The sequence below is a fragment of the Nesterenkonia suensis genome, from assembly GCF_054782935.1.
The window spans coordinates 1-56,388 of record NZ_BAAGRN010000010.1 but is presented as its reverse complement, the minus strand read 5'-3'; the positions used below and the strand labels follow the sequence as shown (position 1 = coordinate 56,388).

Annotated in this window: 50 protein-coding genes (1 of these 50 only partly in view); 31 read left to right on the top strand and 19 right to left on the bottom strand. The window is 69.8% G+C overall.

The features are described 5' to 3' along the window. Nucleotides 1-1,940, bottom strand: the 5' portion of a protein-coding gene (gene acs / locus ACYVKI_RS11940; RefSeq protein ID WP_460690585.1) for an acetate--CoA ligase. 73 nt of this gene lie to the left of the window's left edge; 1,940 of the gene's 2,013 nt are visible here — the first part of the coding sequence; it begins with the start codon at nt 1,938-1,940; its stop codon lies off the left edge, out of view. Between the two features lie 275 nt (nt 1,941-2,215). On the opposite strand from acs, the gene nth reads away from it, so the two are divergent. The 6 genes from nth to ACYVKI_RS11910 all read left to right on the top strand — a co-directional run bounded on the left by nth (nt 2,216) and on the right by ACYVKI_RS11910 (nt 7,957). After that, a complete protein-coding gene (nth, locus tag ACYVKI_RS11935; protein ID WP_460690584.1) occupies nt 2,216-3,010 on the top strand; it encodes an endonuclease III in 795 nt (264 codons plus the stop codon). Next, a complete protein-coding gene (locus ACYVKI_RS11930; protein ID WP_460690583.1) occupies nt 3,003-3,734 on the top strand; it encodes an NUDIX hydrolase in 732 nt (243 codons plus the stop codon). Before nth ends, ACYVKI_RS11930 begins: the two co-directional genes overlap by 8 nt. A gap of 136 nt (nt 3,735-3,870) precedes the next feature. Then, nucleotides 3,871-5,046: a CpaE-like family protein gene (locus tag ACYVKI_RS11925; protein ID WP_460690582.1), complete on the top strand. Its 1,176-nt coding sequence runs from the start codon at nt 3,871-3,873 to the stop codon at nt 5,044-5,046. Further along, on the top strand, nt 5,030-6,256 hold the full coding sequence (locus ACYVKI_RS11920) for a TadA family conjugal transfer-associated ATPase (protein ID WP_460690581.1): 1,227 nt from the start codon (nt 5,030-5,032) through the stop codon (nt 6,254-6,256). Before ACYVKI_RS11925 ends, ACYVKI_RS11920 begins: the two co-directional genes overlap by 17 nt. Beyond that, the gene (locus ACYVKI_RS11915) at nt 6,253-7,266 is read left to right on the top strand and encodes a type II secretion system F family protein (RefSeq protein WP_460690580.1); all 1,014 of its coding nucleotides are present in this window, start codon (nt 6,253-6,255) and stop codon (nt 7,264-7,266) included. The genes ACYVKI_RS11920 and ACYVKI_RS11915 overlap by 4 nt, the downstream gene beginning before the upstream one ends. After that, nucleotides 7,259-7,957, top strand: a complete 699-nt coding sequence (locus ACYVKI_RS11910) for a type II secretion system F family protein (protein WP_460690579.1) — start codon at nt 7,259-7,261, stop codon at nt 7,955-7,957. Before ACYVKI_RS11915 ends, ACYVKI_RS11910 begins: the two co-directional genes overlap by 8 nt. On the opposite strand, the gene thpR is transcribed toward ACYVKI_RS11910, so the two are convergent. The 4 genes from thpR to ACYVKI_RS11890 form a co-directional block, all read right to left on the bottom strand. Then, nucleotides 7,947-8,624 (bottom strand): RNA 2',3'-cyclic phosphodiesterase, encoded by a 678-nt coding sequence (gene thpR, locus ACYVKI_RS11905; RefSeq protein ID WP_460690578.1) that lies wholly within the window; start codon nt 8,622-8,624, stop codon nt 7,947-7,949. The two genes, ACYVKI_RS11910 and thpR, sit on opposite strands and share 11 nt — an antisense overlap. Nucleotides 8,625-8,764: 140 nt before the next feature. Beyond that, nucleotides 8,765-9,460, bottom strand: a complete 696-nt coding sequence (locus ACYVKI_RS11900; protein ID WP_460690577.1) for a YqeB family protein — start codon at nt 9,458-9,460, stop codon at nt 8,765-8,767. A 128-nt stretch (nt 9,461-9,588) separates the two neighbouring features. Then, entirely contained in the window at nt 9,589-10,335 is a 747-nt protein-coding gene (locus tag ACYVKI_RS11895; protein WP_460690576.1) for a PIG-L deacetylase family protein, read from the bottom strand. 95 nt (nt 10,336-10,430) lie between these two features. After that, complete coding sequence (locus ACYVKI_RS11890; RefSeq protein WP_460690575.1) at nt 10,431-10,841, bottom strand: hypothetical protein; 411 nt, start codon at nt 10,839-10,841, stop codon at nt 10,431-10,433. A 112-nt stretch (nt 10,842-10,953) separates the two neighbouring features. Between ACYVKI_RS11890 and ACYVKI_RS11885 the strand changes: the two genes are divergently transcribed. Beyond that, the gene (locus tag ACYVKI_RS11885) at nt 10,954-11,547 is read left to right on the top strand and encodes a TetR/AcrR family transcriptional regulator (RefSeq protein WP_460690574.1); all 594 of its coding nucleotides are present in this window, start codon (nt 10,954-10,956) and stop codon (nt 11,545-11,547) included. Between the two features lie 84 nt (nt 11,548-11,631). Here ACYVKI_RS11885 and ACYVKI_RS11880 read toward each other — a convergent pair whose 3' ends face one another. Together ACYVKI_RS11880 and ACYVKI_RS11875 are read right to left on the bottom strand one after the other, a co-directional pair. Next, nucleotides 11,632-11,964 (bottom strand): DUF6069 family protein, encoded by a 333-nt coding sequence (locus ACYVKI_RS11880; RefSeq protein ID WP_460690573.1) that lies wholly within the window; start codon nt 11,962-11,964, stop codon nt 11,632-11,634. A gap of 42 nt (nt 11,965-12,006) precedes the next feature. Further along, nucleotides 12,007-13,074: an RNA polymerase sigma-70 factor gene (locus ACYVKI_RS11875; RefSeq protein ID WP_460690572.1), complete on the bottom strand. Its 1,068-nt coding sequence runs from the start codon at nt 13,072-13,074 to the stop codon at nt 12,007-12,009. A 183-nt stretch (nt 13,075-13,257) separates the two neighbouring features. Between ACYVKI_RS11875 and ACYVKI_RS11870 the strand changes: the two genes are divergently transcribed. Together ACYVKI_RS11870 and ACYVKI_RS11865 are read left to right on the top strand one after the other, a co-directional pair. After that, nucleotides 13,258-13,989 (top strand): NADPH-dependent FMN reductase, encoded by a 732-nt coding sequence (locus tag ACYVKI_RS11870; protein WP_460690571.1) that lies wholly within the window; start codon nt 13,258-13,260, stop codon nt 13,987-13,989. After that, entirely contained in the window at nt 13,986-15,548 is a 1,563-nt protein-coding gene (locus ACYVKI_RS11865; protein ID WP_460690570.1) for an MFS transporter, read from the top strand. The genes ACYVKI_RS11870 and ACYVKI_RS11865 overlap by 4 nt, the downstream gene beginning before the upstream one ends. Here ACYVKI_RS11865 and ACYVKI_RS11860 read toward each other — a convergent pair. From ACYVKI_RS11860 to ACYVKI_RS11840, 5 genes are all read right to left on the bottom strand, one after another. Continuing rightward, nucleotides 15,495-18,572, bottom strand: coding sequence for a BTAD domain-containing putative transcriptional regulator (locus ACYVKI_RS11860; RefSeq protein WP_460690569.1), 3,078 nt, complete (start codon nt 18,570-18,572; stop codon nt 15,495-15,497). The two genes, ACYVKI_RS11865 and ACYVKI_RS11860, sit on opposite strands and share 54 nt — an antisense overlap. Further along, on the bottom strand, nt 18,569-18,772 hold the full coding sequence (locus ACYVKI_RS11855) for a hypothetical protein (protein ID WP_460690568.1): 204 nt from the start codon (nt 18,770-18,772) through the stop codon (nt 18,569-18,571). The genes ACYVKI_RS11860 and ACYVKI_RS11855 overlap by 4 nt, the downstream gene beginning before the upstream one ends. A gap of 105 nt (nt 18,773-18,877) precedes the next feature. Beyond that, nucleotides 18,878-19,285, bottom strand: coding sequence for an Rv3654c family TadE-like protein (locus tag ACYVKI_RS11850; RefSeq protein ID WP_460690567.1), 408 nt, complete (start codon nt 19,283-19,285; stop codon nt 18,878-18,880). After that, the gene (locus tag ACYVKI_RS11845; RefSeq protein WP_460690566.1) at nt 19,282-19,728 is read right to left on the bottom strand and encodes a TadE family type IV pilus minor pilin; all 447 of its coding nucleotides are present in this window, start codon (nt 19,726-19,728) and stop codon (nt 19,282-19,284) included. The genes ACYVKI_RS11850 and ACYVKI_RS11845 overlap by 4 nt, the downstream gene beginning before the upstream one ends. A gap of 23 nt (nt 19,729-19,751) precedes the next feature. Next, a complete protein-coding gene (locus tag ACYVKI_RS11840) occupies nt 19,752-20,024 on the bottom strand; it encodes a DUF4244 domain-containing protein (protein ID WP_460690565.1) in 273 nt (90 codons plus the stop codon). Between the two features lie 632 nt (nt 20,025-20,656). On the opposite strand from ACYVKI_RS11840, the gene ACYVKI_RS11835 reads away from it, so the two are divergent. Genes ACYVKI_RS11835 through ACYVKI_RS11825 form a run of 3 tightly spaced genes read left to right on the top strand, consistent with a single transcriptional unit; the run spans nt 20,657 to nt 23,345 of the window. Then, nucleotides 20,657-21,721: a methionine ABC transporter ATP-binding protein gene (locus ACYVKI_RS11835; protein WP_460690564.1), complete on the top strand. Its 1,065-nt coding sequence runs from the start codon at nt 20,657-20,659 to the stop codon at nt 21,719-21,721. After that, entirely contained in the window at nt 21,718-22,431 is a 714-nt protein-coding gene (locus ACYVKI_RS11830; protein WP_460690563.1) for a methionine ABC transporter permease, read from the top strand. The genes ACYVKI_RS11835 and ACYVKI_RS11830 overlap by 4 nt, the downstream gene beginning before the upstream one ends. Before the next feature lie 44 nt (nt 22,432-22,475). After that, the gene (locus ACYVKI_RS11825; RefSeq protein ID WP_460690562.1) at nt 22,476-23,345 is read left to right on the top strand and encodes a MetQ/NlpA family ABC transporter substrate-binding protein; all 870 of its coding nucleotides are present in this window, start codon (nt 22,476-22,478) and stop codon (nt 23,343-23,345) included. Nucleotides 23,346-23,422: 77 nt separating this feature from the next. On the opposite strand, the gene ACYVKI_RS11820 is transcribed toward ACYVKI_RS11825, so the two are convergent. Genes ACYVKI_RS11820 through ACYVKI_RS11810 form a run of 3 tightly spaced genes read right to left on the bottom strand, consistent with a single transcriptional unit; the run spans nt 23,423 to nt 26,111 of the window. Then, entirely contained in the window at nt 23,423-24,100 is a 678-nt protein-coding gene (locus ACYVKI_RS11820; RefSeq protein ID WP_460690561.1) for a methionine ABC transporter permease, read from the bottom strand. Continuing rightward, nucleotides 24,097-25,146, bottom strand: coding sequence for a methionine ABC transporter ATP-binding protein (locus ACYVKI_RS11815; protein WP_460690560.1), 1,050 nt, complete (start codon nt 25,144-25,146; stop codon nt 24,097-24,099). Before ACYVKI_RS11815 ends, ACYVKI_RS11820 begins: the two co-directional genes overlap by 4 nt. Then, on the bottom strand, nt 25,143-26,111 hold the full coding sequence (locus ACYVKI_RS11810) for a MetQ/NlpA family ABC transporter substrate-binding protein (RefSeq protein ID WP_460690559.1): 969 nt from the start codon (nt 26,109-26,111) through the stop codon (nt 25,143-25,145). The genes ACYVKI_RS11815 and ACYVKI_RS11810 overlap by 4 nt, the downstream gene beginning before the upstream one ends. 660 nt (nt 26,112-26,771) lie before the next feature. Between ACYVKI_RS11810 and ACYVKI_RS11805 the strand changes: the two genes are divergently transcribed. Then, nucleotides 26,772-29,030, top strand: coding sequence for a hypothetical protein (locus ACYVKI_RS11805; protein ID WP_460690558.1), 2,259 nt, complete (start codon nt 26,772-26,774; stop codon nt 29,028-29,030). A 142-nt stretch (nt 29,031-29,172) separates the two neighbouring features. On the opposite strand, the gene ACYVKI_RS11800 is transcribed toward ACYVKI_RS11805, so the two are convergent. The 3 genes from ACYVKI_RS11800 to ACYVKI_RS11790 form a co-directional block, all read right to left on the bottom strand. Beyond that, nucleotides 29,173-31,578, bottom strand: a complete 2,406-nt coding sequence (locus tag ACYVKI_RS11800; protein ID WP_460690557.1) for a DEAD/DEAH box helicase — start codon at nt 31,576-31,578, stop codon at nt 29,173-29,175. 66 nt (nt 31,579-31,644) lie between these two features. After that, nucleotides 31,645-32,694 carry a homocysteine S-methyltransferase family protein gene (locus ACYVKI_RS11795; RefSeq protein WP_460690556.1) on the bottom strand — a complete coding sequence of 350 codons (1,050 nt, stop codon included), beginning with the start codon at nt 32,692-32,694 and terminating at the stop codon, nt 31,645-31,647. 329 nt (nt 32,695-33,023) lie between these two features. Beyond that, on the bottom strand, nt 33,024-33,728 hold the full coding sequence (locus tag ACYVKI_RS11790; protein WP_460690555.1) for a GNAT family N-acetyltransferase: 705 nt from the start codon (nt 33,726-33,728) through the stop codon (nt 33,024-33,026). Between the two features lie 105 nt (nt 33,729-33,833). Here ACYVKI_RS11790 and trhO point away from each other — a divergent pair, with 105 nt between their 5' ends. The 13 genes from trhO to ACYVKI_RS11725 all read left to right on the top strand — a co-directional run bounded on the left by trhO (nt 33,834) and on the right by ACYVKI_RS11725 (nt 48,882). Next, nucleotides 33,834-34,775, top strand: a complete 942-nt coding sequence (trhO, locus tag ACYVKI_RS11785) for an oxygen-dependent tRNA uridine(34) hydroxylase TrhO (protein WP_460690554.1) — start codon at nt 33,834-33,836, stop codon at nt 34,773-34,775. Nucleotides 34,776-34,779: 4 nt separating this feature from the next. Then, entirely contained in the window at nt 34,780-36,531 is a 1,752-nt protein-coding gene (locus ACYVKI_RS11780) for a DUF7059 domain-containing protein (RefSeq protein ID WP_460690553.1), read from the top strand. A 75-nt stretch (nt 36,532-36,606) separates the two neighbouring features. After that, nucleotides 36,607-37,326, top strand: coding sequence for a MarR family transcriptional regulator (locus tag ACYVKI_RS11775; protein WP_460690552.1), 720 nt, complete (start codon nt 36,607-36,609; stop codon nt 37,324-37,326). 54 nt (nt 37,327-37,380) lie between these two features. Further along, nucleotides 37,381-40,209: a type I DNA topoisomerase gene (topA, locus tag ACYVKI_RS11770; RefSeq protein ID WP_460690551.1), complete on the top strand. Its 2,829-nt coding sequence runs from the start codon at nt 37,381-37,383 to the stop codon at nt 40,207-40,209. Between the two features lie 7 nt (nt 40,210-40,216). Then, nucleotides 40,217-41,269 carry a Ppx/GppA family phosphatase gene (locus ACYVKI_RS11765; protein ID WP_460690550.1) on the top strand — a complete coding sequence of 351 codons (1,053 nt, stop codon included), beginning with the start codon at nt 40,217-40,219 and terminating at the stop codon, nt 41,267-41,269. Further along, nucleotides 41,256-42,140 carry a sugar phosphate isomerase/epimerase family protein gene (locus ACYVKI_RS11760; protein WP_460690549.1) on the top strand — a complete coding sequence of 295 codons (885 nt, stop codon included), beginning with the start codon at nt 41,256-41,258 and terminating at the stop codon, nt 42,138-42,140. Before ACYVKI_RS11765 ends, ACYVKI_RS11760 begins: the two co-directional genes overlap by 14 nt. Beyond that, nucleotides 42,140-42,985, top strand: a complete 846-nt coding sequence (gene proC, locus ACYVKI_RS11755; protein ID WP_460690548.1) for a pyrroline-5-carboxylate reductase — start codon at nt 42,140-42,142, stop codon at nt 42,983-42,985. Before ACYVKI_RS11760 ends, proC begins: the two co-directional genes overlap by 1 nt. A gap of 10 nt (nt 42,986-42,995) precedes the next feature. Then, the gene (locus tag ACYVKI_RS11750; protein WP_460690547.1) at nt 42,996-44,387 is read left to right on the top strand and encodes a TrkH family potassium uptake protein; all 1,392 of its coding nucleotides are present in this window, start codon (nt 42,996-42,998) and stop codon (nt 44,385-44,387) included. After that, nucleotides 44,380-45,051, top strand: a complete 672-nt coding sequence (locus ACYVKI_RS11745; protein WP_460690546.1) for a potassium channel family protein — start codon at nt 44,380-44,382, stop codon at nt 45,049-45,051. Before ACYVKI_RS11750 ends, ACYVKI_RS11745 begins: the two co-directional genes overlap by 8 nt. A 59-nt stretch (nt 45,052-45,110) precedes the next feature. Beyond that, on the top strand, nt 45,111-46,328 hold the full coding sequence (locus tag ACYVKI_RS11740) for an acetoin utilization protein AcuC (protein ID WP_460690545.1): 1,218 nt from the start codon (nt 45,111-45,113) through the stop codon (nt 46,326-46,328). A 422-nt stretch (nt 46,329-46,750) separates the two neighbouring features. Beyond that, a complete protein-coding gene (mgtE, locus tag ACYVKI_RS11735) occupies nt 46,751-48,118 on the top strand; it encodes a magnesium transporter (protein ID WP_460690544.1) in 1,368 nt (455 codons plus the stop codon). A gap of 212 nt (nt 48,119-48,330) precedes the next feature. After that, nucleotides 48,331-48,429 carry a 30S ribosomal protein bS22 gene (locus ACYVKI_RS11730; RefSeq protein WP_081652675.1) on the top strand — a complete coding sequence of 33 codons (99 nt, stop codon included), beginning with the start codon at nt 48,331-48,333 and terminating at the stop codon, nt 48,427-48,429. A gap of 147 nt (nt 48,430-48,576) precedes the next feature. Next, nucleotides 48,577-48,882 carry a glutaredoxin family protein gene (locus ACYVKI_RS11725; RefSeq protein ID WP_460690543.1) on the top strand — a complete coding sequence of 102 codons (306 nt, stop codon included), beginning with the start codon at nt 48,577-48,579 and terminating at the stop codon, nt 48,880-48,882. Between the two features lie 117 nt (nt 48,883-48,999). Here the strand turns inward: ACYVKI_RS11725 and ACYVKI_RS11720 are convergent, their stop codons facing one another. After that, nucleotides 49,000-49,557: a hypothetical protein gene (locus ACYVKI_RS11720; RefSeq protein ID WP_460690542.1), complete on the bottom strand. Its 558-nt coding sequence runs from the start codon at nt 49,555-49,557 to the stop codon at nt 49,000-49,002. Between the two features lie 315 nt (nt 49,558-49,872). On the opposite strand from ACYVKI_RS11720, the gene ACYVKI_RS11715 reads away from it, so the two are divergent. The 5 genes from ACYVKI_RS11715 to ACYVKI_RS11695 all read left to right on the top strand — a co-directional run bounded on the left by ACYVKI_RS11715 (nt 49,873) and on the right by ACYVKI_RS11695 (nt 55,988). After that, nucleotides 49,873-50,394, top strand: a complete 522-nt coding sequence (locus ACYVKI_RS11715; RefSeq protein WP_460690541.1) for a CarD family transcriptional regulator — start codon at nt 49,873-49,875, stop codon at nt 50,392-50,394. A gap of 49 nt (nt 50,395-50,443) precedes the next feature. Beyond that, a complete protein-coding gene (gene ispF, locus ACYVKI_RS11710; protein ID WP_460690540.1) occupies nt 50,444-51,880 on the top strand; it encodes a 2-C-methyl-D-erythritol 2,4-cyclodiphosphate synthase in 1,437 nt (478 codons plus the stop codon). A 9-nt stretch (nt 51,881-51,889) separates the two neighbouring features. Continuing rightward, a complete protein-coding gene (gene cysS, locus ACYVKI_RS11705; RefSeq protein WP_460690539.1) occupies nt 51,890-53,356 on the top strand; it encodes a cysteine--tRNA ligase in 1,467 nt (488 codons plus the stop codon). Continuing rightward, a complete protein-coding gene (gene rlmB / locus ACYVKI_RS11700) occupies nt 53,349-54,344 on the top strand; it encodes a 23S rRNA (guanosine(2251)-2'-O)-methyltransferase RlmB (RefSeq protein WP_460690538.1) in 996 nt (331 codons plus the stop codon). The genes cysS and rlmB overlap by 8 nt, the downstream gene beginning before the upstream one ends. Nucleotides 54,345-54,512: 168 nt before the next feature. Next, a complete protein-coding gene (locus ACYVKI_RS11695; protein ID WP_460690537.1) occupies nt 54,513-55,988 on the top strand; it encodes a maltokinase N-terminal cap-like domain-containing protein in 1,476 nt (491 codons plus the stop codon). Nucleotides 55,989-56,388 lie beyond the last annotated feature (400 nt).

The following is a 56,388-nucleotide window of genomic DNA, read 5'->3' as shown; positions in this document are numbered from 1 at the left end:
GACGCGTCGCCGGCCTCGCGGCCCTCGGCGACGTCCTTGAGCAGCCGGCGCATGATCTTCCCGGAGCGGGTCTTCGGCAGCTCCGGGACCACCAGGACGTTGCGCGGCTTGGCGATGGGGCCGATCTCCCGGCCCACATGGGTACGCAGCTCCTGCTCCGTCTGTGCCGGATCGCCGCCCTCGGCGTCGCCGCGCAGGATCACGAAGGAGACCACCGCCTCACCGGTGGTGGCGTCCTTCGCTCCGACGACGGCGGCCTCGGCGACCGCCTCGTGGGAGACCAGGGCGGACTCGATCTCTGTGGTGGAGAGCCGGTGTCCAGAGACGTTCATGACGTCGTCGACGCGACCCATCAGCCAGATATCGCCGTCGTCGTCGGTGCGGGCGCCGTCGCCGGCGAAGTAGACGTCGCCGAACCGGGCCCAGTACGTCTCCTGGTAGCGCTCCGGGTTCTTCCAGATGCCGCGCAGCATGGCCGGCCAGGGCTCCTTGATGACCAGCAGGCCGGCCTCCCCCTTGCCCAGCGGGGTGCCCATCTCATCCACCACGCCGATCTCCACGCCGGGGACCGCAGTCTGGGCGGAGCCGGGCTTGGTGGCGGTCACCCCCGGCAGCGGGGCGATCATGTGCGCCCCGGTCTCGGTCTGCCACCAGGTGTCCACGATCGGGGCGGGGTGATCCTTGGGCGGGTGGCCCGGGCCGTTGTTCGCGCCGATGACCTCCCGGTACCACATCCAGGCCTCCGGGTTGATGGCCTCGCCGACGGTGCCGAGCACGCGCAGACTGGAGAGGTCGTACTGGTCGGGGATCTCGCGGCCCCACTTCATGCAGGTCCTGATCAGGGTGGGTGCGGTGTAGAACTGGGTGACCCGGTACTTCTGGACGATCTCCCACAGGCGGCCCTTGTGCGGGGAGTCCGGGGTGCCCTCGTAGACCACCTGGGTGGCCCCGTTCACCAGCGGTCCATAGACGATGTAGGAGTGTCCGGTGACCCAGCCGACGTCGGCGGTGCACCAGTAGACGTCGGACTCCGGCTTCAGGTCGAAGCTGTCCCGGTGGGTGACCGCACACTGGGTCAGGTAGCCGCCGGTGGTGTGCAGGATGCCCTTGGGCTTCCCGGTGGTGCCCGAGGTATAGAGGATGAACAGCGGGTGCTCGGAGTCGTGCGGCACATAGCTGTGCTCGGTGGACTGCTGCGGCACCAGGTCATGCCACCAGGTGTTGATGTCGTGGAAGTCGACGTCCTCGCCGTTGCGCTTCACCACCACTACGTGCTCGACGCTGTGGCCGGGGGCGGCCAGCGCGTCGTCGACGGCGGGTTTCAGGCTCGAGGGCTTGCCGCGGCGGTAGGAGCCGTCGGCGGTGACGACGAGTTTGGCCTCGGCGTCATCGATGCGGGAGCGCAGTGCGTCCGAGGAGAATCCCCCGAACACCACCGAGTGGATCGCGCCGATCCGGGCGCAGGCCAGCATCGTCACGATCGTCTCGGGGATCATCGGCATGTAGATGGCCACACGGTCGCCCGTGGTCAGGCCGAGGGACTCGAAGGCGTTGGCGGCCCGGGCGACGTCGTCCTTCAGGTCCGCATAGGTGACGGTGCGGGTGTCGCCGGGTTCGCCCTCGAAGTGGATCGCCACCCGATCCCCGTGGCCCGCCTCCACGTGCCTGTCCACGGCGTTGTAGGCGGCGTTGACCTCGCCGCCGACGAACCACTTCGCGAAGGGAGCCTCGGACCAGTCGAGGGTCTCGGTGAAGTCGGTGTCCCAGCTGAGCACGGAGCGGGCCTGGTCGGCCCAGTAGCCCAGCCGGTCAGCCCGGGCCTTCTCGTAGCGGTCGGCGGTGGCCACCGCGTTCGCGGCGAAGTCCTCACTCGGTGGGAACGAGCGGTTCTCCTTGAGCATGATGTCGAGCTGGTTGTCTGCCGGGGGAGTGGGGGTCATGCGCTGTCCTCCTTGAGTGCTCCAGGTGCGCCGCAGTGCAGGACCGCCCGGTGACCTCCGGGTCGGCCAGGTCTGCGACGCCGTCCGACACCTTCCTGTGTCGCCGCTCACAATACCGCGCTGGTCGGCTCCGGGGCGAGATGGCAGCCGCCGCATGCCAGGGCATGCGGCCTGCTGACTAGGGCTTTTCTGCGAACGGTTCCGGTGAGCGGTAGGTATTGACCGATGAGCGGTCCGCCCGACGGTGCCCCGGAGCCGTCCGGGGCGCCCGTAGAATGATCTCGATGATGCGTGAGGAGACCCCGCTGGCGACCACCCGCCGTGCGCGGAAGATCAACCGGGTGCTGGCCGAGACCTATCCCTATGCTGTGGCCGAACTGGACTTCGAGAACCCGTTCGAGCTGCTGGTCGCCACTGTGCTCTCCGCACAGACGACCGATGTGCGGGTCAATCAGGTCACTCCGTCGCTGTTCGCCCGTTTCCCTGACGCCCACGCCATGGCGGTCGCCGATGAGCGGGAGCTCTCCGAACTGATCCGCCCCACAGGCTTCTACAAGTCCAAGACTCGGGCTCTGCTGGGCCTGTCCCAGGCGTTGGTGGAGGAGCACGACGGCGAGGTGCCCGGACGTCTCGAGGATCTGGTGAAGCTGCCGGGAGTCGGCCGCAAGACCGCCTTCGTGGTCCTGGGCAACGCCTTCGGCACGCCCGGTCTGACCGTGGACACCCATTTCGGGCGGCTCGCCCGGCGTCTGGGGATGACCGACCAGGAGGATCCGGTCAAAGTGGAGCGTGACGTCGCCCAGCTCTTCGAGCCCAAGGACTGGACGATGCTCTCCCACCGGCTGATCTTCCACGGGCGACGCGTCTGCCATTCGCGGCGCCCGGCCTGCGGGGCCTGCCCGATCGCCCGGTGGTGCCCGTCCTACGGCATCGGCGAGGTGGAGCCTCAGGCGGCTCGTGCGTTGCTGAAGTATGAGCTGGCGCCCGGCCGTGAGGAGCTCCTGGAGAAGATGCGTGCCGGGTGGACACGTCGGCAGCTGCGCGAGGAAGGTCATTCGCTCAGTGCATGAGGTGCCCGGGGATGTGATGGTGGTCGAGGAGCTCAGGGCGCTCGTCGCCGCCGCCGACGTCTACGCCATCAGCCACCCCGAGGCCGCTGAGCTGGGCGGCTGGTGGTGGACGCCCGAGCCGGCGCGCAGACCTCCCGCCGAGCCGGCGATGCGTGTCGGCGAGGGCCGGGAGGCGGCGGTGCTGGTGCTGTTCTGCCTCAGGGCCGACGACGGCGGCGCTCCTTGTGTCGTGGTCACCGAGCGTTCCCTCGGCCTGGCCAAGCATCCGGGGCAGGTCGCCTTCCCGGGGGGTGCTCTGGAAGCCGGCGACGCCGGCCCGGCCGCCGCCGCGCTCCGCGAAGCCCACGAGGAGATCGGCTTGGATCCTTCACGGGTGGAGGTCATCGGGACGTTGCCGCCGGCACCGGTGCCGGTCAGTGGGTACATGGTCACGCCGGTGGTGGGGGTGGCGGAGGTTCTCGGTGAGCTGACCCCGCAGATCGGGGAGGTGGAGTCGGTCATCCAGGTGCCGGTGCGGCGCCTGGTGGATCCTGGGAATCGCAGCACTTCGGTGATCCACCGTCAGGGGATCACGCACCGGGCCCCGGCGTTCGTGGTGGACGGCACGCTGATCTGGGGTTTCACCGGCATTCTGCTGGATCGCATCCTCAGCAGGCTCGGTTGGGAGCAACCCTGGGACCAGGAGGCCAGCGTGGATCCGCGGGAGTATCAGCCGCTGTTCTAGTCTCCGTCGGTGCCTGAGGGGTGTGCGCGCCCCCGCGTGCTCGGCCGTTCCTCCACAGCACCGACGACACACCGCCGTCTCCACAGCGGCCCGTGAGGCTCTGGGCGGACTGGTCCCTTGCGACGAGGCTGGACCCATGCCGTCCAGCCGATCCGCCCGTCGCCGATCACCCTCTCGTGAGCCGGCGCTCCGCAGAGCAGATCCCGCCCCCTCCGCGCCGGTGCCCCGCGCCGAGGCGGAGGTGCCTCGGGTGCTGCTGGTCACCGCCGACGCCGCGCTGCGCGACGATGTCGCGCTGCTGGCCGCCGTCGTCGGGGCCCGCCTGGAGACATGCGCCGAGTGGACCCACGTGTCCTCGCAGGAATGGGTGGCCGTGCTCTGCGGACCCGATGCGCCGCCGTCGGAGACGATGCCGCGCGTGCGCTCCGAGGTGCTGCTGGTCACCCCGGAGCACATCGCGGTGGATGCCTGGGCGCTGGCGGCTCGCCATCCACGACTGCGCCCGGTTCCGCTTCCGGCGGGGGAGCAGTGGCTCGTGGACCACCTGGCCGCCCAGATCATGGACCGACTTCCCGGCCGGGTTCTGGTGGTGCTCGGCGCAGTGGGCGGCGTCGGCGCGTCCACTGTGGCCTATCTGGCCGCCGCGGAGGCGGCCGCCCGCCGGATGCGGGTCCTGCTGCTGGACGGCGAGCTCAGCGCAGGCAGCGGACTGCGCGCCCTGCGTGACCAGGCTCTCAGGGCTGGAGTGCTGGAAGGCCCACCATCCGCCCTGGACTGGACGGAGCTGGATCGGCACGACGGTCCGCTCTCCTCCGCCCAGCTGATCGGAGCCCTGCCGATGGTGGACGGCATCTCGCTGATCACCGGAGAGCCCCGTGCCGACGGCGGCGTCCCGGACGCGATGGCGGCGGTGGTCACCGCGGCCCGACGAGCGGCGGATCTGGTCGTCGTCGACGCGGGACGTCGCCCCGATGTGGTGGACTCGCTCGGCGGTCCGCCGGAGGCGGGGCTGCTGGTCACCGAGCCGTCACCGCGCGGCGGGTCCGCCGTCGCGGAGCTTCCGCTGCGGGGTCACGACGTGGACTGGTCCCTGGTCGTGACCGGACCGTCCCGGGGCGGGGCCACCCCGGCGGAGCTGGCTCGCCGCCTCGGAGTGCCGCTGGCCGCCGATCTGGCGGAGCAGCGGTGGCTGCGCCGAGCGGGGACGATCGGTGCGGCCTATGATCTGCTGCGCAGCCGCCGAGGTGCCCTCTTCGCCGGAGGCCTGCTGGCGGCGGCAGGGGTCGAGGCCGGGGGTGATCGAGGTGGTTGAGCCGCTGACCGTCCCGGCCATGGGCCGCCGGACGGACCAGGAGGACGGCCTGCGGGAGCTGCGTGCCCGGCTGCGGGACGAGCTGACCGCCAGCACTGAGCCGCTCACCGCGGCCCGCATCGCCGAGACGGTCCGGGCCTCCGGGGTCGCTCTCGGCGCCCAGACCACCCGACGGCTGGTGGGCTCCTTGCGCGATGAGCTGGTCGGCATGGGGCCGCTGCAGCGGTTCGTGGACCGCCCGGGGGTCACCGACGTGCTGGTGGACGGCGAGCGACGCATCTGGACCGACGGCGCCGACGGGCTCCTGGACTCGGGCGTCCGGCTCTCCTCCGAAGACCAGGTCCGCGGACTGGCGCGTCGGCTGATCGGTCTCTCCGGCGGTCGGCTCGACGAGGGCCATCCCTGTGCGGACGGTCGGCTCGGGCCCTGCCGCATCCATGCCGTCATCCCACCGGTGGCGGTGGAGGGCACCCTCATCTCGGTGCGCGTCGCCCGAAGGGCACATGCCGGGCTGGACGATCTGGCACGGCAATGGTGTGAGCCGCAGGTCTGGCTGGAGCTCATCCGCGGCATCGTCCACGCCCGCCTGAACGTGCTGATCTCCGGATCCACCGGCTCGGGGAAGACCAGCCTGCTGGCGGCCATGCTCGGCGCTGCACCGGCGCATGAGCGGCTCATCGTCGTCGAGGACACTACGGAGATGCTGCCGGGGCACCCGCATGTGGTCCACCTGCAGGGACGCACCGGCAACGTGGAGGGCGCCGGACGTATCGAGATGGGAGAGCTGGTCCGGCAGACCCTGCGGATGCGGCCGGACCGGCTCATCGTCGGAGAGTGTCGGGGAGCTGAGCTGCGAGACTTCCTGGCCGCCATGAACACCGGGCACCACGGGGCCGCCGGAACCGTTCACGCCAACTCACCCGATGTCGTGCCGGCTCGGCTCGCCGCCATGGGGGCGCTGGCCGACATGACTCCGGAGTCGGTGGCTCTTCAGGCGGCAGCCGCTCTCGACGTGGTCATCCATGTGGAGCGTCGCGCCGCAGGGCGCATGCCGGTGGCCGCCTCTGTGGTGCGGCATCAGGGCGGACGCCTGCAGATGGAACCTGCCCTGGTCGACGACTCGAGGGACCCTCGGGGAGCGGCCTGGGAGGAACTGGCGGAGCGGGCAGGCCAGATCAGCAACGACGGGGAGAGGTCGGATGCGCCATGACTGCCGCCCTGCTGCTGGTCTCTGCCGGGGCCCTGGCGCTGGCGATGCCGCTGCTGCTGATCCCGCGGCCTCCGGGGGCTGCTCGAGGGGGCGCCGCAGTGAGGGGACCCGTCCCGCGGCAGCTGGTGCGGCCACTGCGGGGAGGGCCTCGGGCGCCGGGCAGGGAGACAGGCCGCCGTGGACGCGCAGCCCGTCGCCGCCGCCGGGGTTCCGTCAGGGTCGACACGACTCGTGATGCCGCGATGCTGATCCGGCAGCTCTCCGCACTGCTGCAGTCCGGCCGGGGGCCAGGCCAAGCGTGGGAGGACCTCTCCCGCCAGTGGGCCGCGCGGCAGGGTGACGGTGCCGACCGATCGTCTGCGCGGACTCCAGGGGCTGCGCCGGCCTCCGGCCAGGACCACCCGTTGGCACAGCTGTGTGCCCGGGCGGCGGCGGCTGATCGTGCTGGTCGGGGTGCTGCCGACGGGTTGGAACGGTTCGCCGCAGAGCTGCGAGCCGGGCTCCGGCGCCGTCGTCGGATTGGGACGCCGGCAAGTCGGCTCACCGGGGCGACGTCGGCAGCGGCGGTCGGGATCTGGCCGCGGGCCGCCGCGCATGATGTGCCGGCAGGACCTCGGCCCGGCGCCAGCACCTGGGGCGCCGGAAGCCGGAGTGCGGATCAGCGGCTGCTGGCGGTGGTGATGCGTATGGCGGGGCTGCTGCGGCTATCCGAGGAGACCGGGGCGCCGCTCTCGCGGCTGGCCGAGGAGCTGGCCACCACGCTCGATGACGATGTCGAGGTCGCCGCAGCCGTCAGCGCCGCAGTGGCCGGTCCGCGCCTGACTCAGCGGGTGCTCGCGGGACTGCCGATCGGTGGACTTCTGGTGGGCCAGCTGATCGGTGCTGACGTGCTGGGCGTGCTGCTCGGCACCGCCGTCGGTCTCGGCTGCCTGACCGTCGGGGCGGGGCTGATGCTGGCCGGGGTGGCGTGGAGCCGACGCATGATCCAGGTGGTGGAGTCCCATGGGTGAGGTCCTGGTCACTGCGGGGATCCTCCTGGCCGCCGTCGCAGCGCTGCTGCTGATCCCTCCCGCACCGCTGATCCCTCCCGCACCGCAGGGGCCGACTCGCGGACTGCGGCGGAGCTCCTCGGTGGCCGCAGGGCCAGCAGCCCCAGAGTCAGCAGCCCCGGAGCCGGGAGCCGCGGAGCTGGGAGCCGCGCGGGCAGACGCGGCTCGCCGGAGGAGGAGCTTCCGTGCTGCCGAGGGGGTCGAGCATCGGGGTGAGAGTCCTCCCGCACCGCCGGACGCAGCGATGCTGCTGGACCTCACGGCCGCGCTGCTGAAGGCAGGGGTCGGCATCGAGGCCGCCTTGGACCGCCTGTCTCGGACCGTCCCGGGGGCGGAGCCGCTGGCCGCCGTCCACCAGGCGGTCACAGCCGGGGCACGCTGGGAGGACGCCTGGTCCGGGCAGTCGGGCGAGCTTGCGGAGCTCGGGACGCAGCTCGGCTTCGCCCACGCCACCGGGGCTCCCACTGCCGAACTGCTGCATGCCGGTGCCCGGCAGCTGCGGCGCCGCCGACGCCATGAAGCCCAGCGGAGGGCCGAGGAGCTGGGCGTGAAGATGGTCATGCCGTTGGGCGGATGCTTCCTGCCGGCCTTCATCCTCCTCGGGATCATTCCCGTGGTGCTCGGGCTCCTGCCGCAGGTGTTCAGCCTGTGAGCGGCAGGGCCGTGAGCACCTCATGCCGCGGACCGCCGCCGGCCCCGGCCCCGAGCTCGGAGACCATCAGCTGAGCCTCCTCCGCGGTCCACAACGGTCCTTCGTAGACGGCCAGAGCATCAGCGAGCAGGTGCAGCCGTTCGGCGGCGTCCCCGCCGGAACGCCGAGGTCGACCCCGCGCGCCGTGCCCCTGCGCGCCCTGTCCTCGGGTGGCACCCGCCCGTCCGCGCACACGAGCCAGGGTGAGATGCGCACGGCGACGTTCGGGTCGCTCCACAGTGGACCCTGCCGCGCGCCCCGCCTGCTCGCAGGCGGCCATCAGATCCGCCAATGGTCCGTTGCGACGGCTGTGAGTGGAGGGCGCCTGGTCTTGGACGCCGGCCCACAGCGTGCGCGAGGCGAACACTCCGGCACCGCGCAGCCGCACCTCCAGCGGAGCCTGAGGTTCCACCACCTCGCGCAGCGTCATCGTCAGGTCATCCACGGCTCCGGCCGGCAGCTCGCCGTAGAAGGCCAGGGTGATGTGCCGCAGGTCGGTCGGCACCCAACGCAGCGCCGGCGGCCCGTTGCCAGCCTCCGGCGGGAGCATCGCCTGCACAGATGCCAGGGCGTCGTCGAGATGCTCCAGGACCCCCTCCGGCGGGGCCAACGACACGAAGAGCCTCATCTGACCAGCATGCCCCTGTGCGGTGTCCTCGCAAAGCCCCGGTCGCGGCCGCGACCCAGGTCGGGGGCTGCACGTGCTGGGCGGTGGAGCAGGAGTCGGTGACGCAGCGGCGGCGACGCGACGTCGACGCCCCCCCCCTGTCACCCCGGCAGGATCCTGATCTGCTGGGCGCCGGGCCGGTCGCGGACCAGCACGCCGTGGGCCGCGAGCTGATCATGCAACGACTCGGCCCGCTCGTCGTCCCCGGTCTCCAGGGCCCGACGGCGGTCACGCAGCATCGCATGGAGCTCGGCATCGAGCTCCCGGCTGTGGTCCGCCCAGGGGTGGAACTCGGTGTCCCGCGGATCGGCACCGCCTGACCAGGGCAGGCCGTACATGGCGAGAGCCTCTTTCAGCTCGGAGGCCAGGCCGTCTTCGGCGGGCGCGCGGGTCAGCTCATGGCCACCGCGGCCCAGCAGCACCAGGTCGCCGTCGGCGAGGAACGCCTCGGTGATGTCCCGGTGGCGAAGCACGGAGGACTCTCCCCGGTGGTCCAGCGTCACGGTCTGCGAGTCGATCGTCAGCCGACCGGCCCCTCGGTCCCGGGACCGGGAGATCGCCAGCCCGATCACCGCCCCCAGCACCATGAGCGTCGGCACGGACCATGCCAGGCGCACCTGGTCCAGCTGCTCGACCAGGGTGGGCGGGGACTCGAGTCGGGTCATCATCCAGGCCGCCGTCGGGCCGATCACCATCGCCGCCAGGCCGCCCATCGCCGCTCCGGCCACGGTGAAGGCGAGCACCAGTCGGGAACGCAAGCGGATCGTCACCGGTTCCTCAGGCGTGGTCGAGGGCATCGTCGGCCTCCCGTCTGGGGTGGGGACAGCGTGTCGTTCCATTGTCCTCTTGGCTCTGCGAGGTCTCCAGGGCTCCTGGGCCGCAGCGTCAGTCCTGCCGAAGGTTTCGGGAGGGGCTGACCCGTCTCTCAGCCCATCGGGTGGACGGCCACGCCCAGGGCATGGGTGACGTCCTCGTCGTCGGTGGCGGCACCCAGGTCCGCCGTGAAGCTCTCCAGCATCCCGCGCACGTCGAACTCTCCGCCGAGCTCGGCCAGGTACTCCTCATGGGCCTCCAGTGAGGCGATGCCCCTCTCGAGCGGCTCCCCGGTGACGTCGACCAGATGGGTGGGCTCGTCTCCGGCGACGAGCAGCTCCTTGACGCCCCACGGTTCGAGCCGCTCCTGCTCCAGCAGCTCACGGAACACCCAGGGGTTGTCGGCGTCGCGGATCGCGTCCACTGCAGCGATTCCTGCGGCGCGGTGGTCGGCATGGTTCAGGCCCCAGCCGACACGCAGGTCCCAGGGCTGGGTGAGCACGATGTCGGGGCGGACCTGGCGGATCCGCCGGGCGATCTGGCGCCGCGTCTCCAGATCTGCCTGCAGTGTGCCGTCGGGCAGATCCAGGATCACCAGGTCCTCGACGCCGACGACGTCACAGGCCCGCCGCTGCTCGGCGGCGCGCAGCGCGCCCACCTCCTCAGGATCCCGGGTGCGCATGCCGGCCTCGCCGGCGGTGAGCAGCAGGTAGGAGACCTTCACTCCGCGGGAGGTCCAGCGGGCGACGGCGGCGGAGGCCCCGTATTCGAGGTCGTCGGGGTGGGCGACCACGCACAGCACGTGGCTCAGCGACGCGTCGTCGTAGAACGGCAGGGTCTGTTCCGCGGTGGTGTTCATGCGGGCCAGGGTAGTCAGCGACGTCGGCCGGGTCACCGGTGCCCGGCCGAGGCGCGTCTGCCCCTGTCGGGTCGGAGCCGTCCCGGGACGCGTGATCAGGCGATCAGCAGTCCGACGCCGAGAGTGGCCAGCCCGGCGATGAGGAAGGCCACGCCGATCCAGAGCAGCACGATCAGACGATTCGGCTCGGTGCGGCCAGCGCCCATGGCGGAGAGGAAGAATCCGGCGGGCATGAGGATCGCGGAGATGAGCACGCCGGTCCGGGCCAGCCACTGCCAGGCGCCGGTGAGGCCGGTGGCTTCGGTCAGCAGCAGACAGATCAGCCCCAGCATGATCAGGCTGGCGGCATGGGCGTGGCCGGCTCGGTAGAAGGAGACCTGCAGGTCGGTGGCGGGGACCTGCCCGCGGACCACTGTGGTGAGGAAGTGGCCGCCGGTGGTGACGGTGATCGCTGCGAGGATGACGATGCCGGCGGTGGTCTGTGCGGCCGGGGAGAGCTCGAACATGGTCGTCTCCGATCAGAGTGCTGCTGCGGGGTCGGGCGTGAGTTCCCGCCAGTTGTGTAACACTGTTATGTAACGCTGTGAGAAAAGTGGGTGTCAAGGGTAGGCTCCTGCCATGGCTCGGCCCCGCACCCACGATGAGACCGTCCGGACCCGCCTGCTGGAGGAAGCCTCCCAGGTCATCGCCGATTCAGGGGCCCAGGGGCTCTCCCTGCGCTCGGTGGCCCGCTCCTCCCAGACCACCACCGCCGCGGTCTACTCCCTCTTCGGCGGCCGAGAGGAGCTCATCCAGGCCGTGGTGGAGGAGGGCTTCCGCCGTTTCGGCGCAGCGCTCGCCGCCGTCGGGCGCACCGACGACCCTGGGGCGGACCTGCTGGCCCTGGGCGTGGCCTATCGCGAGTTCGCCCTCGCGGACCCGCACTTCTATCGGGTCATGTTCGAGTCCCTCGGGGAGGGCTGCTCCCGCCCGACGACGCCGGCCTCCCCGACCTTCGAAGTGCTGCGCGCCGCCGTCGCCCGCGCGATGCGCCGGCCGGAGGACGAACCCGCGGAGCCGGATCCGTCCGAGCGCGCGGCCCTGCGGCTCTGGGCGCTGGCCCACGGGCTGGTCAGCCTGGAGCTCAACGGATTCGTCCCCGGGGACGTGGACGCCCGTCGTCGTGACTATGTGGCCGCGCTGCGCGCCTCCCGCGGGCTGGTCACGGACTGAGCCGCCCGCACCCGCAGGAGCAGGGCCGTGAAGGCCGTCAGCGGGATCAGGTGCAGCAGCGCCAGCGCGGCCGCAGTGATCCCGTCATGGGCGACCGACGCGGGCACGGCGCTGGTGGGTCCGACGACGATCAGCGCGGCGATCAGCAGCGTCAGCAGCCCCCCGAGGGGAGCGACGCAGCAGGGCCACCAGGGCGATGCCGATCGCCAGGGGCAGTGCGGTCTTCCACAGGACGTCGACCCACCACAGCAGATGGTTCGGGTCCTGTCCCGGCGGGTCCAGTCGCAGGGAGGCGCCGAGTGCCTGGGCGGTGAGGAACACTCCCAGGTTCAGCGTCGTGGTGACCAGTACGACGACGGCGCCGGTGATGATCAGCGGACGTGTCGCTCCGGTGCGCTGGGCAGTGGTGATGCTCATGAGGGCCTCCTCGAGGAACGGCGGCGGGAGGGTCCTGCCGCGTCACTCTTCAGGACGAACGGGGTGCCGATGCTGTGACATGCCGCGTTCCGGTGACACGGCGGACTCCGGTGTCACTCCGAGCTCTGGTGTCACTCCGGGCTCGGGTGGCGCCTCCCGGTCATGGGGGCTCCTCGGTGCCTGTGCCCTACGGGCCCGCTGGAACTCCTCCTTCAGCCGCCAGATGTCGCTGACCGCGCCGAGATGTCGCAGCTTGTCGGGATTGCTGATGGACCGGATCGTCTCGATGCGTCCGTCGACGACGTCGAGGACCACCACGTTGACGATCGTCCCCTCTTCGGCACGGGTGATCAGGCCCGGTGCTCCGTTGACCTCGCGCCGCTGCAGCGTCACTCCGAGAGCGGCCATCGGCGGACCGACCGAGGCCAGCAGGCTGGCGACCTTCATCCGACCGATGACCGGGCGAGGCAGCGAGGGCGCCTTCCCTCCGCCGTCGCCGACCATGGTCACCCCGGCGGCGAGCAGCTTGCGCAGCCCCTCCACGTCGCCCTCCTGGAAGGCGGCGACGAACTTCTCGGCCAGCGCCTGGCGATCGTGCGGGTCGGCATCGAACCGGGGGTGCTGCTGGGCCATGTGGCGCCGGGCGCGGCTGGCGAGCTGACGGCAGGCCTGCTCGGATCGCTCGACGGCCTCGGCGATCTCGGCGTAGTCGACGTCGAAGACTTCACGCAGCACGAACACTGCGCGCTCCAGCGGGCTGAGTCGCTCCAGCAGCAGCAACGACGCCATGGAGAGGGACTCGGCGAGCTCGGCATGCTCTTCGGGTCCGTCGGGGTCATCGGTGAGGACCGGCTCGGGCAGCCACTGCCCCACGTAGACCTCTCGGCGGACCCGGGCTGAACGCAGCACATCCACACACAGCCGGGTGACCACTGTGGTGAGGAACGCTCGGGGAGACTCGACGACGACGTCTGTGGTCGCGCAGCGCAACCAGGCCTCCTGCACGACGTCCTCCGCCTCCGCGGCGCTGCCCAGCATCCGGTAGGCGATGGAGAACAGCAGAGGGCGCAGTTCGAGGAACTCCTCGGTCCGGAGCTCACGGTCGACCATCGCGCACCCCCTGTCGAGTACGGTAGCCCACCTCGTGTCGACGGTCACAGCTCCGCCGCCGGAGCCTCCCTGGAGCCTCCCTGGAGCATCACCGGAACATTCTCGGAGCGGGTGTCCTCCACGCTCGGAGACGACGCGCCTGGCATCAGGCGCGGCCCAACCGTCCCCACGGAGGAGGACTCCATGAATCCGCGCACCGAGACCCCGCGCACCGAGACCCCGCGCACCGAGACCCCGCGCACCGAGACCCCGCGCACCGAAACACCGCGCAGCGAGACCACGATCCGCCGGAGCCCGACTGAGGATGCCGCCGATGCGCTCGAGGACCGCCCGCGACTGGCGATCATCATCGGCAGCATCCGGCCGGACCGGTTCGGCCCCACTCCGGCCCGCTGGTTCGCCGAGGAGGCGCAGCGGCATGCCGGATTCGTCGTCGAGCTCATCGACCTGGCCGACTACGACCTGCCGATGGGACTCGGCGGCAACGACGCCGAGGAGCCGGTGCCGGCCGACGTCGCCCGGCTGGGAAGGCGCTTGGTGGGCGCAGACGCGTTCGTGGTGGTCACCCCCACCTACAACCGCAGCTATCCGGCGGGGCTGAAGACCGCCATCGACTGGTTCTACGTCGAATGGCGGCTCAAACCGGTCGGCTTCGTCGCCTACGGCGGAGGATTCGGCGCGTTCCCGCCGATCGACCACCTGCGGGGAGTGTTCCTCGAGTTCGATGCGGTCCCGCTGCGGGACGCCGTGGTGCTGCAGAACTTCTGGGAACGCTTCGACCATGACGGCCGCGCCGTCGACACCGCACAGATGGGTCGCTGGGCCCACCGGATGCTCGACCAGCTCCAGTGGTGGGCGATCTCCATGAAAGAGGCCCGCGCTCGCCGTGACTACCCCGAAGGGATCTCCGAATGAGCCGCACACCGCAGACCTCCACCACCTCCACCACCGACAGCACCGCAGACACCCCACCGCGGGCCACGGCCCGGCAGTGGGCGGGGCTCATCCTGCTGGTGATCCCGCTGTTCATGCTCTCCACCGACATGACCGCCCTGTACCTGGCCATGCCGGCGATCACTGCCGATCTGGCGCCGTCGGGATCACAGTCCCTGTGGATCCTCCACATCGGAGAGTTCCTCACCGCGGCGACGATGATCACCTTCGGCCTGCTGACTCGCAGAGTCGGCGCCCGGCGGCTCCTGCTGGGCACGGTGGCGGCCTATGGGACGGCCTCCCTGGCGGCGGCCTTCGCCTCGGAGACGGAGATCCTGATCGCCGCCCGCGCGCTGCTCGGGATCGCCGCGGCAGGTTTCACCCCGGCAGGGTTGGTGCTGATCCGCACTACGTTCCGGGATGAACGCCAGTATGGGATCGCCTTCGCGATCTTCATGGCCGCGTTCTCCGGAGGGATGGCGGCCGGGCCGCCGTTGGGCGGATTCATCCTGGACACCTTCTGGTGGGGAGCGGTGTTCCTGATCAACGTGCCCATCGCCGCCGTGCTGCTGATCGGCGGTCCGCTGCTGCTGCCCCGTCATGACGGCGACGCCGCAGTCCGCCTCGACCTTCCCAGTGTGCTCCTCTCCGTGACGGCGGTGCTCGCGCTGGTCTTCGGCATGCAGGAGACGGCTGAATCCGGTCCGGCCCTCTGGCCGATCCTCTCGGCGGTGCTCGGGATGCTGCTGGTCGGGCTGTTCGTCCGTCGTCAGTCTCGTGCGAAGCACCCGCTGCTGGACCTGGGGCTGTTCCGCAGCCGCGTGTTCTCCACCCTCACGGTGGCGATCTTCCTGCTGCTGCTGGGCACGATGTTCGTCGAGATGCTGATGGCCCAGCACCTGCAGATCGTCCGGGGGCTGAGCGCCTGGGAGGCTGGGCTGGTGCTGTTGGCGCCGGCGGTCGCCGCCACGGTGGGGGCCATGGCCACCCCGCTGATCAGTGCGGGTCCCCGGGCCCTGATCGCGGGGCTGCTGGCCGTCGGCGGGGTGGGCGCTGTGCTGCTGGCTCTGCGCCTGTCGGAGAGCGGAGTCGTCGAGCTGGCGGCCCTGCTGGGGGTGATCATGCTGATCCTGTCCCCGATGATGACGCTGATGTCTCAGCGGCTCATCGGAGCGGCCCCGGTGGAGAAGACCGGCTCCGCCACGGCGGTCCAGGACCTCGCCGGGAGCCTGGGCGGGGCCTCTTCGATCGCGATCATGGGGGCTGGGGCGCTCTGGGTGCATCGCACGGTGTTGGCCCGGGAGGCGCCCCAGGGTGTCGATGCCGCCGGCATCGACGCCGCCGGCGAGAGTCTCGGGGCGGCACCGGCGGTGGCCGCGGCTCTCGACGCCCCCGCCGGCGCGGCGCTGACCGAGGCGGCGGAGACCGCGCTGACCACGGCGACCATGAGCGGCTATCTGGTCTTCGGCGTGGTGGTCCTGCTCGCCTCAGCCGGTGTGCTGGCCTTCGGCCGGCTGGTCCGCGACCGCGCTGCCGGCTGATCCCCGGGCCTGCCGGTGGGGTTCGTTCCCTTCCAGCACCCGGTGGACCCAGCGCCGTGCGGTCCGCGAAGAGGCCCGGGTCCGCAGCTCTGCCGCCCGGTCGGCGTCGCCGGTGCGGGCCGCCAGCTCGGCCAGGCCCAGTTCGGCGAAGTGAGTCTCGATCCTGTGGCCGCACTGCGCGCCGAGCTGGCGGGCACGGTGCAGATGTGCTGAGGCGGAGTCGAGGTCACCGGCATCCAGGCTGTGCAGCCCATGGACGGTCTGCCAGTAGGACTCCTCGCCGGCAGCTTCCAGCTGTTGGGCCAAGGCCGTCGCCTCGCGGGCCGCCGCGAGCGCCGTGGTGCGGTCGCCGTCGCGTGCGGCCTGGATGTGTCGCATGCCGAGGATCTGGGTGAGCCCGTAGGCGTCGCCTGCGGTGCGGAGGATCTGCTCGGCGTCATGGCCGTCGGGCATGCCGATCGCCTCCTCGCCCGCGTCGAGGAGGAACCAGTCCCGCTGAGTGCTGGCGAACGCCGCCCGGGGGAGGTCGCCGGAGCTCAGCAGCAGCTCGACGGCCTCATCGGCGAGCCGACGTCCTACCTCCCGCGCGGCGGGGGAGATCAGCACCGGAGTGGCGGCGAACCACTGGACCTGGGCGCGGGCGAGGTCGCGCTCCTGGCCGTTCACGTCCTCGCCGTCCTCGCCGTCCTCTCCGCCGACGTCGTCGAAGGCCGCCAGGGCCCGCCGGATGCGTCCTGGACGGTCCGGGGTGCGGCCGTCGAGGACCTCTGCGAGGACTCCCACCTGAGCGTGCGGCAGATCTCGGGGGCCGGGGGCCTCGACCGCGAGTCTCAGCTCTGTGGCCAGACCCGCGGTGCTGCCGGTCATCCACCGATGCCAGAACCAGCTCCATGCCAGGGCGACGGCGTCGGCGCCCCGTCCGCGCTCCACCGCCTCGCCGAAGGCGCGGGTGAGATGCACCCGTTCCCGGTGCAGCCGCCGGATCCAGTCCTGGGCGTGGGCGGAGAAGAGCTGCTGCTCGGCACAGGCGAGCTCGATCCGCCAGTGCCGCAGGTGTCTCAACGCGAGCATGTCGCGTTCTCCCGAGTCGTGAAGCCGCTCGGCGGCATAGGCGCTGACGGACTCCAGCAGCCGGTAGCGCATGCCGTGGCTGCCGGGTTCCGCCACCACCAGGCTGCGCTCCACGAGTCCCACCACAGTGGGCATCACCTGGGAGCAGCGCAGGGGTCCCGAGGTGTCGTCGGCGCAGATCGCTTCGATGGTCTCAAGCGTCCAGGAAGCCGGGTGCAGCGCCAGGCGGCGCAGCAGCCGCTGAGACGGCGCGTCGAGCAGCGACCAGCTCCAGTCCAGCATGCCGCGCAGCGTCTGCTGACGACGCGGCGCCCCGCGGGCCGGGCGTCGCAGCAGATCGAGTCGGTCGGTCAGCCGGGTCAGCAGCGTCGGGAGGTCCAGCGCCCCGACCTGGGCCGCGGCGAGCTCCAGCGCCAGCGGCAGTCCGTCGAGTCGGCGGCACAGTTCGGCCACGGTCCGACGCGTGTCAGCATCGTCCGGGAGGTCAGGCCGGAGCGCGTGTGCCCGGTGGAGGAAGAAGGCGACGGCGTCGTCGGGATCCGCCTGCTCCCCGTCGGTCTCCCGCACGGGCAGGGGATCGAGTCGGAGGCGCTGCTCGCCGGGCAGGCCCAGGGGCTCCCGGCTGGTGGCCAGGATCGTCAGGGAGCTCCCGGAGGAGACCACCTGGTCGACGAAGGCGGCGACGTCGTCGACCAGATGTTCGCAGTTGTCCAGGATCAGCAGGCCGGGCAGCGACTGGAGTGCGGAGATGAGGTGGGGGAGCAGGGCAGAGCCGTCCCCGCGGGCCAGGGTGATGCCGACGCTCTCGGCCACGGCCCTGGCGATGCGCTCAGGGGAGGCCCCTGGCGCGGCGCCTGCGCCATCGGATCGGCCACCAGATGCGCCACCGGACGGATCATCAGATGCGGTGCCGGTGTCGGCCGGGCCGGGGTCCAGGCCGGTCAGGTCCACGAACCAGGCGGTGCTTCGCTGCTGTGCGGTGATCTCCTCGGCGGCGCGGATCGCCAGCCGGGTCTTGCCCACTCCGCCGATGCCCAGCACGGTGACCAGCGGTCCCTGCTGGAGCAGCTGTGTCAGCTCCTGCAGCGCGGCGGCCCGGCCCAGGAACGTGGAGGCATACCGGGGCAGTCCGGGGGAGGCGGGGCCGGTCGCCGACGGGTGGGCGGTGCCGGGGCTGTCGCTGGCGGGCCTGTGCAGGGCAGGATCCTGCTGGAGGATCCGGACATGCAGGGCTGTGGTCTGCTGGTCCGGATCGGCCCCGAGCTCCTCCGCCAGGTGCCGACGGTGGCGTTCGAACACGGCGAGCGCATCGGGGTGTCGGCTCGCGCGGTGCAGCGCCAGCATCAGGGTGCGGGTGAGTTCGGCGCGCATCGGTTCCGTGGCGAAGAGCGGATCCAGGACTGCGACCGCGTCCTGGGGGCGATCGAGCCCGAGCAGTGCCGCGCCGAGGAGCTCGACGGCCTGGCGGCGCTGTTCGTGCAGCTGCTGCACGGTGGGGGCCAGCCAGGCGGCGTCGCGCAGTTCGGCGAACGGCTCTCCGCGCCAGAGGGCGAGTCCGTCGCGGAGCAGGGCCGCCCGCTCGGCGGGGTCCTCGGTGCGGCGGGCCTGTGCGACGGCGGCGGTGAACAGGTCCGCATCGACGCTGATCCTGGCCTCCGGGGTCTGCGCGGCGAGCCGGTGTCCGCCCGGACCGCTGCTGAGCAGTGCGCGGGCACCGGGGCAGGCCTGATCGAGGACCGCACGCAGCTGGGAGAGTTTGGCCTGCAGCACACGGACCGGGTGGGCGGGCAGGTCCGTGCCCCAGACACGATCGATGAGAGTGTCGGCGGCGACGGCGGCGTCGTGATCCATGACGAGTGCCGCCAGCAGGGCACGGACCTTGCGCTCGGGCACCTCCACCAGGTCGTCGGTGGTGGACCGTAGCCGGAGGGGGCCCAGGACCTCGATCCTCATGCGGCCATTCTAGGTGCGTCGGTCACCGGATCAGCGCCGCTGCGCACAGATGAGACGGTGCGGGACCGGACGGTCACGGACAACGGCTGCTCACAGGGAGAGGACCGGTGGTCTCCGGTGCCCCAGGGCGACTCCGGGACGAAGGCAGCCAGGCCGCTCGTCACCGGCGCCATCGTGGTGTTGTCGAGCCTTCTGCTCACGGGTGTGATCCTCGGTGGCGCTCCGGCATTCTCGGACCTGGCGGCACTGACGCTGGAGGCGCAGCATCGCCACAGCGGGGAGGGGGCCATGGGCCTCCCGCTGAGTCACCTCTCCGACGGCGGCCCGGCTCGAGCAGTGCCTGTGGCCTCCCAGCTGGGGGTCTCCCCGGGACCCAGGGTCTGCCCGTCCGGCATGGCGGGGAGCACCGGCACGCTGACGCTGACGAGCACCTCGGTGCCGTGGTCACCGGTGACCTGGCAGCTCTCCAGGCGGGTCGCGTTCCGATCGGCCACCTCCTCGGCCACTGTGCACGGGTCACCGGTGCTCAGCCCACGTGCCGCGTCAGCGGCCGCCAGAGCGGCCAGATCGGCGCCGCGGGAGGCCTGCGCGGAGGACACGGCCGCGACGCCGACCAGGTGCACCACCCCGATGAGCATCACCAGGGCCGCGAGGCCCGCGAGGACCAGCACAGCACCGGAGCCGCGTTCCTCCAGGAGCCGGTGGCCAGTCATGGTGATCCTCCCGACGTTGTCCCCGCCGAGGGTGTCCCGTCCGAGGACCTCTCTGGACCAGGGGCCCGCGAGGCCGACTGCTCCAGACGGGCCACGGCAGTGGCCGTCTGGTCCGCGGAGAGCTCCACGAATCCGAGGAGTCGGACGGGCCGGGTGAGGGTCACCTGCGTGTATTCGCCCTTACGGGAGGTGGTGACCTGTGCGGAGTCTCCGGCGATCCGTTGGGCGGCTCCTACCGCCGAGGACGTCGGTTCCCCGCGGGCCAGCTCGCGTGCGGCCGCGCGGGCTCCCTCCTCGAGGGAGACCTGCGCGGCCGCATGCATGCCCAGGCTGAGCAGCAGGGCCAGCATGACCACGGCGGCTGGCAGCGCAGCCGCGAACTCTCCGCTCACCGCACCGTCGTCGTCCGGCCGCGCGAGGTGCTGCTCATCCTGTGTCGCCACGGGCTGTTCCTCCGTCGCTCGGCTCAGAGGGTCAGTGCGCGCTGGACGATCCCGGCGAGCATCTCGCGGACCTCGCCTGAGGAGAGGACGGCGACCAGCAGTCCGGCGAATCCGACGGCGGCCAGCATGACGATCCCGTACTCGGCGGTGGCCAGGCCCTCCTCCTCCCGGTGGAGCTCGTGGGTCAGCTCCTCCACGCGGGGTGGGCGGCCGTCGTCGGATGCCCGAGGGGCCACCGTGGTCTGGGCGGCTGGGGCGGTGTGTGGGGCGGTGTGTGGGGCGGTCGGGGTCGTCATGTCGATCAGTCCTTCCACTGTCCTGACTGTCCTGGGGCCACTGTGCCGCCCGTGTTCTCGGGCGGTAGGACGATCCTGATCCGTGGCGAGGGTCGGAGCCAGGGTCGAGAGCCGGTCTGTGGAGGCCGCCGCGTGTCCTGTCCTGGCCGTCCTGCCTGTGGAGGAGCAGCCGATCCGCGGTGATCTGGCCGTCCTGTGTGACGTTCCACGACAGTGTCGCGGGGCCGGTATGACGAATCTCGGGCCGCTCCGCTACGCTGAAAGGTGCTTCACGAGCAGTGACCCGGAGGCCTCGTGCCTCTGACGGATCCAGCATTGGTCACTCACCAACCCCATGTTCACGGGTGGTCCGGATCGCCAGAAGCGGCCCGTTCTCGCTGGTCTCCAGCACTGGATGGAACGGGCAAGAGCAGCGACGAAAGGATTGACTGCGGTCGGCACAGCCCCAAGTGCCACGCCCCGCTCCCACCTTCACTTCACACCGCCTCTCCAGCGCCGCCATGGGCCCAGGCCCTGGGACCGGAGGGGCGGCCATGCCCAGAGAACGAGACCGGCGGCAGCGCCGGAGCTCCGGGCGGGGCCCCGCCTCCGGTGCGGGGGCTTCCGCTCATGCCCAGACCCATGGAGTCCGCATGATCGAACTGACAGAGGTCAGCAAGGTCTACCCCGGTGGGGTGACCGCGCTCGACCAGGTGAACCTGACCATCCCCGACGGGGAGATCCACGGCATCGTCGGCCGCTCCGGCGCCGGGAAGTCCACGCTGATCCGGTGTCTGACGGGTCTGGACCCCGCCACCTCAGGCACCATCAGCGTCGACGGCGTCGACCTCGGTCAGGCACGGGGCAACCAGCTGATGAAGGCGCGCCGCAGCATCGGGATGGTCTTCCAGCACCACAACCTGCTGGATTCCCGCACGGCGGAGAAGAACATCGCCCACCCCCTGGAGATCGCCGGAGTGCCGGCCAAAGAGCGGAAGCGACGCGTGGAGGAGCTGCTGGACCTGGTCGGACTGACCGACCGGCGTCGCAACCATCCCGCCCAGCTCTCCGGCGGGCAGAAGCAGCGGGTCGGCATCGCCCGGGCGCTGGCCGCCGAGCCGAGGGTGCTGCTCTGCGATGAGCCCACCTCCGCCCTGGACTCCGGCACCACCCGACAGATCCTGGACCTGATTCGCCGACTGCGTGACCGGCTCGGCATCACCGTGATCATCATCACCCATGAGATGGCAGTGGTCCGCGAGATCTGCGACTCCGTCTCGCTGCTCTCCGAAGGGCGCATCGAGCGCACCGGCGCCCTGCTCGACGTCATCCAGGACACCGGTTCGCCGCTGTCCAAGGAGCTGATCTCGCTGCCGCCCACGGCAGCGCTGCAGCCGGGGGACACCCTGGTGGAGGTCCTGATGGCCGAGGGCAGCCATGTGGCCGATGTCGGCCAGCTCTTCGCCCTGCTGTCCTCCCACGGACTGGACGCCCGAGTCGAGGCGGGCACCATCGAGACCATCCAGGGCCGGCAGGTCGGGCGTCTGCACATCACGCCGACCACCCGAGGCGAGGCGGAGCAGATCGCCGCGGTGCTCCGGGACAACGGCATCCACGCCGAGATCACCACCGGCGCTGAGGTCGAGGCTGAGCGGGCCGCCCACGAAGAGGACGACGCCCGCGCCGAGCAGGCCGAACAGCAGGAGGAGAATCAGTGAGCACCACCGCAGCCACCCTGACCGGCGCGACGCCGCTGGCCTCCGGCCGGTTCCTCGACAACCCGGTCTTCCACAACCAGCTGCCCGAGGCCATCCTGGAGACGCTGTTCATGACGGGCGCCACCGCGTTCATCGTGGCGCTGTTCGGACTGCCGCTGGGCGTGCTGCTGCACAACCTGGGCCCGAAGGGCCTCACCCCGAACGCTCCGGTCTACCGCGTGGTGAGCCTCGTGGTGGACATCGGGCGTTCGATCCCCTTCATCGTGCTGATGATCTCCCTGATTCCGTTCACCCGCTTCATCGTGGGCACGGCACTGGGCTGGCAGGCCGCCGTCGTGCCGCTGTCCATCGGGGCGATCCCGTTCTTCGCCCGGCTGGTGGAGAACGCCCTCCGGGACGTCTCCGCCGGAAAGGTCGAGGCGGTGAAGATGATGGGAGCATCCTCCGGGCACATCACCCGCCAGGTGCAGGTCCGTGAGGGTCTGCCCGGCATCGTCGGCGGGTTCACCGTCACCGTGGTCGCCCTGATCAGCTACACGGCCATGGCCGGGGCGATCGGCGGCGGCGGTCTCGGTGCGCTCGCCTACAACTACGGCTATCAGCGGTACCAGGGCGACACCATGCTCGCCTGTGTGGTGCTGCTGGTGATCATCGTCGCGGTGATCCAGTGGACCGGTGACCGCCTCGCCCGCGGCATCGACCACCGCTGAGCCTGACACTCGTCCACATCATTCGCACTCAGAAAGGCACTTCCATGGCATCTGCACACAACGGACGCACTCTGCGTCACTCCGCCGCGGCGGCCGTCGTCGGCGTCTCCGCCCTGGCGCTGACCGGCTGCGGCCTCTTCGCCGATGACGACGTCGCCGTCGGCACCGAGAACGAGGACGGCACTGTCACCCTCACCGTGGGGGCGACCCCCGTCCCGCAGGGCGACATCCTGCGCTTCATCGACGAGGAGCTCGCCGCCGACGCCGGCCTGGACCTCGAGGTCGTCGAGTACCAGGACTACACCGAGCCCAACCCCGCGCTGGTCGCCGGCGAGCTCGACGCCAACTACTTCCAGCACCAGCCGTGGCTGGAGTCCGAGGTGGAGGGTCAGGGCTACGAGTTGGCGCACTACGACGGTGTCCACGTGGAGCCCTTCGCGCTGTTCTCGGAGCGGCACGACTCCCTCGAGGACCTGCCCGAGGGCGGCCAGATCGGCGTCAACAACGACCCGTCCAACCAGGGCCGCGCCCTGGCGATGCTGGCCGACGCCGGCCTGATCGAGCTCGCCGACGGCGTCGACCCGGCGGAGTCGACCATCAACGACATCGCGGAGAACCCCCGCGACTTCGAGTTCATCGAGGCTGACGCCGCCTCGCTGGCCCGCACCCTCGACGACGTCGACGCCTCCGTCATCAACGGCAACAACGCCCTGGAGATCGGACTCTCCCCGACCCAGGACAGCCTGCTGGTGGAGGACCCGGAGGGCAGCCCGTACGCCAACTTCCTGGCCGTGCGTGAGGGCACCGAGGACGATGAGAACCTCCAGGCGCTCAACGACCTGCTGCACTCCGAGGAGGTCCGCGACTTCATCGAGGAGAACTGGCCCGACGGCGAGGTCGCCCCGGCGTTCTGATCCTCAGCCGTTGCGCGACAGGGCCCCTGCACCACAGCTGTGGTGCAGGGGCCCTGTCGCGTGTGTGCCGGGGGTGGTCAGCGGCGCATGACCTTCCGTGCCGCCCAGTTGCCCACCATCTGCAGCGACTGCACGAAGAGGATCACCACGATCACGGCCAGCCAGGTGACCTCCGGGCGGAACCGGTTGTAGCCCTCCACGATGGCGAAGTTTCCGATCCCGCCACCTCCGATGATGCCTGCCAGCGCAGACATGTCGGTCAGGGCGATGATCACGAACGTGTAGCCGAGGATCAACGGCCCCAGCGCCTCCGGGAGCATCACGGTGAGGATGATGCGCAGTCGTGAGGCGCCCATGGCGCGGGCGGCTTCGATGACCCCGGGGTCGATGGAGACGAGGTTCTGCTCCACGATGCGCGCGATGGCGAAGGTGGAGGCCCAGATCATCACGAAGACGACCGCGTCGTTGCCGATGCCTTGGCCGACGACGCTGATCGTCACCGGTTGCAGGGCCGCGATGAGGATGACGAAGGGGATCGGCCGGATCAGATTGACGATGAAGTTCGTCAGCAGCCATACCGGTCGGCTGGCGAGCAGCCCGCCGTCCCGGGTCGTGTAGAGCGTCAGGCCGATGATCAGCCCGATGAGCCCGCCGAAGAGGAAGCTCCAGGCCACCATGTAGATCGTCTCGCCCACGGCTTCGAGCAGAGTGGGGCCGTAGTAGGACCAGTCCAGCTCGCGATAGGTCTCGATCATGCCGCCACCTCCTGCACTGGGCCCGTCTCGGAGAGCACGGCGATGAACTGTTCCACCGCGGCAGGCTCACCCCGCAGTGAGAGGGTCAGCAGGCCGTAGGCCACGTTCTTGGTGGTGTTCATCCCGCCGTGGACGATCTCGAAGGTGACTCCGTGCTGGCCGGCCTGGCCGAGCACGGTGCCGACGGCCGCCGAGTCCTTCAGCGAGACAGTCACGAGCCGGCCGGGGGTGTGGGCCCGGATGCGCTCCAGATCCTCCGCGGAGGGCCGGTCCTTCAGTGCGGCGCCCACGAAGCTGGTGCCGGCGACGTCCCGCGGATTGGAGAAGATGTCGTAGACGTGGCCGGACTCGATGATCCGGCCGCGGTCCATGACGGCCACGCGGTCGGCGATGGCACGGATGACCTCCATCTCATGGGTGATGGCGACGATGGTGATCCCCAGCTCCTCATTGGCCCGCCGCAGCAGAGACAGCACCTCGGCCGTGGTGGAGGGGTCCAGTGCTGAGGTGGACTCGTCGGCCAGCAGGATGTCGGGCTTCGCCGCCAGCGCGCGGGCGATGCCCACCCGCTGCTTCTGGCCCCCGGAGAGCTCTTCGGGGTACTGGTCCGCCTTGTCCGCCAGACCGACGAACTCCAGCAACTCCGTCACCCGCGCCTGACGGCCGGCCTTCTTCCAGCCTGCGACCTTCAAGGCATAGGCCACATTTCCCGCCACTGTGCGCGAATGGAAGAGGTTGAACTGCTGGAAGACCATGCCGATCCGCAGCCGGATTCGGCTCAGTCGCCCCTCGGAGAGGGAGGAGATCTCCTGGCCGAGCACGTGCACCGAGCCCGAGGTCGGCTTCTCCAGCCCGTTGATCAGTCGGATGAGTGTGGACTTGCCGGCACCGGAGAATCCGATGACGCCGTAGATCTCCCCGCGGCGCACCTGCAGGGAGACGTCGTCGACGGCGTTGACCGCCTTCTCCCCGGAGCCGAAGCGTCGTGTGACGTGGCGAAACTCGATCAGCGGATCGGCATCGGGATCTGAACTGTGCAGGCTCACTCGTCGTCCTCGTCCGTGTCTCCGTCCGTGGTCTCGTCGGTGTCCTCGTGGCTACCGGTGGTCTCGCCGCGCAGGAAGTCCTCATAGTCCTCGAGCCCGGCCTCGAGTTCCTCGATGCTCGGGTTCGCGGGCACTGAGGTGCCTTCGGAGATCTCCGCCGCGGAGTCCAGGACGCGCTGATCGTGGTACAGCGCCGCGATGTCTCGGAGCGCCTCATCGTTTCGATCCTCGTCTCGGATGACGAAGCCGTTGATGTAGGGGAACGCCTCCGGGTCCTCGGGGTCGTCGGCGAAGAGCGCCGTGTTCGGGTCGATGCCGGCGTCATTGATGAAGCTGTTGTTGATCACCGAGCCCTCCACCGACTGCAGGGCGTTGACGGTCTGGGCGGCGTCGACCGGGTGGACCGACACCGTGGAGGCGTCCTCATCGATGTCGCTGGGACGAGGTTCCGGGACGTCGTCGTCGAGGACCACGAGTCCGGCGGCGACCAGCACATTGATGCCGCGGGCCCGGTTGATCTCGTCGTTGGCGATCGCCACGGTGTCGCCGTCCTGGAAGTCGTCGATCGACGCATAGGGTTCCGAGTACAGGGACAGGGGCACGATCTCGGTGCCGCCGATCATGGTGAGGTCGTCGTCGTTGTTGACGTTGTAGTTGGCCAGGTAGGCGATGTGCTGGAACCAGTTCGCGTCCAGGTCTCCGTTGCTCAGCGCCGTGTTGGGGACGTTGTAGTCATCGAAGTTGATGATCTCGACCTCATGACCGAGCTCCTCTTCGGCGATCTCCGCCAGCAGCTGGTTCGTCTCATCCTGGGCGGTGACGCCGATGCGGAAGACGTCGTCGTCGGCGTCGTCGCCGCCGAAGACAGTGCATCCGGTCGCGGCCAGACTGAGGACGCCGCCGAGTGCGGCCAGTCGGACCCAGGGGAGTCGGGGGCTGGTGGGATGCTTCGGTGAGATGCGCATGGGCAGATGCTCCTTCGGTGTCATGGTGCGGTGGTGCCCGGTGGTGCCCGGAGGTGCCCGGTGGTGCGGTGGCGCAGCGTCTGCGGCGTGGCGGCGACACGGCGGCACCGCATCTGGCACCGGGTGTTCTCTGGTGCGAGGGGTGTTCGGTCAGGAGGGTGCGCGGGAACGAGACCGCGAGGGTCGGCGCGCTGCGGACGTACGGGGGAGAGATCCTTTCGTGCTGCTCTTGCCCCCTCCAGCCTGCTCGGCGGCGGCACAGCGGCCGCGGCCGTTGAGAGGGGCCGCTTCGTGATCCGAGACCACCCGTGAACATGGGGTTGGTGAGCGACCGCTGGCGGATCGTGGAGGACGTGGGCCCTCAGGTCGCTGCTCGTGAAGCGCCTCCAGTCTATCGGACAGGGGCCGGTCACCAGAGGGGCATGTCCGCCGGCGTCATGTCTGAAGGGCGTGATGCCCCGTGGTCAGCCCGCTGTCCGGGGCGCGCACCTGCGGGGTGCCCACACTCTTCAGCCATGACTCTGACGGGCGGAGATGCCGCCGGTGATGCTCATAGCGCATGGCCCTTGTGGTGGGCGAGCGCTTTCCGTAGGTTGTATTGCAACGTTTCAATACGTGATCTGAATCACTGGCAGGAATCACTCACCGAGGGAGATGAGCATGTCGATGACCCCAGTCCGCAGCCCGAGAGTCCGAGGGGCACGTTCGCGGAACAGGCGCCGCACCACACTCGCGACGGCGGCCGCACTGGCCCTGCTCGCCCCGCTGGGTGTGACCTCCAGCACGGCGACCGCCGCCGGTGCGGCCGAGGCCGCTCAGGGAACCTACTCGCCGGAGGTCGGCATCACCCCGGGCGAGGTGCTGGCCTTCGACTTCGGCTGCGTCGGCGATCCTGTCGCCGAGGGGCACCTCGAGGTCACCGAGACCACGCTCTATGACGAAGGGACCGGATTCGGGCTCAGCGCCCCGGTGGCCTGTCGCGACCGCGGGGCTCCGGACGACGTCCGCCGCGACTTCGTCCTCGCCGGCGGCCAGCAGTTCCAGGTGGACCTGCCCGACGGCGAGTACCACGTCACGGTGATCTCGGGAGACCAGATCGCCTCCAACAACACGCAGCTCACGGTCCAGGGAGAGGACCAGGGCAGCCTGCATCCCCGCGGATCCGGCGAGTTCGCCGAGCACAGCGTCTATACGGAGGTCGAGGACGGCGCGCTGATCCTCGAGGTCTTCAGCGACGGACGCCTCAACGGGGTGGAGATCTCCCAGGTGGCCCCGCCCACCGGGCTGCACGAGGCCGCGGTGAGCACCGAACCGCCGTCGGCGACCCTGGCCTGGGACGAGGCCGAAGGCGCCGCCGACTACACTCTCTACCGCTCCTCGGCCGGCGCCGGAGAGTATGAGCCGGTCGGCACGACCGAGGGCACCAGCCTCACCGACGAGGCCGTGGAGCTCGGCTACTCCTACGACTATGTGGTCACGCAGGCCAGCTCCTCCGGGGTGGAGTCGGGACACAGCGAAGCGCACACTGTCGCGATCGTGGACCCGACGGTCGACGCCCCTCGCGCTCCGCGGGACCTCGCGCTGGAGAAGGCCAACCGGCAGGGCACCACCATCAGCTGGACCGGTGACGAGGCCGCAGCCCAGTACCACGTCTACCGCTCGCTGAACGCGGACCACGGATTCGAACGGATCGCAGAGACTCCCGAGACCACCTATACCTCGCCAGGAGCGACCGAGCACAACTGGTACTACACGGTGCTCGCCGTCAACCCCGGAGGACTCTCCGAGCAGCCGGCGGCGCTGCTGACCCCGGTCACCGCGCGCGGCAGCAACGGCAACCCCTTCGAGGACTGCGCGGTCGACGGCGCGGATGCGAAGGTCCTGCGCAACGGCGACACCTGGCGCGCCGTCAACGGCGGGGAGACTGTCCACCAGAGCTACGCGATGGTCGAAGCCATGCAGGCCGCCGTGGACAGCCTCACCGAGGGCCGCACCGAGCAGGAGTCCGTGGTGGTCCGCGGCTCCGGCACCATGCCCGCCGACGCCGCCGTCGACCTGCCCAGCCACACCTCCTTCTCGGTGTGCGGCACCATCCATGTCGCAGGCAACGAGTCGAACTTCAGCTACGAGGACCACACCGGGGTGGTGCGGATCCGGCATGCCGAGGACGTCTCCGTGCCGTTCCTCTCCGTCACCGGGAACCCGAACTTCGGCGTCTACCTGCGCACCTCCTCGGACGTGCACTTCGGTCAGATGGATCTGCGTCTCTCCGGTGGCCACGGCATGCGCCTCGACAGCCGCGACGACGACTCGGTCCGCGAGGCCCGGGACATCACCATCGATGACGTCTACGTCTCCGGCACCGACAGCCACGGGGTGGAGACCTATGGTGTGGACGGGCTGACCATCGGCACCGTCACCGCAGTGGACACCGGGTACTCCGGCCTGCTGCTCAATGACACCGTCAACGCCGACATCGAACGGGTCATCGGCGACGGGGCCGCAGCCGGTACCGGCTACGCGACCTTCCGCACGGCGAACCGCAACGGACAGATCGACGGCGAGTACCCCACCAACATCCGGGTCGGGGAGCTGACCGCCGACGGCGGCGGCCGCGGATTCTTCTGCGTCTCCCAGTCCGGCGGTGTGGAGATCGAGACGGTCGACATCCGGGGCACCGGGTCGAACGCGATGCTGATCGAGAACTGCCACAACATCACAGTGGCCAGTGAGGAGGGCTACGTCGCCGGGCCGGGGGACCTGCGCATCTCGGCGCGCAGCGAGTTCGCCAACACCTCGGACATCCGGTTCGCGAACCTCACGCTGGAGAACACGGCGATCAACGAGAGTCCCTGCGGTGAGGACATCACCGCGGAGAACATCACGCTGATCGATTCGGAGCTCAACCTCTGCGACTGAGCTGAGTCCCCGCCGATCGCGACTCCCACCCCACGCGCGATCCGTCCCCGTCGTCTTCGTCCTTCTCGCTGGGTCTCACGAGGAAAGACGAAGGCGACGGGGACAGGCGTGTCTGCCGGAGCCGACCCGGGTCGCGCCGCGTCTACGGAGCCGCCTCCAGCAGCGCCTCCAGGAGGTGCAGCGCGGCGATCTTCTCCAGCGGCGAGTTGCGGTTCCCGCATTTCGGGGACTGCACGCAGGAGGGGCATCCCGTCTCGCAGCCGCATCCGCGGATGGTCTGCGCGGTCGCGGCGACCCACTCCCGCACTGCCGCGTGCCCGCGCTCGGCGAACCCGGCCCCGCCGGGGTGCCCGTCGTAGACGAAGATCGTGGGCTGCTCGGTGTCGGCGTGCAGCGCGGTGGAGACCCCGCCGATGTCCCAGCGGTCGGAGGAGGCGATGAGCGGCAGCAGCCCGATCATCGCGTGCTCGGCGGCGTGCAGCGCCCCGGGCACCTGCTCGGGCACCACCCCGGCGGCGGCCAGCGCGGTCTCCGGGGCGGTGATCCACACCGCCTGGGTCTGCAGGCGCGACGGCGGCAGGTCCAGCGGCTCGTCGGAGAGCACCTCAGAGGTGCCCAGCGCCTTCCGCTGGAATCCGACGACGGCGGAAGTCACCTCCACCTGCCCGAAGTGCAGCCCGAACCGGTCCCACGCCTGGGAGGCGGAGGTCTCGAGCACCTCGATTGAGGTCGTCTCCCGAGCCTGGGTGTAGTACGGCGGGTTTGCCCGGGAGACCAGCACCACACCGTCGTCTGCGGCGAGGTCCTCCACGACGAACGTCCTGCCCTGGTGGACGTACACCGCCCCCGGGTGCGCCTGCGGCTGGGCCTGGGAAGCACCCATGTCGCCGATCACCGAGCCGTCCTCGGCGTCGACGATCGTGTACGGCCCGCCGCCGTCGGAGCGCAGCCGCACCCAGTCGGCGGCGGAGGCGTCGTCGTGGGCGAAGAACCAGCCCCGCGGGCGCCGGCGCAGATGTCCTTGGTCGGTGAGCGCGTCGATCAACCATCGGCCGGGTTCGAAGAGGTCGACGTCGGCCGGGGTCAGCGGCAGCTCCTGGGCGGCGGCCAGCAGATGCGGGGCGGCCACATGCGGGTTGGAGGGGTCGATGACGGCGTCCTCCACCGTCGCGGAGAAGATCGCCTCGGGGTGCTCCAGCAGGTAGGAGTCCAGCGGGTCGTCCCCGGCGAGGAAGAACGCCGCCCCGCGCTGCCCGGAGCGCCCGGCCCGTCCCAGCTGCTGGAAGAAGGAGGCCCGGGTGCCGGGCCAGCCGGCGATGATGACTGTGTCCAGCCCGGAGATGTCGATGCCCAGCTCCAGCGCAGGGGTGGAGGCGACGCCGAGCAGCCGGCCCTCGCGCAGCGCGTCCTCCAGGGCGCGCCGTTCCTCCTTCAGATACCCGGAGCGGTAGGCGGCCACCCGGCCCAGCAGGTCGGCGTCGATCTCGGCCAGGTTGTCGGCGGCGATCCGGGCGATGGTCTCGGCGCCGCGCCGTGACTTGATGAAAGCCAGGGTGCGGTGTCCGGCGACCATGAGGTCGGTGAGCACGTCAGCGGCCTCCACGGTGAGGCTGCGTTTCAGCGGGGCGCCGCCGTCGCCGGTGTGTTCGGAGAGCGTGGACTCCCACAGGTAGACGTCCACGGCTCCGTGCGGCGAGCCGTCCTCCGTGACAGCGGTGACCTCGTCGGCGGGCACCCCGATGAGTCGGGAGAACGACGACGCCGGGTCACCGCTGGTCGCCGACGCTGCGGCGAAGACGGGTTCCGCGCCCCTCCGGTAGTGGGCCACCACGCGGCGCAGTCGGCGCAGCAGCAGGGCCACGTGGGAGCCGAAGATGCCGCGGCAGCTGTGCGCCTCATCGATGATGACCAGCCGCAGGCGGGCCAGGAACCGGGCCCAGGCCCGGTGGTTGGGCAGGATGCCCACGTTGAGCATGTCCGGGTTGGTGAGCACCACGTTGGCGTGCTGACGCACCCACCGGCGCTCCTCGGGGTCGGTGTCGCCGTCATAGGAGGCGGCCCGGATTCCGCCGTCCGCCGGGCGCTCAGCGTCCGGAGCAGCGTCCAGGGCGTGGTCCACTTCGCGGGCGAGCTCGGTGAGTGCGTCGAGCTGGTCGGCGGCCAGGGCCTTGGTGGGGGAGAGGTAGAGGACCGTGCTTCCTGTGGCGAGCACGGCCGCCAGCCCGGGCAGCTGGGTGCCCAGGGATTTGCCGGAGGCGGTGCCGGTGGCCAGGATCGTGTGCCGCCCGGTGTGGAGCGCCTCGGCGGCCACCGCCTGGTGGGTGTAGAGCTGGTCGACTCCGAGGCCCGCATACCCCTGGCGCAGCGCCGGGGGGACCCAGTCGGGCCACGGTGCGGTCCGTGCCCTGCGGGCCGGCAGCGTGCGCACATGCCGCAACGGGCCCTCTTCGCTGACCGCGGCCGGCAGCCCGGCGTGGCGCAGCAGCGTGAGCGCGTCGGCGGGGTCGTCAGCGGGGTCGGCGGCGGGGTCGGCGGCGGGGCGGGTCATCCCGTTCAGGGTACTCGCCCCGCCGCCGCAGCCGCCGTCTGCGGCGGCGGGGATCAGGCCCGCCGCTCAGGCCCGGGAGCCCAGATCCGCGATGTGTTCCGGCAGTCGGTCATGGGAGCCGTACATGAAGTGGTTCTCCATGCGCTCCGAGTAGCGGCTGGCCTCGGTGGTGCGGCCCACCGCCTCGGCCATCTGGCGGATGTGCATCGGGGCGGCGCCGCAGCACACACCCAGGTAGTTGACCCCGAGGGCGTGGGCCTCCTCCGCGAAGGCGCCGATCTCGTAGCGGTTGGTGAACAGCGGGTCCAGTGCGGTGGGGAAGGTCCGGCCGTGCGGGGAGGGCACGGCCGCGCCGTCGTCGGAGAGGTTGAAGAAGGTGGGCTCCGTCTCCGTGGTCCGGTAGGGGATCGGCAGCGCGCCGACGTGGCAGGAGACCGCCTCACGGATCTGCCGGAGCCAGGGCATCATGGTGGCCGGCCCGCGGAAGCAGTTGAGTCCGACGACGTCGGCGCCGGCCTGCTCGAGGCGCTGGCAGGTCTCCACTACGCCGAGGCCGTCGGCCATCTCCTCGAAGGCCATGGGCGCCAGGGTGAGCACCACCGGAAGTTCGGCGGAGCGGGCGATCTCCAGGGCGGCGAGGGCCTCACCCGCGTAGTAGAAGGTCTCGCCGACGATCAGGTCTGCGCCCTCCTCGACGGCCCAGCCCACCATCTCCTCGAACATGGTCCGGACCTCGGCCTGCTTGGCGGTGTCGGCAGGGTCCCAGATGTTGGAGTTGGAGATGTTGCCGGCCATGAGGTCGCCGGGGCGGCCGTCGGCCACCTCGCGGGCGATCTGCAGGGCGGCGCGGTTGAGCGGCTCGAGCAGCTCCTCCTTGCCGATGACCCGCATCTTCTCGCGGTGTCCGTTGTAGGTGAAGGCTTCGACGACGTCGGAGCCGGCGCGCTGGAAGTCCACGTGCAGGGCGCGGAGAGCCTCCGGATGCTCCAGGGCGACCTCGGGGACGAACTCCCCGGCGGTCAGGTATCCGCGGCGTTCGAGCTCGAAGAGGAATCCTTCGGCGCAGATCATCGGGCCGGCGTCGAGTCGGTCTGTGAACGAGGGCTGGGCGGTCATCACCGCTCCTCTCAGTCATGGGATGTGACGGTGCCACGGGTGGGAGCGGCCGATGCGAGGCCTCGCGTCTCCGGCCGGGTGGGTCGATCTGTCGTGGCGGTGAGGACGACTCTACAAGAATGATCAGGCGGAAGGGAATTATGTTCATGCCTCGACATCTCTGTCGCGTCAGATGTCGCGGCGGACGACGAAGGGCCGCCTCCCGCTGTGGTCCGTCCGGTCTGGGCGGAGCTGCAGGAGACGGCCCTGTGGTCGAGGCCGGGTCCGGAGGCGCCCAGGTGTCCGGCGGGCGTGTCTCGCGGGGGTATGGCCGGGGACTGGTCGGGGTCTCAGGCCTCGTTCTTGAGGTCGTCGAACTGGGAGTGCGAGGGTCGGGTGCGGTCGCTGTCCGGGGAGCCGTACACGTAGACGTCACCCAGCAGAGTCCATCCGAGGTACTCGTAGAGCTCCAGTCCTTCGGCGTTGGCGACCAGCAGGCCGATCTCGACGTCCTCCTCCAGGGCGATGGCCACCAGGGCGCGGGTCACGAAGGTCCCCAGGCCCTGTCGACGGTAGTCGGAGTTGGTGTAGATCCGGTCCAGCACCGCGTGTTCGTCGACGACGGCCACACGGCCCCGGGCGGCGACGGTCTCGCCGTCGTACACCGTGAACAGGGTCCATCCGTCGAAGTCCTCGCGGGAGGTGGTGTACCCCTCGGGGGTGATGGGGTCCTCGACGTCCTGTGTGCCCATGTCCACGGCCATCAGCTTCTCCTCGTCGCTGATCCGTTCCAGGCCGTTCAGGGAGTCCTTCAGGCGGACGTCGCCGGGCTCTGCGATGAGCGTGAGCAGACGCCGCGGGCGCTTCGTGACTTCGGTGATGACCTTCTGCAGGTCCTCCTCGTCCGGGGCGTACAGGACGTACTCCCAGTCGTCCGAGTCGCCGGAGCGCAGGGCCGAGTGGACCGCTCCTGCGTGGTCCACCTCGTAATCGTGGGTCCTGGCCCAGCCGGTCACCCAGGTGCGGACGAGTGCGTCGTTCAGCTCGGAAGTCATGTCACGACTATATGAATAAATCGGGCATCCGTGGGAGGGGGTGAGGCAACGAGTTCATAAAGTTGCGCTGATCCGCATGGACCGGGGCCGGTATTCTGGGTGTCCGTGAGCATCTCCCGGATCGTCCTCTACTACACCTTCACCCCGCTGTCCGACCCGGAGGCGGTGCGGCTGTGGCAGCACGCGCTGTGCCGGGAGCTGGGGCTCAAGGGTCGCATCATCGTCTCCCCGCACGGCATCAACGGCACCGTCGGCGGAGAGCTGTCCGCAGTGAAGCAGTACGTGAAGCAGACCCGCTCCTACGGCCCGTTCCGCGGCATGGAGTTCAAGTGGTCCGACGGCGGCGCCGAGGACTTCCCGCGACTCTCGGTCAAGGTCCGCCCCGAGCTGGTGGCCTTCGGCGTCCCGGAGGAGATCGAGGTCGACGAGCAGGGAGTGGTCGGCGGCGGCGAGCATCTGACGCCGCAGCAGGTCCACGAGCTGGTGGACGCCACGCGCGCAGAAGGCGCGGAGGTGACCTTCTTCGACGGCCGCAACGCCATGGAGGCCCAGATCGGCCGGTTCAGGGATGCGGTCGTGCCGGACACCGAGACCACCCGGGACTTCATCGCGGAGCTGGACTCCGGGAAGTATGACCACCTGAAGGACCAGCCGGTGGTCACCTACTGCACCGGCGGCATCCGCTGCGAGGTCCTCTCCGCGCTGATGAGGAAGCGCGGGTTCACCGATGTCTACCAGATCGACGGCGGCATCGTCCGCTATGGCGAGACCTACGGCGACGCCGGCTACTGGGAGGGCGAGCTCTACGTCTTCGACGGCCGGATGAACACCCGGTTCAGCCAGGGGGCCGTCACGCTGGGAGAGTGCACCGCCTGCGGGGCCTCCACCAGCACCTTCCGCAACTGCCTGGACCGCGGCTGCTCCACGCTGCGGCTCTACTGCGAGGACTGCCGCCACATCCCTGAGACGACGCGCTGCGCGGCGTGCGAGGATCGGCTCGCCCGCTCCTCGGCCGCCGACGGCCCCGCACCCCTCGAGAGGTCCTGACGCCATGACTCGCCTGTCCCGTGAGGCCGCCGCTGCGCTGCCCGCCCCGTCGTGCGCCCAGCCGGAGCTGATCTCCGCGCTGTACACCGATCTGCTCGCCGCCCGCTTCACCTCCCTGCGCGTCGCCGAGCTGCTGGGGGACGACGCCGTCTCCGCCCTGGCCCGTGAACAGATCGCCCCGGGGCAGCTGCAGGTGGGCCGGCTGCTCGCCGGCGCGCGGCCGGACGCCTGTGCGGTGCTGACGGCGCTGTGGCTGCTGGATGTGGACGTCACCGCTGACGTCGTCGACGCGGCGCTGCCCACCGTGGGCTCCGAGGGGCTGTGCCGGCTGGGGCTGGCCCATCGTGACGGGCCGCAGTGCCGCCCGTCGGTGGACCTCCGCCCGTTCTGGGTGGAGGGCCAGGCAGGGACTCGTGACCTGTGGGTCACCTCTGACCTGTCTGCCCACCAGGTGGAGGGACCGCTGCCTGCCGAGCATGTCCTCGGCGTCGGGCAGGCCAGCCTGACGCTGGGGTCGATCACTCATCGGCGGTCGGTGCGGCGCGCCGCGGACATCGGCACCGGCTGTGGGATCCAGCTGTTCCATCTGCTCGACCATGCCGAGCACGTCGTCGCCACGGACGTCTCGGAGCGCGCCCTGGACTTCACCCGGTTCAACCTGCTCCTCAACGCGGAGGCCCTGCGGCTGGATCCGGCCCGGCTGGAGTCCCGGGTGGAGCTCCGCCAGGGCAGCCTGCTGGATCCGGTGGCCGGGGAGAGCCTCGACCTGATCGTCTCCAATCCGCCGTTCGTCATCACTCCGCGTGCCACCGAGGACCGGGTGGGGGAGCGGTACACGTATCGCGACGGCGGCCGCACCGGTGATGAGCTGCTGGCTGAGCTGATCGCCGGGCTGCCGGCGGTGCTGGCCCCCGGAGGGACGGCGCAGATGCTCGGCAATTGGGAGGTCCACGGTGAGCAGGACTGGCAGGAGCGTCCGCGTCGCTGGGCGGAGAGCGCCGGTCTGGACGCCTGGTTCATCCAGCGCGACCGGCAGGACGGTCCCGGCTATGCGGAGACATGGCTGCGTGACGCCTCCGAGGACCGCGATCTGGACGATTATCGCAGCCGCTACGCCGAGTATCTGGAGGACTTCGCCGCGCGCGGCGTCTCGGAGGTGGGCTTCGGGCTGATCTGGCTGCATCGGCCGCAGGAGGGCTCCGCGGAGCGCCGCAGTGACGGCGCCGACGGCGCTGATGGGGCTGACGGCACTGATGGGGCTGCCGGCACTGATGGGGCTGACGGCACTGATGGGGCTCTGCCCCGGCGATGGTGGCGGGCGGAGGAGATCATGCATCCGGTGGACGAGCCCCTGGGTCCTGCCCTGGGGCGCACCACGGAGCGGGCGCTCGCCGTGCTACGGACCCCGGAGTCGGTGCTGTCCCGGGGGCTGGTGGTCGCCGAGGATGTGACCGAGGAGCGGCATCAGCGTTTCGGCGCTGCGGACCCGGAGGTCATCCTCGCCCGGCAGGGTGGCGGGCTGCGGCGGGCTCGGCCGGTCTCCTCGGGAGCGGCGGGGGTGCTCGGGGCGGCTGACGGGGAGTTCGCCGTGGGGCAGCTGATCACAGCAGTGGGGGCCCTGCTCGACGATGGCACCGTCGACGTCGACGAGCTCACCGCCGGGCTGCGGCGGGAGATCCTGGAGCTCTATGTGGACGGCTTCCTCACGGAGGGTCCGGCCGTCGATCCGGTGGAGGAGCCCGGCGCGGGAGGCTGAGGCTCATCCAGGGTGGGCGCATCCACGTGACGCCGTGTGATGTGTACGTCACACCTGCTCGTCTAGACTTTCCCCATGTCACCTCGCGCCGCACTCGCAGATCAGGACGACGACTCCTCGGGGCCTTCTGTGCCGGGCGCAGGGCACGATCATGAGGACCTGCCGCCGTCGGTGGTCATCGAGGACGTGCAGGCGATCCGTGCGCTGGCCCACGAGGCCCGGCTGACTGCCCTGGACGAGCTCTTCGGGACGCATCGGGTCTACACCGCCACCGAGCTGGCCGAGCAGTGTGCCGTCACCCCCTCGGCGATGAGCTATCACCTGCGGGCGCTGGAGAAGTACGGGTACATCCGTCGGGTGGAGCGTGAGGGTGATGGGCGCAACCGGTACTGGCAGGCGGCAGCGCGGCGTCTGCGGATCTCGGGCTTCGACTCGTCGGCCCATGCGAAGAACGCCTACGCGAACGCCCAGATCACCTCGCTGCAGCGGCGCATCAGTGATGAGATCCTGCGGCGTGAGCAGCGTGGACCCTCCTCGGAGGAGCTGCATCCCATCCTCTCCTCGGGCATCCTGTCCTTGGACGAGAGTCGGGCCCAGGAGTTCAAGGAGCGGCTCTATGAGCTGGTGGCCGAGTATGAGCAGGCGTGCACGGAGCATCCGCAGGAGGACCCGGACATGCGCATGCACTACTTCGTCTCCGCCATCGAGGAGCCGGTCCGCGCGGTCGGTGCGGCGTCGGCCCCCGAACAGTCAGAGGCCTCCGACGACGTGGACCCGGCCGGTGGCGCCGACTGACGGCACTGATATATTGAGCACCGCCGCCCACCCACCCCGACGTCGAGGAGCGCAGTGCCCCCCAAGGCCGCAGCAGGCAAGAAGCTGGTGATCGTCGAGTCACCGGCCAAGAGCAGGTCGATCGCCAAGTACCTGGGCGACGATTTCATCGTGGACGCCTCCGCCGGTCACATCCGTGATCTTCCACAGCCCTCGGACCTCCCCGCGGAGATGAAGAAGGGCCCGTTCGGCAAGTTCGCGGTCAATCCTGAGGGCGGCTTCGAGCCGTACTACGTGATCTCCGAGTCGAAGAAGAAGAAGGTCACCGAGCTCAAGCGCGCGCTCAAAGAGGCCAGCGAGCTCTATCTCGCCACTGACGCCGACCGCGAAGGGGAGGCCATCGCCTGGCATCTGCTCGAGGTCCTCAAGCCGAAGGTCCCGGTGTATCGGATGACGTTCACCGAGATCACGCGCGAAGGGATCACTCGAGCGCTGGACAACGTCCGCCAGATCGATGAGGATCTGGTCGATGCGCAGGAGACCCGGCGCATCCTGGACCGCCTCTACGGCTACGAGATCTCTCCGGTGCTGTGGCGCAAAGTCGGCCGCGGACTCTCCGCGGGCCGCGTGCAGTCGGTGGCCACCCGCCTGGTGGTCGAGCGGGAGCGGGAGCGCATGGCATTCATCCCGGCCTCGTACTGGGATCTGTCCGGCACCTTCACCACTGAGGCCGAGGAATCCTTCTCCGCGAAGCTGCATGCCGTCGACGGTGCCCGTGTCGCCTCCGGATCTGACTTCGACGACCGCGGTCAGCTGAAGTCCACGCGCTCGAAGTCCGAGGTCACGGTGCTGGATCGGCAGGCCGCGGAGTCGCTGGCTGAGGGTCTGACGAACGCCCGGTTCGAGGTCGACTCCCTGGAGGAGAAGCCCTACAGCCGCCGCCCATCGCCGGCGTTCACCACCTCCACGCTGCAGCAGGAGGCCTCTCGGCGCCTGCGGTTCTCCTCCCGCGTGACCATGCAGGTCGCCCAGCGGCTGTATGAGAACGGCTACATCACCTATATGCGTACTGACTCGGTGACGCTGTCGTCCGAGGCGATCACTGCGGCGCGCCGACAGGCCGCCGAGCTCTACGGTCCGGAGTCTGTCCCGGAGAAGCCGCGCCACTACGCGAAGAAGAACGACTCCGCCCAGGAGGCCCACGAGGCCATCCGCCCGGCCGGGGACCACTTCCGCACTCCCGGGCAGGTCGCCGGGGAGCTGTCGAAGGAGGAGTTCCGGCTCTATGAGCTCATCTGGAAACGCACCATCGCCTCCCAGATGGCCGATGCGAAGGGCTTCACCGCCTCGGTCCGGCTCACCGGCCAGGCCTCCGACGGTCGGCGCGCCACGTTCGGTGCCTCCGGAACCGTCATCACCTTCCCCGGCTTCCTGGCCGCCTATGAGGAGGTCAAGGAGAAGACCGCCGCCGAGGGCGATGAGACAGGGGAGAAGGACGACGCCGGCTCCTCCGGTTCCGCGGACAAGCGCCTGCCCAAGCTGGAGCAGGGCGAGACCATCACCGGTGAGGACGTCCGGGCCAAGGGGCATGAGACGACGCCTCCGGCCCGCTACACCGAGGCCAGCATCGTCGCGGAGCTGGAGAAGCGGGAGATCGGCCGGCCCTCCACCTACGCGCCGACGATCTCGACGATCATGGACCGTGGCTATGTGACCAAGCGCGGGTCCGCTCTGGTGCCCTCCTGGACGGCGTTCTCGGTGATCCGCCTGCTGGAGGAGCACTTCGGCCGGTACGTGGACTATGACTTCACCGCCCGCATGGAGGACGACCTCGACCAGATCGCCCGCGGGGAGATCGAGCGTGAGGCGTGGCTGCAGGGCTTCTACTTCGGTGCGGACAGCGGAGCCGAGGGGCTGCGCGACGTGGTCGACAATCTGGGGGAGATCGACGCCCGGGCGATCAACTCCATGGCGATCGCCGAGGGCGTCACTCTGCGGGTGGGCCGCTATGGGCCTTACCTGGAGCGCCCGGATCCCGAGGGGGGCGAGGACGCTGCTCCGTTGCGGGCGAACATCCCGGAGGAGCTGGCTCCGGACGAGTTGACCGCCGAGCGTGCTGAGGAGCTCTTCGAACAGGCTCAGCACTCCGGGCGTGTGCTCGGACGTGATCCTGAGACGGGCCGGGAGATCGTCGCCAAGGACGGGCGCTACGGCCCCTATGTCACCGAGGTCATCGAGGAGATGACCGAGGAGCAGATCCAGGCGTACATGGACGCCCAGCCGACCGAGTACTACAAGAACGGCAAGCCGAAGCCGAAGAAGAAGCCGAAGAAGGAGAAACCGCGCACCGGCTCGCTGCTGAAGAGCATGTCGCTGGAGACGGTGACCCTCGAGGAGGCGCTGCAGCTGCTGTCGCTGCCGCGGGCGGTCGGCGTCGACACTGACGGTGAAGAGATCACGGCCCAGAACGGCCGCTTCGGTCCCTATCTGAAGAAGGGCACGGACTCGCGGTCCCTGGAGTCGGAGGAGCAGCTGTTCACCATCACGCTTCAGGAGGCTCAGGCGATCTATGCCCAGCCCAAGCAGCGTGGACGTCGGCAGGCGGCCAAGCCGCTGGCCGAGTTCGGTCAGGACCCGACCTCGGAGAAGCCGGTGGTGGTCAAGGACGGGCGATTCGGCCCCTATGTCACCGACGGCGAGACGAACGTCACGGTGCCGCGCGGCACCTCGGTGGAGTCGCTGACCAAAGACCGGGCCTTCGAACTTCTGGCGGAGAAGCGCGCCAAGGCCCCGGCGACGAAGAGCTCGACGAAGAAGAGCTCGACGAAGAAGAGCACGACGAAGAAGAGCACGGCCAAGAAGGCTCCCGCGAAGAAGGCGACCGCCGCCGGGTCGGGGAAGTAGGGGAGCCATGCGACTGGGCGTGCTCGACATCGGTTCCAACACCGTCCACCTGCTCCTGGTGGACGCCCACATCGGTGCCAAGCCGGAAGCCTTCGCCTCGCATAAGCGCCCGCTCTCGCTGGTCCAGCACCTGGACCCCGCAGGCGCGATCACGCGCCGGGGCCAGGATGAGCTGATCGGGTTCATCGACGAGGCTGCTCGTTTCGCGGCCCGGCACCGGGCGGCGGACCTGCTCTCCTTCTGCACCTCGGCGATCCGCGAGGCCAGCAACGGGGACGAGGTCCTGGCGCGCGTGGCGGCGGAGACCGACGTCGAGCTCATGGAGCTCTCGGGTGCCCAGGAGTCGGCGATGACCTTCCTGGCGGCCCGCCGGTGGCGCGGATGGAGCGCCGGGCATATCTTGAACTTCGACATCGGTGGCGGGTCCTTCGAGATCGCCTATGGACAGGACGAGCTGCCCACCTCGGCGATGTCCGTCCCGCTGGGGGCGGGGCGGCTGACGCGGGACTGGCTGCCCTCGGATCCACCTTCCAAGGACCAGATCAAGGCCCTGAAGACCTATGTGCGCGAAGAGGTCGAGGCGGCTCGTCTGGAGTTCCCCACCCTGGACGCCCACACCGAGGTCCTGGCGACGTCCAAGACCTTCCGGTCACTGGCTCGGATGACCGGTGCCGCTCCGTCGGCGGCGGGCCCCTATGTGCGGCGGACGCTGGTGCACAAGGATCTCAAGGCTGTGGTGAAGCGCCTGGGTCAGATGAGCACGGCTGAACGTGCCGAGCTCCCCGGAGTCTCCACGGTCCGGGCGCGTCAGGTCTTCGCCGGCGCCATGGTGGCGGAGACGGCGATGCGGGCCTTCGGCATCGAGCAGCTGCAGATCTGTCCGTGGGCGCTGCGTGAGGGGCTCATCCTGCGCCGCCTGGACGCCTTGGTGCGGGAGAACGCCGTGGAGGTCTCCCATGCCCCCGGCGTCGGACACGTGGACCTGGCCCGAGAGCTGAACCGCCCGACGCGTGATGACGTGGCGGCCTCGAGAGCGGCGGTGGAGCATGCCCGGCGCTGAGATTCCGGTCCCCGTCGCCCTGTCGACCTCCTCGATCTACCCGCTGGGGGTGGCCGAGGGGTTCTCCATGGCGGATGATCTCGGCTACGACGCGATGGAGGTGATGGTCACCCACCGCACCGAGACCCAGCAGGCGGCAGTCCTGAACGACCTCACCCAGCGGTTCGGGCTTCCGGTGACCGCGATCCACGCACCGACGTTGCTGCTGACCCAGCAGGTCTGGGGCTCGGCCTGGGAGAAGCTGCGGCGCAGCGCCCGGCTCGCGGCGGCCGTCGGATGTGACACGGTAGTGGCCCACCCGCCCTTCCGTTGGCAGGTCGGCTATGCAGAGGGCTTCGCGGAGGGCATCTCGAAGCTCGAGCAGGACACCGGTGTCCGTATCGCCGTGGAGAACATGTACCCCTGGCGGGCCGGTGGACGGACCGCAGCCATGTACCTGCCGCACTGGGACCCGGTGGATCAGCCGTATCCTCACGTGACCTGGGACTTCTCCCATGCGGCCACGGCGGAGGCCGATTCGCTGGAGTCATGCCGGAGGCTGGGCGGCCGGTTGAAGCACGTCCACCTCACCGACGGCTGGTCCAACGGATTCAAGGATGACCACCTCATCCCCGGCCACGGGGAGCAGCCCGTGGCCGAGACGTTGGAGCTCATCGCCTCCCCGCGTTTCGCCGACGGCGACGGTTTCCGGGGCGTGGTCGCCGTCGAGGTGGCCACTCGCGGCGCCAAGCAGGTGGGCGAGAAGGAGCGGTGGCTGGCAGAATCTCTGGAGTTCGCCCGACGCCACCTGGCGCGCGGCGCGGCCTCGGCCGAGGACGCCGGGGCCGATGACACGGCTGACGCAGCTGACACGGAAGAGGAGACACACTGATGCGCATCGCGATGCTCGGACTGGGGTCCATGAACGGCGCCATCCTGTCCGGCTTCCTCGCCTCCGGGGTCGCGGCCGACGACGTCGTCGCCACCTCCCGCACAGCCGCCTCGGGGCAGGCTCGTGCGGCACAGCACGGGATCACCGTGCTCTCCGAGGAGGAGGACGCGGAGGCGAACCGCCGGGCGGCGGCCGAGGCCGACGTCGTCTTCCTGGGGGTCAAGCCGCATGGGATCGTGGCCCTCTGTGAGGAGATTCGGGAGGTGCTGAAGCCCGAGGCCGTGGTGGTCTCGGTGGCCGCCGCGGTGGACCTGCAGATGATGCAGAGTGCGCTGCGGGACGGACAGCCGGTCATCCGTTCCATGCCCAACACCCCGCTGTCGGTGGGGCTGGGTGTCGTGGGGCTGGTGCCGGGCGCCCATGTGAGTCAGGAACAGACCGACCGTGTCGCCGGTCTGCTGGAGTCCTGCGGAGCCGTCCACGTCATCGAGGAGGGCCAGATCGATGCGCTGACGGGGATCTCCGGGTCGGGGCCCGCCTACGCCTTCTACCTGGCCGAGCACATGGCCGCCGCCGGTGTGGAGCTCGGTCTGGATCCGGACCTGGCCGCGGACCTGGCCGCCCACACGGTCCATGGCGCCGGCAGAATGCTGGTGGAGAACCACGCCACCGGGGAGGCCGATGCGGCGGCGCTGCGTCGGGCCGTCTGCTCACCGAACGGCACCACCGAACGGGCCATCCGCCAGCTGGACGAGCACGGGGTCTCCCGGGCCGTGGTCGCGGCGGTCGCCGCGAGTGCGCATCGTTCTGCCGAGATGACGGCGGCGCTGCGCGAACAGGTCTAAGCTTTCATCCATGGTGAGGGACGTACCGCCGCAGGTCGGAAGGCGCCTGCGGCCCAGTCTGCTGGGCTGGATCAAGAGCATCGCGGGGGCATCGCCGGCACGTGCGGCGCTGCTCATCTTCGCCTTCGCGATCGCGGTCTTCTCCTCGCTGCTGATGATGCCGTGGGCCACGGCGAGCGGCCGTCCGGCCTCTTTGCCGGATGCAGTGTTCGTGGCCACCTCGGCGGTCTCGGTGACCGGCCTGACCCCTGTCAACACGGCGGATCACTGGTCCCTGGCCGGGCAGATCATCATCATCGTGGCCATCCAGCTCGGTGGGCTGGGCATCCTCACAGTGGCCTCCGTGCTCGCCGCCAGCGTCTCCCGGAGTCTGGGCGTGCGCACCAAGCGGCTGGCTCAGGAGGGGTGGAAGACGGAGCAGCTCGGCGAGGTGGCCAGCCTGATCCGCATCGTCATCATCCTCTCTCTGGCGATCGAGGCGGCTCTGGCGGCCGTGCTGGTGCCTCGGTTGATCGCCATCGAGGGGGATGTCATCACCGGTTTCTGGCACGGGATCTTCTATGCGATCTCGGCGTTCAACAACGCGGGGTTCGTCATCCATTCCGAGGGGCTCGCCGCCGTCGACTATGACCCCATCGTGGTGTGGGCGATCATGATCGGGGTGATTCTGGGCAGTCTGGGCTTCCCGGTGCTGTACGTGCTGTGGCGGTTCCGCTGGCACTATCGCAGCTGGAACCTGCACGCCAAGCTCACCGTGGAGGTGACCACCCTGTTGATGGTCGCCGGTGCGGCGATCTACGCCTTCATGGAGTGGAACAACAGCGCTACCATCGGGGAGATGCCGATCTGGGAGAAGCTCCAGAGCGCCCTGTTCGCCTCGGTGAACATGCGCTCGGGAGGGTTCTCCGTGGTCGAGTCCAATCAGGAGAACTCGACGACCATGCTCATCTCGGACGCGCTGATGTTCGCCGGAGGCGGCTCGGTCTCCACGGCCGGGGGGATCAAGGTCACCACCATTGCGGTGATCTGGCTGGCGTTCCTGGCCGAGGCCCGGGGGCACAAGGAGTCGGTCGCCCATGGGCGGACCATCCCGTCGTCCGCGGTCCGCGTGGCGGTCTCCGTCGTGGCGATGGGTGCGACACTGGTGCTCATCTCCACTCTGGCACTGATGCACATCGCCGGCCAGGACATGGAACGGCCGTTGTACGAGTCGATCTCCGCCTTCGCCACGGTGGGGCTGACCTCGGGGCTGACGGCGGAGCTTCCTCCGTCGGGGCTGTATGTGCTGGCCGCTTTGATGTTCGCTGGACGTGTGGGCATCATTACGTTCGCAGCTGCGCTGGCGCTTCGCCATCGCAGCACTCGCTACCGCTATCCGGAGGGGAGGCCGATCCTTGGGTGATCGCCGCCAACAACGCAACAGGCCGGTCCTGGTCGTCGGACTGGGACGGTTCGGGATCGCGCTGGCCGAGCAGCTGATGGCCCAGGGTAAGGAGGTGCTCGCCGTCGAGCGGCACCGAGGCCTGGTCCAGAAGTACTCGGACACGCTCACCCATGTGCTCGAGGCTGACGCCACGGACATTGAGGCGCTGCGCCAGATCGGCGCCGATGAGTTCGACTCGGCGGTGGTCGGGGTCGGGACCTCCATCGAGTCCTCCGTGCTGATCGCCGTGAACCTGGTGGACCTGGGCGTCAAGCATGTCTGGGCGAAGGCCATCAACCCCACCCACGGCAAGATCCTGAAGCGGATCGGCTGCCATCACGTGATCTATCCCGAGCACGACGCCGGTGTGCGTGCCGCGCACCTGGTCTCCGGCCAGATGATGGACTTCATCAAGTTCGACGACGATTTCGCCATCGTCAAGATGCGGCCTCCGAAGGACCTGCAGGGCAAGACGATCGACCAGTGCCAGCCGCGGCGTCGGCACGGGGTCAACGTGGTCGGGGTGAAGTCCCCCGGCAAGGAGTTCGTCTACGCCCAGCCGGACACCCTGGTCTCGCCGGGGGACACCATCATCGTCTCCGGGGATGTGACGAAGCTGGAGCACTTCGCCGAGAGCGCCTGAGGGCGACACAACGTCGTTCCGGATCGCCGGGCGGGGTGGGCCTGGCGTAGGCTCGCCGTGTGACGTCGACCTCGTTCCGTGCCTCTGTGCCCACCGTCGTGGTCTGGTCTCCGTCGCTGACGGAGTACCGGTTCGGCGACGACCACCCGATGGACCCGGTCCGGCTGGAGCTGACGCATCGGCTCTGTCAGGAGTTCGGGATCTTCGAGGACCCGCTGGTGCAGACGATTGCACCGGGCATCGCCGCGGACGACGCTCTGCTGAGCGTGCACGACCCCGACTACCTGGCCGCGGTCCGGCGTGCCGCCTCCGAGGGGGCGGGTTCGGCCGCGCACGGCCTGGGCACCGAGGACACCCCGGTGTTCCCCGCGCTCCATGAGAGTGCCGCGCGGATCGCCCAGGGGAGCCTGGAGTGTGCGGAGGCGATCCTGGCGGGGGAGGTGGCCCATGCGGTGAACTTCGCCGGAGGGCTGCACCATGCCGCTCGGGCCGGGGCCGGAGGCTTCTGCGTCTACAACGATGCCGCCGTCGCGATCCAGCGGCTGCTCGACGGCGGGCTGTCTCGGGTGGTGTATGTGGACGTCGACGCCCACCACGGGGACGGCACGCAGGAGATCTTCTACGACGATCCCCGGGTGATGACGATCTCGCTGCACCAGACCGGCGTCTCGCTGTACCCGGGCACCGGGTTCCCCGATGAGACCGGCGGCCGGTCATCCGGCGGAGCCAGCGCGGAGGGCACGGTGGTCAATGTGGCGCTGCCTCCGGGTGTGGGCGACGCGGGCTGGCTGCGCGCGTTCCACGCAGTGGTGCCGCCCCTGGTGCGGGCCTTCGCGCCGGAGGCGATGGTCTCCCAGCATGGCTGTGACACCCACTGGGAGGATCCCCTGACGGATCTGCGGCTCAGCATCGACGGTCAGCGACAGCTGGCCCTGGACGTCGCGCAGCTGGCCGAAGAGCACTGCGAGGACCGGTGGATCGCCACCGGAGGGGGCGGGTACGCGGTGCATCGGGTGGTGCCGCGCAGCTGGGCGCACCTGACGGCTGTCGCGGCGGGTGATCCGCTGCCGCTGCGCACCCGGGTCCCGGAGGCGTGGCGGGAGCACCTCCGGCGCACCTGCGGGGTGGAGGCGCCGGAGCGGATGAACGACGACGCCGAGCTGTGGTGGCGGTCCTGGGAGCTGGGTTTCGACCCCTCTGATGCGGTGGACCGGGCGGTCATGCAGACGCGCCGGGAGCTCTTCCCGCTCCACGGCCTGGACCCCTGGTTCGACTGATGGCCCGGGGTGCGCGGCGGCAGGTGGTCTGAGCCGCTCGGCTGTGGATATACTCGTCTGTGGAGCTCGATGACTGGATCGGGCCCGTGACGGCGAGGAGGTGGAACCCCATGGATGACAGTTGCTCTTCTCGCGACGTCGTCGCTGTCGGTGCCCGCCTCGCTGACGTCTGCGCTCTCTGACAGCGCCGACGAGGCGTCCTTCGACGTCCTGACACTCCGTCTGCCCGCCGCGGACTCTGGCACCCGCGTCCTGAGGAATCATCGGGCGGCCCCTCGCAGGGGTCGCCTGGCCGACGTGCGCCCCCGGGCAGCACCGTCGTCTCCGCCGGTCGCCTGCATCCCGTGTGACTCCGGCCCTGTCCCTGTGCCGCGCCGTCGCAGCCACATGATGGCCGAAAGCCCGTCAGAAGGAACCCTCCCATGCATGTGAACACTGACCTGAAGACCATGATCGACGCCGGCGACATGATCGCGCTGCGCTCCTGGTTGCAGAGCGCCTCCTCCGTCGAGGTGGCTGATGAGCTGGCCCGCCTCGACCCCGGCGACCGCGCTGTCGCCTTCCGCCTGCTGGGCAAGGACGAGGCCGCCGTCGTCTTCGAGATCCTGCCCGCGGAGCATCAGCGCACGTTGCTGGAGAGCCTGCGCGAGGATCGTGTCCGCGAGCTGGTCGAGGAGATGTCGGCCGACGACCGGGCGCGGCTGCTCGACGAGATGCCGGCCAAAGTCGCCGCCCGACTCCAGCAGGGCCTTTCGCGTCAGGAGCGTGAGGCGACCTCGGTGCTGCTGGGGTACCCGGCCGACTCCGCCGGGCGCGCCATGGTCCCGGTCTCGAAGACCTTCACCGCCGATGCCACGCGGGAGGAGGTCCTGGCGAGCCTCTCCGGTCAGGCTGACCGGACGGGACGCCTCTCCGTGCTGCCGGTGACGGACCCTTCGCGGCACCTGCTCGGGGTCACCGGGCTGACCGAGGTGGTCACCAGCCCTGAGGGGACGACGCTCGGCGAACTGCTGGCGCCGGACACCTATTCGGTGACGGCCGACGTCGCGCAGGAGGAGGCCGCGCGGCTGATCCAGGAGGCGGACCTGTTGGCGCTTCCGGTCCTGGACAGCGAGGGGCGGGTCCTGGGCGTCATCACCGTCGACGACGCCATGGAGATCATGGAGTCCGAGGTCACTGAGGATGTCTACCGCTCCGGTGGTGCCGAGCCGATCAAGGTCCCCTACCTGGCGGCCACGGTGTTCCGGTTGGCCAGAACGCGGGCGATCTGGCTGCTGTCGCTGATCGTCGCGGCGATCCTGACGGTCAACGTCCTGGAGTTCTTCGAGGACACGCTGGAGTCGATGGTGGTGCTGGCCCTGTTCATCCCGCTGTTGATCGACACCGGGGGGAACGCGGGTTCACAGGCGGCCAGTGCCGTGATCCGCGCGCTGGCGCTCGATGAGGTCCGGCTGCGCGATCTGCCGCGGGTGGTCTGGCGCGAAGCGCGGGTCGGGCTGCTGCTGGGTCTGCTCCTGGCGGCCGTCGGACTTCCGGTGGCCGCCGTGTTCTATGGCCTCGACATCGGACTCATCATTTCCCTGACGCTGCTGGTGATCTGCACCTGGGCCTGCTTCGTCGGTGGGGCGCTGCCGCTGATCGCCCAGCGGCTGCGGATCGATCCCGCGGTGTTCTCTGCCCCGGTGGTCACCACTCTGGTGGACGCGACCGGTCTGGTCATCTACTTCCTCATCGCCTCGGTGGTGCTCTCCGGTGAGCTGAACGCTCTCGGCGTGGTGATGGGCGGGTGAGTCGGATCAGCCGGGAGTGACCCGTGTGAAGCGGGGGTGACCGCCGTGTGGTGGCTGGTGATCCCGCATGAGCACGTCGAGTGGCAGCGCCGAGGGCCGCCGCGGAGGGCTCCGGAGGGGGACCGCCTTCCGATTCCAGCCCTGGGCCTCGGAACCGCTACACTGTTCCGAGACCTTTCGACTATTCACCGACAGACAAGGATCTGCACCCAATGGGCTCAGTGATCAAGAAGCGCCGCAAGCGTATGGCGAAGAAGAAACACCGCAAGCGTCTGCGCAAGACTCGCCACCAGCGGCGCAACAAGAAGTGAGCTCCGCTGAGCTGACAGGGACCCCGGGAGCGGCTTCGCTCCCGGGGTCCGGTCGTCTCTGGGGCCGGGCGAGAGACCGGCCCTTCCCGTACCCGTCCGGCCGCGGATGTTCGCGGCGCCCTCGTCCGTCGCAGCAGGAGGTCCACCATGGGTCACAGCAGTTCCCCGAGCTCTCCGATTTCTCCGACGCCGCACCCTGAGCGAGACGTGCTCGTCGAGGTGCTCACCAAGCAGGGGTGTCACCTCTGCGGGGAGGCGCTGCGTGTCACCGCTGCGGTCTGTGCGGAGTTCGGGATCTCCGCGGTCGAGGTGGATCTCACGGATGATCCTGAGACGCTGGCACAGTTCGCCGAGGAGATTCCGGTGTTGCGGATCGACGGACAGGTGCGGGACTTCTGGCGCGTCGACCCGATGCGCCTGCGGCGCCTGCTGCGTGAGGCCGGGAGCGCCTGAGCTTCCCGAAGCGAGGAGAGCAGAGACGAGGAGGGCCCAGCCGGTCGCCGGCTGGGCCCTCCTCGTCTCTGCCGCCTCCCGGGGCGGGATCTCCCCCGGGGTCTCTCCCGGTGAGGATCAGTGGCCATCGTCGGCGTCGTGGTGCGCCGCGCCGCTGCCCCAGGTGTCGGGGCCGTGCTCGAGATGGTCCACCATGGACTCGTCGTAGCCGTTGGGGAGCAGGGCGCGGTACTCGGGCAGCACACCGTCGAGCACCGAGGCGGCGATCTCCAGGCTCTCACCATCGGCACTGATGGTGATCTCGTGCATGTCGCCCGGGGCGCCGCCGAAGCCTTCGACGATGAACTCCTCGTCATGCTCCAGCGAGACGGCCTCACCGGCGGGGACCGTGAAGGAATGGCTCTGACCGTCGACGTCGAGCGCGATCTCGACGTCCGCGGTGCCGCCGTTGTTCACCGTGCCGATGGCACGGGCCGGGGCGCCCTCTTCGGCGCCCACGAAGGCGATGTGGCGGAACTTCACGTCGTCGATGTCGGCGCGCACGCCGTCGGAGCCGGAGTACTGGTGCGTGGTCGCCTGATAGTTGATGGCGCTGCAGCCGGTGATGCCGATGACGGCCAGGGCCGCCATGGAGGTCGCGGCCGCACGGCGGACCTGGGAGGGGGCGAGCTTCACGTCGAGAGTCTCCTCACGATGTCGGTGCGACGATGATCGACTCCAGACTACGTCATCTCGGGCCGTGGTCAGGAGTCGTCACGCCACAGGGGTGACCGCGCGGGAAAGGGCGGCCGACCCCGGGGCGGGGTTGACCTGGCCCGACGTCGACGGCGACCTCGGGCCCGCGCGGAGGCGGGGTCAGCGGCGATTCTACATGGCGTCGAAGAACTGCGGCCGCACACCTTATGCCGTGTGACGACGGGGGTGCGATGCGACACGCTGTCCCGGGTGTGATCCGTGATAAACTTGTCCGCGGGAAAGGGGAACAATTACATGATTTTTGAGGTCGGCGAGACAGTTGTATACCCGCACCACGGCGCGGCGACCATCGAGGAAGTCAAGATGCGCACGGTCCGGGGCGAGGAGAAGATGTATCTCAAGCTTCGCGTCTCCCAGGGTGACCTGACCATCGAGGTTCCGGCGGAGAACGTCGACCTGGTGGGTGTGCGCGATGTGGTCGGCAAGGAAGGCCTGGAGCACGTCTTCGACGTCCTGCGTGCCGAGTACACCGAGGAGCCGACGAACTGGTCGCGTCGGTACAAGGCCAACCTGGAGAAGCTGGCCTCCGGCGACGTGAACAAGGTGGCCGAGGTCGTCCGCGACCTCTGGCGTCGAGAGAACGATCGGGGCCTCTCCGCCGGGGAGAAGCGGATGCTGGCCAAGGCTCGGCAGATTCTGGTCTCGGAGCTCGCGCTGGCCAAGAAGCTTGAGGAGGATGCGGCGGAGAAGCTGCTGGACTCGGTGCTGGACGAAGCCCCGAAGTCGCAGACCGCGGGCGACGCCCAGAAGAACTGACACTGAAGCCCCGGACATACAGCGAGGCACATAACAGGTGGATCATCAGGTGAGGCCCCAGGCCGCACCGGCTGAGACGAAGCGCCCGGATGCTGCACAGCACCGGGCGCTCGTCATTGTCGCGGCCGGCAGCGGCGAACGGCTGGGTCGAGGCATCCCGAAGGCGCTGGTGGATCTCGGCGGCCGTCCGCTGCTGGCCCACGCGTTGGAGTCCTTGGGTCCTCAGGGAGCTCCGCCCCTGGGGCTGGACCTCGTGGTGCTGGTGCTCCCGCATCAGCCGGAAGCCCGACGTCGGCTCGCCGCGTGCGGGTCCGCCCATGCCCAGCAGTCGGGGGTGGAGGTCGTGGTCTGTGACGGGGGAAGCTCCCGTTCGGCGTCGGTGGGACGGGGAGTGGAGACTGTCACCGCGCAGGCCCGTCGGTACGGCTGGGACCCGCAGGCGGTCACCGTGCTGGTCCACGATGCCGCCCGTCCGCTGACCCCCGGTGGAGTCGCCCACCGCGTGGCCGAGCAGGTCGAGGCCGGCGCCGAGGCTGTCGTGCCGGCTGTCCCGGTCACCGACACGATCAAGCGTGTCCGTCCGGGGAAGGAGTCGGGCTGGGAGTTCGAGAACGGAGCCTCGGCGCCGGAGCTGGTGCGGCAGACCCTCCCGCGTACGGAGCTGCGCGCGGTCCAGACCCCGCAGGGATTCACCCTGGACTTCCTGCAACGTGCCGTGGCGCATCTGCACGGCATCGCCGTTGAGGAGGCGGAGGCGCTGACCGATGAGGCGATGATCGCTGAAGCCCTGGGGGTCGACGTCGCCGTGGTGGCCGGGGATCCCCGGGCGTTGAAGATCACCACCCCGGCCGACCTGCTGACCGCAGAGGCCATGCTGGCAGAGACTGTGGAGGGAGCGCCGCCGAGGTCCGGTGCGGCCCCCGCCCCGGCCTCCGCCCCGACGCTCCCTGTGGTGGTGGCGCCGCGTGTGGGCATCGGGCATGACATCCATGCGGTGGCCCCGGCCTCCGAGCCCCGAGCGCTGTGGCTGGCGGGCCTCCACTGGCCGGGGGAGCAGGGACTCACCGGACATTCCGACGGCGACGCAGTGGCGCATGCGGCCTGTGATGCGCTGTTCAGCGCGGCCGGGATCGGGGACCTCGGAGCGCATTTCGGGGCGGACACCTTGGGCACGGACCGTGCGGAGATGCAGGGGGCCTCCGGGGCGCGGCTGGTGAGCGAGGCGGCGCACATCGTCCGACAGGCCGGGTTCGAGATCGGCAGCATCTCGGTGCAGTTCGTGGCGAAGAGGCCCAAGTTCGGGCCGCGACGTGAGGAGGCCGAACGTATCCTGACCCAGGCGGCGGGGGCCCCGGTGGCGCTGAGCGCGACCACCTCGGACGGACTGGGCTTCACCGGCCGTGGGGAGGGAGTGCTGGCCACGGCCACAGCAGTGCTGATCCCCCGGGCAGAGGGGGCGCAGCCGTCGTCCGGGCCGGTCAGATAGGCTTTCCCCGTGGCACTGCGACTCTACGACACCAAGACGGCGACCGTCCGCGACTTCGAGTCCCTGGAACCGGGGCGCGTCTCGCTGTACTACTGCGGCGCCACGGTGCAGGGGCGTCCGCATGTGGGGCATGTTCGCTCCGCGGTGGCGTTCGACATCCTGGTCCGTTGGCTCGAGCACAGCGGCTACGACGTCCTGTCGGTCCGCAACGTCACCGACATCGACGACAAGATCCTGGAGAAGTCGGCCGCCTCCTACGCCGCGGATTTCGCCCCGGATCAGGACTACCCGGCCGAGGAGCCGTGGTTCGCCCTGGCCTATCGCTTCGAGCAGGCCTTCCATGAGGCCTATGACGCCCTGGGCGTGCGACGACCGCGGTACGAGCCGCGCGCCACGGGACACATGACGGAGATGTTCACGCTCATCCAGCGGCTGATCGACGCCGACCACGCCTACCCGGCCAACGACGGGTCGGGGGACGTCTATTTCGATGTCCGCTCCTGGCCCGCCTACGGGGAGCTGACCCGCCAGCGGGTCGACGACATGCAGGACGCCCCCGACGCCGATCCGCGGGGGAAGAGGGATCCCCGGGACTTCGCCCTGTGGAAGGGCCACAAGGACGGCGAGCCTGAGTCCGCCTCATGGGACTCGCCCTGGGGCCGGGGTCGACCGGGGTGGCATCTGGAGTGCTCCGCGATGTCCACCAAGTACCTGGGCACCACCTTCGACATCCACGGCGGCGGCCTGGATCTGCGCTTCCCGCACCATGAGAACGAGCTGGCCCAGTCGGCCGCGGCCGGCGACGGCTTCGCCCGCTACTGGCTGCACAACGGCATGGTCACCTACGAGGGCGAGAAGATGTCCAAGTCGGTGGGCAATACGATCTCTCCGGAGGAGATGCTGGCGTCGGCCCGTCCGGTGGCGGTGCGGTATTTTCTGGGGCAGGCGCAGTACCGCTCCCAGCTGGACTACCGGCCGAGTTCCCTGGCTGAGGCCGAGGCCGCCGTCGACCGCATCGAGACGTTCCTCGCCCGAGCAGGCGAGGATGAGGAGATCGCCCCCGGCGGTGCCGTGCCCGAGGGGTTTGCCGCGGCGATGGACGACGACCTCAACGTGCCTGCGGCTCTGGCTGTGCTGCATGACACGGTCAGGGCCGGGAACACCGCCCGGGATGCAGGAGACCGTGGCACAGCCGTCGCCCGTGCCCGGGAGGTGGCGACGATGGCCTCGGTGCTCGGTCTGCTGGACGTGCCCGAACCGCAGGCCGCTGCTGGAGGGGTCTCGCATGCGGCGCTGAGCTCTCTGGTGGAGGGACTGCTCACCGAGCGGGCTGCGGCGAAGCAGCAGAAGGACTATGCGCGCGCGGACGCTATCCGTGATCAGCTGACCGCCGTCGGCGTGCAGATCGAGGACTCCCGCGACGGCGCCCGGTGGTCGCTCGCCCGCGGAACCGACAAGGAGGCCGCTCATGGCTAAGGACTCTCGACCGAAGTCCGCCGCTGTGCGGAAGAAGCAGAAGAAGGGCGCCACCGCCGGTTCCGGTGGTCAGGGGCGCCGCAAGCTGGAGGGCAAGGGGCCCACGCCCAAGGCGGAGGACCGGGTCTACCACAAGGCTCATCGGCAGAAGCTGCTGGCGGAGCGTGCCCAGGCCAAGCAGCAGGGGAGGCCTTCGCCGGGCCGCCGGGGTTCAGGGCGTGGGGCGGACGACGTCGTGGCCGGGCGCAATGCTGTGCTCGAGGCGCTCACGGAACGGGTCCCGGCCCGGGAGATGCAGGTGGCCACGGACATCGACTCCGACGGCCGGGTGCGGGAGGCTCTGGGGCATGCTGCCGAGCAGGGCGTGCGGGTCAAGGAGGTCTCTCGCCGACAGTTGGACACCACCACCGGTGATGCGGTCCATCAGGGTGTCGCGCTGGTGTTGGAGCCTTATGACTATGCCGAGCCGGTCGAGCTGACCGAGTCTCTCCTCGAGAGCGCGACGAAGGGACACATTCCCCATCAGCCGTTGCTGGTGGCCTGTGATTCGATCACCGATCCGCGCAATCTGGGTGCCATCCTGCGTGCGTCGGCGGCCTTCGACGCCGACGCCGTGCTCATCCCGGAGCGTCGCAGCGCCGGCGTCACCGCCACGGCATGGAAGACCTCGGCCGGTGCGGCGGCACGGATCCCCGTCGCCCGTGCCAAGAACCTCACCCAGGCGCTGAAGGAGGCCAAGGCGCAGGGCTACTTCGTCCTGGGGCTCGACGGCGGCGGCGAGGTCGAGCTGCCCGGCCTGGAGCTGGCTCTGGAACCGATCATCCTGGTGGTGGGCTCGGAGGGGCGCGGGCTCTCTCGTCTCGTGCGCGAGACCTGCGACCAGATCGTCTCGGTGCCGATCGCCTCCGCGACGGAGTCCCTGAACGCCTCCATGGCGGTCGGCATCTCGCTCTATGAGGTGGCGATGCGGCGCCGTCGTCAGGGCTGACTCTCCTCCGACGGCGCTCTCATCGTCCGCGGTCGCGGACGGGGCCTTGCCGATTCTCCGGGACGACTCACGACTGAGATGACGGATCAGCGGCGGAACCCGAAGGTGCTGCGGTACCGTCGAAGGTGACGCAGAGCGGCGACCGGATCAGAGGTGAAGGAGGCGCGGATGGCGCGGGTGCGCGGTGAAGAGCAGCCTGGCTTCCTGGAGGTCATGGAGAGCTGGTTGGTCCATCAGCCCTGGTTCCCGTCTCACCGCGGCCGGCGCAGTCTGACGCGCGTCGGGGGACTGCGGCTTCCCACCCCTGCCGGAGATGCCGATCCCGAGCTCTTCCTCGAACTGCACATCTTCGACGTCGACCATGTGGCCAGCCGCCAGGAGCGGCATCGGGACCGGGTTGCTGTCCCGGTGGCCGTGCGCAGCCGACCGTCGGCGCTTGCGGGAAAGAACGCCTTCATCGGTCGACTGTCCGCAGCCCACGGTGGCGAGATCTGGCTCTATGACGGGGCCCGTGACCGTGCCTTCCTCGCCGCGTGGTTGGAGATGGCACGACGCCGTCAGGGGAGTCGCAACGGGCGTTCGCGGGGGGAGGCCTTGGCCGGGTTCGATCAGTGGGGTCCCTTCACCGTGCAGCTGCGCCGGACAGCGAGTGAGTCCAAGCTGCGCCCGGTCACCCGCACTCTGGTGACCCCCGAGGGCGTGGCGGAGGGGGCCGGTCCTGATCAGCGGGTGGTGGTCGAGTTTCTGCGTCGCCCCCGTGTCGGGCGTGATGCGGAGTTGGAGACGGCCTTGGCTCTGACGAACCCTCAGGGGACCACGATCTCTCGGGTGCTGGGAGTGATCTCCTGCGCATGGGAGGACCGGTCCGAGGAAGTCCCCGATTCGACGGTCGGCGCCTGGATGACCGGTGATGTGGCGATCATCCGCGATGCCGCGGGCCAGGCCCCGGACGGCAGGGGGCTGGCGAGGAAGGCCCTGCTCGCCGGCCGCCCTTTCAAGAAGAGGGCCCGTGGTCTGGGCCGGGCCCTGGGCACCTTGCACGCCGATCTGGCCGCATCCTTCGGCGCTCATCCCCAGACCCGCGATCAGCTCCGGGAAGCGTCGGAGGCGGCACGCCGCACGCTGCAGTCGCAATGGGATCGGTCCCGTGGAGAGTTCGACGACGATGAGCTCAGCGACATGAGCGAGGTCGTCGAGCAGATGCTCGTCGAACTGCGTGAGGCCGAGGAGCCGATGAACCTGCAGCGCATCCACGGCGAGTTGGGGCTGGCCCATGCCCATCTGGCCGAGGCCGGTCAGCAGCGGTGGATATTCAACGAAGACGGGGGCATGGTCGATCACGCCCTGCCGCTCCGCGATGTGGTCTCCGTGCTGATGTCATTCGCCACCCTGGTGATGGAGACTGCCAGTGAGGCACCACAGCAGGGGAAGGCTGATGAGGCTGAGCCGACCAACTTCGGTCGGTGGTACGAAGAGGTCAGTGCCGCGTTCCTGCAGGGATATCAGCAGAGTGAGGCCGACGACGCGGTCGTCGACTCGGTGTTCTTCCGGGCCGCGATGCTCGAGGAGGCTCTCGAGCTGTTCGCCCGCTGGCAGGGACGATGGGTGTTCGCCCCCTCGATGCTCCTGCAGGCGGAGTCCTGAGGCAGCGGGTCGTCCAGGTGATGTGGCGCGCGGCGAGTGTGACCACGGATACATTCTGCAGCGGCCTCTGAGCAGGGGCTCCGATGGGCTCGGATCCCTGTCATGACAGGGATCCAGGCAGGAATTCATGCGGAGTTTACATGCGCTCGACGATGGTGCTAGAGTTTCATTCCGCGCCGGGATGAACGGCAAGGCCGAGGGGCCTGGCGCAGGCTTCGAACTCTTCGAAGACGTTCTGCCGGACCGGTCAGCTCGCACCGAGCGATTGGACAAGGGAGATCGGGTCGGGTAAGATGGAGAAGTTGCTGTCCAGAGGGCAGATCGGGACCGGGTTTGACAGCCGGAAACGAGATGTTCTAGGATAGAAAAGTTGCTTCGGAGCGATCCGGAAAACGAAAAT

Bases quoted from the DNA above. Each gene is read 5' to 3' on its own strand.
- ACYVKI_RS11900 (WP_460690577.1), bottom strand. From the start codon at position 9,460: ATGCCCTCGACCACGCCTGAGGAACCGGTGACGATCCGCTTGCGTTCC.
- thpR (WP_460690578.1), bottom strand. From the start codon at position 8,624: ATGAGGCTCTTCGTGTCGTTGGCCCCGCCGGAGGGGGTCCTGGAGCAT.
- ACYVKI_RS11810 (WP_460690559.1), bottom strand. From the start codon at position 26,111: ATGCGCATCTCACCGAAGCATCCCACCAGCCCCCGACTCCCCTGGGTC.
- ACYVKI_RS11860 (WP_460690569.1), bottom strand. From the start codon at position 18,572: ATGAGGATCGAGGTCCTGGGCCCCCTCCGGCTACGGTCCACCACCGAC.
- ACYVKI_RS11925 (WP_460690582.1), top strand. From the start codon at position 3,871: ATGCCGTCCAGCCGATCCGCCCGTCGCCGATCACCCTCTCGTGAGCCG.
- ACYVKI_RS11780 (WP_460690553.1), top strand. From the start codon at position 34,780: ATGACTCGCCTGTCCCGTGAGGCCGCCGCTGCGCTGCCCGCCCCGTCG.
- ACYVKI_RS11865 (WP_460690570.1), top strand. From the start codon at position 13,986: ATGAGCCGCACACCGCAGACCTCCACCACCTCCACCACCGACAGCACC.
- ACYVKI_RS11750 (WP_460690547.1), top strand. From the start codon at position 42,996: ATGGTGAGGGACGTACCGCCGCAGGTCGGAAGGCGCCTGCGGCCCAGT.
- ACYVKI_RS11850 (WP_460690567.1), bottom strand. From the start codon at position 19,285: ATGACTGGCCACCGGCTCCTGGAGGAACGCGGCTCCGGTGCTGTGCTG.
- ACYVKI_RS11795 (WP_460690556.1), bottom strand. From the start codon at position 32,694: ATGACCGCCCAGCCCTCGTTCACAGACCGACTCGACGCCGGCCCGATG.
- ACYVKI_RS11820 (WP_460690561.1), bottom strand. From the start codon at position 24,100: ATGATCGAGACCTATCGCGAGCTGGACTGGTCCTACTACGGCCCCACT.
- ACYVKI_RS11880 (WP_460690573.1), bottom strand. From the start codon at position 11,964: ATGAGCATCACCACTGCCCAGCGCACCGGAGCGACACGTCCGCTGATC.
- ACYVKI_RS11835 (WP_460690564.1), top strand. From the start codon at position 20,657: ATGATCGAACTGACAGAGGTCAGCAAGGTCTACCCCGGTGGGGTGACC.
- ACYVKI_RS11910 (WP_460690579.1), top strand. From the start codon at position 7,259: ATGGGTGAGGTCCTGGTCACTGCGGGGATCCTCCTGGCCGCCGTCGCA.
- ACYVKI_RS11695 (WP_460690537.1), top strand. From the start codon at position 54,513: ATGGCGCGGGTGCGCGGTGAAGAGCAGCCTGGCTTCCTGGAGGTCATG.
- ACYVKI_RS11875 (WP_460690572.1), bottom strand. From the start codon at position 13,074: ATGGTCGACCGTGAGCTCCGGACCGAGGAGTTCCTCGAACTGCGCCCT.
- ACYVKI_RS11765 (WP_460690550.1), top strand. From the start codon at position 40,217: ATGCGACTGGGCGTGCTCGACATCGGTTCCAACACCGTCCACCTGCTC.
- ACYVKI_RS11895 (WP_460690576.1), bottom strand. From the start codon at position 10,335: ATGAACACCACCGCGGAACAGACCCTGCCGTTCTACGACGACGCGTCG.
- ACYVKI_RS11890 (WP_460690575.1), bottom strand. From the start codon at position 10,841: ATGTTCGAGCTCTCCCCGGCCGCACAGACCACCGCCGGCATCGTCATC.
- nth (WP_460690584.1), top strand. From the start codon at position 2,216: ATGATCTCGATGATGCGTGAGGAGACCCCGCTGGCGACCACCCGCCGT.
- ACYVKI_RS11730 (WP_081652675.1), top strand. From the start codon at position 48,331: ATGGGCTCAGTGATCAAGAAGCGCCGCAAGCGTATGGCGAAGAAGAAA.
- ACYVKI_RS11725 (WP_460690543.1), top strand. From the start codon at position 48,577: ATGGGTCACAGCAGTTCCCCGAGCTCTCCGATTTCTCCGACGCCGCAC.
- ACYVKI_RS11825 (WP_460690562.1), top strand. From the start codon at position 22,476: ATGGCATCTGCACACAACGGACGCACTCTGCGTCACTCCGCCGCGGCG.
- ACYVKI_RS11805 (WP_460690558.1), top strand. From the start codon at position 26,772: ATGTCGATGACCCCAGTCCGCAGCCCGAGAGTCCGAGGGGCACGTTCG.
- rlmB (WP_460690538.1), top strand. From the start codon at position 53,349: ATGGCTAAGGACTCTCGACCGAAGTCCGCCGCTGTGCGGAAGAAGCAG.
- ACYVKI_RS11760 (WP_460690549.1), top strand. From the start codon at position 41,256: ATGCCCGGCGCTGAGATTCCGGTCCCCGTCGCCCTGTCGACCTCCTCG.
- ACYVKI_RS11790 (WP_460690555.1), bottom strand. From the start codon at position 33,728: ATGACTTCCGAGCTGAACGACGCACTCGTCCGCACCTGGGTGACCGGC.
- ACYVKI_RS11870 (WP_460690571.1), top strand. From the start codon at position 13,258: ATGAATCCGCGCACCGAGACCCCGCGCACCGAGACCCCGCGCACCGAG.
- ACYVKI_RS11715 (WP_460690541.1), top strand. From the start codon at position 49,873: ATGATTTTTGAGGTCGGCGAGACAGTTGTATACCCGCACCACGGCGCG.
- ACYVKI_RS11800 (WP_460690557.1), bottom strand. From the start codon at position 31,578: ATGACCCGCCCCGCCGCCGACCCCGCCGCCGACCCCGCTGACGACCCC.
- ACYVKI_RS11885 (WP_460690574.1), top strand. From the start codon at position 10,954: ATGGCTCGGCCCCGCACCCACGATGAGACCGTCCGGACCCGCCTGCTG.
- ACYVKI_RS11915 (WP_460690580.1), top strand. From the start codon at position 6,253: ATGACTGCCGCCCTGCTGCTGGTCTCTGCCGGGGCCCTGGCGCTGGCG.
- mgtE (WP_460690544.1), top strand. From the start codon at position 46,751: ATGCATGTGAACACTGACCTGAAGACCATGATCGACGCCGGCGACATG.
- proC (WP_460690548.1), top strand. From the start codon at position 42,140: ATGCGCATCGCGATGCTCGGACTGGGGTCCATGAACGGCGCCATCCTG.
- ACYVKI_RS11775 (WP_460690552.1), top strand. From the start codon at position 36,607: ATGTCACCTCGCGCCGCACTCGCAGATCAGGACGACGACTCCTCGGGG.
- ACYVKI_RS11840 (WP_460690565.1), bottom strand. From the start codon at position 20,024: ATGACGACCCCGACCGCCCCACACACCGCCCCACACACCGCCCCAGCC.